The 57,671-nt window shown below is 61.4% G+C and carries 49 protein-coding genes, 1 other RNA gene and 1 riboswitch (1 of these 51 running past the window's edge); of the genes, 22 read left to right on the top strand and 28 right to left on the bottom strand.

The features are described from left to right. The 3 genes from F2P46_RS14120 to F2P46_RS14110 all read right to left on the bottom strand — a co-directional run. Nucleotides 1-406, bottom strand: partial view of a thiol:disulfide interchange protein DsbA/DsbL gene (locus tag F2P46_RS14120; RefSeq protein WP_166890499.1) — the 5' portion only. Its footprint begins 302 nt before the window's first position; 406 of the gene's 708 nt are visible here — the first part of the coding sequence; its start codon is at nt 404-406; its stop codon lies beyond the left edge, outside the window. Between the two features lie 120 nt (nt 407-526). Beyond that, complete coding sequence (locus F2P46_RS14115; protein ID WP_166890496.1) at nt 527-1,441, bottom strand: cobalamin-binding protein; 915 nt, start codon at nt 1,439-1,441, stop codon at nt 527-529. Further along, on the bottom strand, nt 1,441-3,426 hold the full coding sequence (locus F2P46_RS14110; RefSeq protein WP_166890493.1) for a TonB-dependent receptor: 1,986 nt from the start codon (nt 3,424-3,426) through the stop codon (nt 1,441-1,443). The genes F2P46_RS14115 and F2P46_RS14110 overlap by 1 nt, the downstream gene beginning before the upstream one ends. Before the next feature lie 75 nt (nt 3,427-3,501). Further along, nucleotides 3,502-3,649, bottom strand: a riboswitch (cobalamin riboswitch). 126 nt (nt 3,650-3,775) lie between these two features. On the opposite strand from F2P46_RS14110, the gene F2P46_RS14105 reads away from it, so the two are divergent. Beyond that, nucleotides 3,776-5,860 carry a M1 family metallopeptidase gene (locus F2P46_RS14105; RefSeq protein ID WP_208296621.1) on the top strand — a complete coding sequence of 695 codons (2,085 nt, stop codon included), beginning with the start codon at nt 3,776-3,778 and terminating at the stop codon, nt 5,858-5,860. After that, nucleotides 5,860-6,738, top strand: coding sequence for a hypothetical protein (locus F2P46_RS14100; RefSeq protein WP_166890490.1), 879 nt, complete (start codon nt 5,860-5,862; stop codon nt 6,736-6,738). The genes F2P46_RS14105 and F2P46_RS14100 overlap by 1 nt, the downstream gene beginning before the upstream one ends. Nucleotides 6,739-6,852: 114 nt before the next feature. Here the strand turns inward: F2P46_RS14100 and F2P46_RS14095 are convergent, their stop codons facing one another. Next, on the bottom strand, nt 6,853-7,242 hold the full coding sequence (locus F2P46_RS14095; RefSeq protein ID WP_166890488.1) for a hypothetical protein: 390 nt from the start codon (nt 7,240-7,242) through the stop codon (nt 6,853-6,855). Nucleotides 7,243-7,487: 245 nt separating this feature from the next. Here F2P46_RS14095 and F2P46_RS14090 point away from each other — a divergent pair, with 245 nt between their 5' ends. Then, nucleotides 7,488-8,306 carry a class III extradiol ring-cleavage dioxygenase gene (locus tag F2P46_RS14090; protein ID WP_166890485.1) on the top strand — a complete coding sequence of 273 codons (819 nt, stop codon included), beginning with the start codon at nt 7,488-7,490 and terminating at the stop codon, nt 8,304-8,306. 58 nt (nt 8,307-8,364) lie between these two features. On the opposite strand, the gene F2P46_RS14085 is transcribed toward F2P46_RS14090, so the two are convergent. The 4 genes from F2P46_RS14085 to F2P46_RS14070 form a co-directional block, all read right to left on the bottom strand. Then, on the bottom strand, nt 8,365-9,564 hold the full coding sequence (locus tag F2P46_RS14085; RefSeq protein ID WP_166890482.1) for a hypothetical protein: 1,200 nt from the start codon (nt 9,562-9,564) through the stop codon (nt 8,365-8,367). 42 nt (nt 9,565-9,606) lie between these two features. Beyond that, entirely contained in the window at nt 9,607-10,494 is an 888-nt protein-coding gene (locus F2P46_RS14080; protein WP_166890480.1) for a hypothetical protein, read from the bottom strand. Nucleotides 10,495-10,897: 403 nt separating this feature from the next. Then, the gene (locus F2P46_RS14075; protein WP_166890477.1) at nt 10,898-11,980 is read right to left on the bottom strand and encodes an expansin EXLX1 family cellulose-binding protein; all 1,083 of its coding nucleotides are present in this window, start codon (nt 11,978-11,980) and stop codon (nt 10,898-10,900) included. A 182-nt stretch (nt 11,981-12,162) separates the two neighbouring features. Then, nucleotides 12,163-12,714: a hypothetical protein gene (locus tag F2P46_RS14070; protein ID WP_166890474.1), complete on the bottom strand. Its 552-nt coding sequence runs from the start codon at nt 12,712-12,714 to the stop codon at nt 12,163-12,165. A gap of 74 nt (nt 12,715-12,788) precedes the next feature. Here F2P46_RS14070 and F2P46_RS14065 point away from each other — a divergent pair, with 74 nt between their 5' ends. Both F2P46_RS14065 and F2P46_RS14060 read left to right on the top strand, forming a co-directional pair. Then, entirely contained in the window at nt 12,789-13,328 is a 540-nt protein-coding gene (locus tag F2P46_RS14065) for an energy transducer TonB (protein ID WP_166890471.1), read from the top strand. Continuing rightward, a complete protein-coding gene (locus F2P46_RS14060; RefSeq protein ID WP_166890468.1) occupies nt 13,325-14,863 on the top strand; it encodes a tetratricopeptide repeat protein in 1,539 nt (512 codons plus the stop codon). Before F2P46_RS14065 ends, F2P46_RS14060 begins: the two co-directional genes overlap by 4 nt. A 24-nt stretch (nt 14,864-14,887) precedes the next feature. On the opposite strand, the gene F2P46_RS14055 is transcribed toward F2P46_RS14060, so the two are convergent. From F2P46_RS14055 to F2P46_RS14045, 3 genes are all read right to left on the bottom strand, one after another. Next, nucleotides 14,888-15,286, bottom strand: coding sequence for a hypothetical protein (locus tag F2P46_RS14055; protein WP_166890466.1), 399 nt, complete (start codon nt 15,284-15,286; stop codon nt 14,888-14,890). Nucleotides 15,287-15,486: 200 nt separating this feature from the next. Continuing rightward, a complete protein-coding gene (ylqF, locus tag F2P46_RS14050; RefSeq protein WP_166890463.1) occupies nt 15,487-16,434 on the bottom strand; it encodes a ribosome biogenesis GTPase YlqF in 948 nt (315 codons plus the stop codon). Between the two features lie 79 nt (nt 16,435-16,513). Then, nucleotides 16,514-17,446 carry a histone deacetylase family protein gene (locus F2P46_RS14045; protein ID WP_166890460.1) on the bottom strand — a complete coding sequence of 311 codons (933 nt, stop codon included), beginning with the start codon at nt 17,444-17,446 and terminating at the stop codon, nt 16,514-16,516. A gap of 176 nt (nt 17,447-17,622) precedes the next feature. Here F2P46_RS14045 and F2P46_RS14040 point away from each other — a divergent pair, with 176 nt between their 5' ends. The 5 genes from F2P46_RS14040 to F2P46_RS14020 all read left to right on the top strand — a co-directional run bounded on the left by F2P46_RS14040 (nt 17,623) and on the right by F2P46_RS14020 (nt 23,575). After that, nucleotides 17,623-18,543 (top strand): MoxR family ATPase, encoded by a 921-nt coding sequence (locus F2P46_RS14040; RefSeq protein ID WP_166890458.1) that lies wholly within the window; start codon nt 17,623-17,625, stop codon nt 18,541-18,543. A 13-nt stretch (nt 18,544-18,556) separates the two neighbouring features. Next, complete coding sequence (locus F2P46_RS14035) at nt 18,557-19,555, top strand: DUF58 domain-containing protein (protein ID WP_229509275.1); 999 nt, start codon at nt 18,557-18,559, stop codon at nt 19,553-19,555. After that, nucleotides 19,552-21,582 carry a DUF3488 and transglutaminase-like domain-containing protein gene (locus F2P46_RS14030; protein WP_229509274.1) on the top strand — a complete coding sequence of 677 codons (2,031 nt, stop codon included), beginning with the start codon at nt 19,552-19,554 and terminating at the stop codon, nt 21,580-21,582. Before F2P46_RS14035 ends, F2P46_RS14030 begins: the two co-directional genes overlap by 4 nt. Further along, a complete protein-coding gene (gene mltB / locus F2P46_RS14025; protein WP_166890452.1) occupies nt 21,582-22,748 on the top strand; it encodes a lytic murein transglycosylase B in 1,167 nt (388 codons plus the stop codon). The genes F2P46_RS14030 and mltB overlap by 1 nt, the downstream gene beginning before the upstream one ends. Nucleotides 22,749-23,248: 500 nt before the next feature. Further along, nucleotides 23,249-23,575, top strand: coding sequence for a hypothetical protein (locus F2P46_RS14020; RefSeq protein WP_054266941.1), 327 nt, complete (start codon nt 23,249-23,251; stop codon nt 23,573-23,575). A 193-nt stretch (nt 23,576-23,768) separates the two neighbouring features. Here F2P46_RS14020 and cysM read toward each other — a convergent pair whose 3' ends face one another. Beyond that, complete coding sequence (cysM, locus tag F2P46_RS14015) at nt 23,769-24,671, bottom strand: cysteine synthase CysM (RefSeq protein WP_166890449.1); 903 nt, start codon at nt 24,669-24,671, stop codon at nt 23,769-23,771. Between the two features lie 138 nt (nt 24,672-24,809). On the opposite strand from cysM, the gene F2P46_RS14010 reads away from it, so the two are divergent. After that, entirely contained in the window at nt 24,810-26,549 is a 1,740-nt protein-coding gene (locus F2P46_RS14010; protein ID WP_166890446.1) for an FAD-dependent oxidoreductase, read from the top strand. A gap of 105 nt (nt 26,550-26,654) precedes the next feature. On the opposite strand, the gene F2P46_RS14005 is transcribed toward F2P46_RS14010, so the two are convergent. The 15 genes from F2P46_RS14005 to gyrA all read right to left on the bottom strand — a co-directional run bounded on the left by F2P46_RS14005 (nt 26,655) and on the right by gyrA (nt 43,394). Further along, nucleotides 26,655-28,034: a M28 family metallopeptidase gene (locus F2P46_RS14005; protein ID WP_166890443.1), complete on the bottom strand. Its 1,380-nt coding sequence runs from the start codon at nt 28,032-28,034 to the stop codon at nt 26,655-26,657. 170 nt (nt 28,035-28,204) lie between these two features. Beyond that, complete coding sequence (locus F2P46_RS14000; RefSeq protein ID WP_166890441.1) at nt 28,205-28,573, bottom strand: helix-hairpin-helix domain-containing protein; 369 nt, start codon at nt 28,571-28,573, stop codon at nt 28,205-28,207. 136 nt (nt 28,574-28,709) lie between these two features. Then, entirely contained in the window at nt 28,710-29,693 is a 984-nt protein-coding gene (rfaE1, locus tag F2P46_RS13995; RefSeq protein ID WP_166890438.1) for a D-glycero-beta-D-manno-heptose-7-phosphate kinase, read from the bottom strand. Nucleotides 29,694-29,720: 27 nt separating this feature from the next. Beyond that, nucleotides 29,721-30,896 carry a lipopolysaccharide assembly protein LapB gene (gene lapB / locus F2P46_RS13990; RefSeq protein ID WP_166890435.1) on the bottom strand — a complete coding sequence of 392 codons (1,176 nt, stop codon included), beginning with the start codon at nt 30,894-30,896 and terminating at the stop codon, nt 29,721-29,723. A 52-nt stretch (nt 30,897-30,948) separates the two neighbouring features. Further along, on the bottom strand, nt 30,949-31,254 hold the full coding sequence (locus F2P46_RS13985) for a LapA family protein (RefSeq protein ID WP_166890431.1): 306 nt from the start codon (nt 31,252-31,254) through the stop codon (nt 30,949-30,951). A gap of 151 nt (nt 31,255-31,405) precedes the next feature. Further along, nucleotides 31,406-31,711 carry an integration host factor subunit beta gene (locus F2P46_RS13980; protein ID WP_008446215.1) on the bottom strand — a complete coding sequence of 102 codons (306 nt, stop codon included), beginning with the start codon at nt 31,709-31,711 and terminating at the stop codon, nt 31,406-31,408. Nucleotides 31,712-31,729: 18 nt separating this feature from the next. Beyond that, entirely contained in the window at nt 31,730-33,442 is a 1,713-nt protein-coding gene (gene rpsA, locus F2P46_RS13975; RefSeq protein ID WP_267875858.1) for a 30S ribosomal protein S1, read from the bottom strand. A gap of 117 nt (nt 33,443-33,559) precedes the next feature. Next, nucleotides 33,560-34,231: a (d)CMP kinase gene (gene cmk, locus F2P46_RS13970; RefSeq protein WP_166890425.1), complete on the bottom strand. Its 672-nt coding sequence runs from the start codon at nt 34,229-34,231 to the stop codon at nt 33,560-33,562. 236 nt (nt 34,232-34,467) lie between these two features. Beyond that, nucleotides 34,468-35,802 carry a 3-phosphoshikimate 1-carboxyvinyltransferase gene (gene aroA, locus F2P46_RS13965; RefSeq protein ID WP_166890422.1) on the bottom strand — a complete coding sequence of 445 codons (1,335 nt, stop codon included), beginning with the start codon at nt 35,800-35,802 and terminating at the stop codon, nt 34,468-34,470. Nucleotides 35,803-35,827: 25 nt separating this feature from the next. Further along, nucleotides 35,828-36,733 (bottom strand): prephenate dehydrogenase/arogenate dehydrogenase family protein, encoded by a 906-nt coding sequence (locus F2P46_RS13960; protein ID WP_166890419.1) that lies wholly within the window; start codon nt 36,731-36,733, stop codon nt 35,828-35,830. A 1-nt stretch (nt 36,734) separates the two neighbouring features. Next, nucleotides 36,735-37,841: a histidinol-phosphate transaminase gene (hisC, locus tag F2P46_RS13955; protein ID WP_166890416.1), complete on the bottom strand. Its 1,107-nt coding sequence runs from the start codon at nt 37,839-37,841 to the stop codon at nt 36,735-36,737. A gap of 35 nt (nt 37,842-37,876) precedes the next feature. Continuing rightward, complete coding sequence (gene pheA / locus F2P46_RS13950) at nt 37,877-38,947, bottom strand: prephenate dehydratase (protein ID WP_166890413.1); 1,071 nt, start codon at nt 38,945-38,947, stop codon at nt 37,877-37,879. A 58-nt stretch (nt 38,948-39,005) separates the two neighbouring features. Continuing rightward, a complete protein-coding gene (gene serC, locus F2P46_RS13945; RefSeq protein ID WP_166890409.1) occupies nt 39,006-40,097 on the bottom strand; it encodes a 3-phosphoserine/phosphohydroxythreonine transaminase in 1,092 nt (363 codons plus the stop codon). Between the two features lie 27 nt (nt 40,098-40,124). Next, entirely contained in the window at nt 40,125-40,670 is a 546-nt protein-coding gene (locus tag F2P46_RS13940; protein WP_166890407.1) for a DUF2059 domain-containing protein, read from the bottom strand. Between the two features lie 105 nt (nt 40,671-40,775). Then, a complete protein-coding gene (gyrA, locus tag F2P46_RS13935; protein ID WP_166890404.1) occupies nt 40,776-43,394 on the bottom strand; it encodes a DNA gyrase subunit A in 2,619 nt (872 codons plus the stop codon). A gap of 523 nt (nt 43,395-43,917) precedes the next feature. Between gyrA and ompA the strand changes: the two genes are divergently transcribed. The 4 genes from ompA to F2P46_RS13915 all read left to right on the top strand — a co-directional run bounded on the left by ompA (nt 43,918) and on the right by F2P46_RS13915 (nt 46,576). Beyond that, the gene (gene ompA, locus F2P46_RS13930; RefSeq protein ID WP_166890402.1) at nt 43,918-44,622 is read left to right on the top strand and encodes an outer membrane protein OmpA; all 705 of its coding nucleotides are present in this window, start codon (nt 43,918-43,920) and stop codon (nt 44,620-44,622) included. A gap of 201 nt (nt 44,623-44,823) precedes the next feature. Continuing rightward, entirely contained in the window at nt 44,824-45,048 is a 225-nt protein-coding gene (locus F2P46_RS13925; protein ID WP_166890399.1) for a hypothetical protein, read from the top strand. A gap of 96 nt (nt 45,049-45,144) precedes the next feature. Further along, nucleotides 45,145-45,840, top strand: a complete 696-nt coding sequence (gene ubiG / locus F2P46_RS13920; protein WP_166890396.1) for a bifunctional 2-polyprenyl-6-hydroxyphenol methylase/3-demethylubiquinol 3-O-methyltransferase UbiG — start codon at nt 45,145-45,147, stop codon at nt 45,838-45,840. 28 nt (nt 45,841-45,868) lie between these two features. After that, entirely contained in the window at nt 45,869-46,576 is a 708-nt protein-coding gene (locus F2P46_RS13915; protein WP_166890393.1) for an HAD-IA family hydrolase, read from the top strand. Nucleotides 46,577-46,738: 162 nt separating this feature from the next. Here F2P46_RS13915 and F2P46_RS13910 read toward each other — a convergent pair whose 3' ends face one another. Then, entirely contained in the window at nt 46,739-47,083 is a 345-nt protein-coding gene (locus F2P46_RS13910; RefSeq protein ID WP_166890759.1) for an energy transducer TonB, read from the bottom strand. 224 nt (nt 47,084-47,307) lie between these two features. Here F2P46_RS13910 and ssrA point away from each other — a divergent pair. The 7 genes from ssrA (at nt 47,308) to F2P46_RS13875 (ending at nt 57,079) form a co-directional block, all read left to right on the top strand. Further along, nucleotides 47,308-47,667, top strand: a transfer-messenger RNA (tmRNA) gene (ssrA, locus tag F2P46_RS13905). A gap of 920 nt (nt 47,668-48,587) precedes the next feature. Continuing rightward, on the top strand, nt 48,588-51,344 hold the full coding sequence (locus F2P46_RS13900; RefSeq protein WP_166890390.1) for an N-6 DNA methylase: 2,757 nt from the start codon (nt 48,588-48,590) through the stop codon (nt 51,342-51,344). Continuing rightward, the gene (locus tag F2P46_RS13895; RefSeq protein ID WP_166890388.1) at nt 51,344-52,726 is read left to right on the top strand and encodes a hypothetical protein; all 1,383 of its coding nucleotides are present in this window, start codon (nt 51,344-51,346) and stop codon (nt 52,724-52,726) included. Before F2P46_RS13900 ends, F2P46_RS13895 begins: the two co-directional genes overlap by 1 nt. Continuing rightward, entirely contained in the window at nt 52,723-52,914 is a 192-nt protein-coding gene (locus tag F2P46_RS13890) for a DNA modification system-associated small protein (RefSeq protein ID WP_166890385.1), read from the top strand. The genes F2P46_RS13895 and F2P46_RS13890 overlap by 4 nt, the downstream gene beginning before the upstream one ends. Further along, a complete protein-coding gene (locus tag F2P46_RS13885; RefSeq protein WP_166890382.1) occupies nt 52,907-53,560 on the top strand; it encodes a hypothetical protein in 654 nt (217 codons plus the stop codon). The genes F2P46_RS13890 and F2P46_RS13885 overlap by 8 nt, the downstream gene beginning before the upstream one ends. Next, the gene (gene dndD, locus F2P46_RS13880; RefSeq protein WP_166890379.1) at nt 53,557-55,557 is read left to right on the top strand and encodes a DNA sulfur modification protein DndD; all 2,001 of its coding nucleotides are present in this window, start codon (nt 53,557-53,559) and stop codon (nt 55,555-55,557) included. The genes F2P46_RS13885 and dndD overlap by 4 nt, the downstream gene beginning before the upstream one ends. After that, nucleotides 55,550-57,079 (top strand): DndE family protein, encoded by a 1,530-nt coding sequence (locus F2P46_RS13875; protein ID WP_166890376.1) that lies wholly within the window; start codon nt 55,550-55,552, stop codon nt 57,077-57,079. Before dndD ends, F2P46_RS13875 begins: the two co-directional genes overlap by 8 nt. Nucleotides 57,080-57,671: the final 592 nt, after the last annotated feature.

Raw genomic sequence — 57,671 nt, 5'->3', positions numbered from 1 at the left:
GAATCCACTCGAGAATGGCGTCGTCCTTGTTCAGGCGCAGGCGCTCGATGTGGAAGGCGCGCAGCACTTTCGGATGCATTTCCTCGGCCTTGCCCATCGCCTCGAGCGTCAGGTGCAAATGCGCCTCGGGATCGTTGGGACCGCTCACCGGGAAGTGAACGCGGCGAAAGACGATATTGTCGCCCTGCTTTTTGACCCACTCGGCCAGGTGCGGTTCCAGCGCGTTGCAGGCCGGGCAGTGGTACATGAAAAATTCGATGACTTCCACTTTTTTACCGACGGTCTTGGTCGGCTGCGGGCTCGCCAGCGTGACATATTCGGCACCGTCTTTAGGATCGGCGGGCGAAGCGAACGCCGTGGTGGCAACCAGGCTGGCGACGGCCAGAGCAATACGCAGGAAACGCATAAATATCCTTCATGTTTAAGTTGAGACGACGATCGCGAGATTACCACTTTTTGCGGCAGGCCCCCGGCCAAGGTCCAGCATTTTACAATGCGTTGCAAATGCCGTCGCGGCTGGGCCGGATCACAGCGAGATCACCGTCGGTAAACGGCGCGCCTGGCCGCGCCGTTGACGCGCCAGTTCGAGTTTTTCGCACAGGATGGCGGCGCCCTGGACCAGGCGCGGCCCGGGCCGGGTCAGCAATTCGCCATCGAGCGTGAATAAATTGCCATTACGCACCGCCAACAGGGTCTTGTACGGCGCCCACATTGCCAGCCCCGCGTCCGACGGGTCGTGCGGCACGCTGGCGACCAGCGCTTCCGGATTGGCCTGCAACACCGCCTCGATCCCGACCGACGGCGCCTTGACCGCCAGCGCGGCGAAAATATTCTCGCCGCCGCACAGGGCAATCGCGTCGCTGGCCACCTGCTGGCCGTTGAGGGTGTACAGCGGCTTGTCCCAGACCTGGTAAAACACCTTGACCGGGGAGCGCTTGCCATAACGGGCGCCCAGGGCCGCGATATCGGCCTGGAACGATGCCGCCGCCGCGCGCGCCACCGTGTCGGTGCCGAGCAGCTGGCCGAAACGCAGCATGCTGTCGGCCACCTGGCCAAGGCGCGCCGGCTCGCTGTGGAACATCGGAATGCCGAGCTGGCGCAACTGCTCCAGCTGGCGCGCCGTGTTCCCGCTCTGCCAGACCACCAGCAGGTCCGGTTTGAGCGCCAGCACGCGTTCGATATCGATCTGGCTGTTGTCGCCCACCAGCGGGATCGTCCTGGCCGCCGCCGGGTAATCGCTGTAGCTCATCGCCCCGACAATGCGTGCGCCGCCACCGGCCGCGAACAGCAGCTCGGTGATGTGCGGCGCCATCGAGACGATGCGCTTTGCCGGCGCGTCCAGGACCACGCGCCGGCCGGCGTCGTCCACCACCGTGACCGGGGCGGCGCCGGCAAGGCCGGCCCACAGGGCCAGCGCGGCGACGGCGAGGCGCTGGCCCATCAGAAGTCGTAGCGCGCCGAGACCTTCACCTGGCGTCCGTCGGCCGGATAGATGCCGCTGTTGCAGCCGAAGGCATTGCTGGTGTAGCGCTTGTCGGCCAGGTTCAGGCCGGCCACGGCGAACTCCCAGGCGCCCATCTGGCGCGCATAACGCGCGTCGAAAGTGGTGGCCGACGAGATGCGCACGCCGCAGGTGTTGGCAAAGTCGGCGCCGAAGCGCTGCTTGCCGGCCCACTGGGCGCCGATGTCGGCACTATGGCCATTGCCCGGCGCCCAGGCCAGGCGCGCCGAGACCACGTTCTTCGGCACCAGCACCATCTCGCTGCCGGCGTTGCGCCCTGCGGTGAAGCGCGCCCGCACGTACTGCCAGTTGCCGCTCACGCGCCAGTCGCGCGCGATGCTGGCATGCAGGTCGACTTCCACCCCTTTGCGCTGGGTCGGATCGAGGTTGGTGTTGGCGCCGTAACCGCCGTTCGCGCTCGGGTCGTAAAAGATCTCGTTGCGCAGCTGGTGGCGGAACATGCGCGCGCTCGCGCCCAGGCTCGCGCTGCCGTAGACAAGGCCCAGTTCCAGGTCGCGCGAGGTTTGCGGCGCCAGCAAGCCGGGCGAGGAACGGTAGCCGTTTTCATCGACGTTGGCCACGCGGTAGCTGCGTCCGGCCTTGGCGTACAGGTTCACGGCCGGCATGACGTCGACACTGCCCTGCACTTCCCATGCGTTGAGGGTTTGCTTGCTGTCGTAAGGCTTGGCGAAGGCGAGCGTATCGGTCGCGTCCTTCTCGAAGCGCTCGCGGCGCGCACCCACAGCCACGCGGGCCTTGTGCTCGCCGCCGAAGGTAAGTTCATCGCGCAGGTACAGCGCCTTTGACTTTTGCGCCGCGTCCGCGTTCGAATAATCCGAATCGGTCACGCGCGTCCATTTGACCAGGTCGATGCCGGCCACCAGTTCGTTGAGCATGGCGCCCATTGGCGCCAGGTGGCGCACGCGCGGCGAGAATTGCGTCTGCACGCTCTCGTAGGTCGCCTTCGATGCCACGCGCGCGCCGTCGAGCGTGTAGAAATAGGTCGAACGGGCGGTGCGCTCGCGGCGCGACAGCTCGGCGGCCAGGTCGACGGCGCCGATGCGCTGCTCGGCAAACGCGGTCAGGCGGTCCGAGTCGAGCGCGCCGACATCGTCCGGGGTACTTTCCTCGCGCGGCGTATGGCGGAACTGCCAGGCGCTCAGGGCGCCCGGAAGCTCCGACTCCTGGCGCGCCCGGTCGTAACGCACGCCAGCGCGGCCGCCCTGGTAAGCCCACTGGGCGCCGCCGCTGAAGGTATCGAGCTCGAACGCGTTGTGGTCGCGGTAGTTGTCGGTGCGGGCGCTGCCGACCGAGGCGTCGAGCGCAAAACCGTTCCACGACTGGGCCAGCGCGGCGCGCAGGTCGCGCAGGCCGAACTGGCCCATTTCGGCGCGCAGCATGCCGCGCCGGCCGTTCGCTTGCGGGCGTTTTGTGACGATGTGGATCACGCCGCCGGTGGCGCCTTCGCCATACAGCACGCTGGCGCCGCCGCGGATGATTTCGATGCGCTCGACCGTCTCGATCGGAATCGACGACAGGGTCGCATTGTTCAATTCACTCTCGGACATGCGCACGCCGTCGAGCGTGACGACCATGTTCTGGCTGCTGTTGGTGCCGAAGCCGCGCAAGTCGAGGCTGAAATCGGGCGAACCGTCCAGGCTCTGGCGGCCGTACACGCCGCCGATCTTGCGGATGGCCTGGTTGACGTCGGCCGCGCCGGCGCGGCGGATGTCGTCTGCGCTGATGACGGTCGCGCCGATCGGAGCGAGCGCCGGATCGCTGGCGAAGCGCGCACCGGTGATGGTTACTTCAGGCAGGGCCTGGGCCGCCAGCGCGGCGCCGGAGGCAAAACACAGGGACAGGGCGGAAGCCAGCGCGAGCGGCCTGGCGGAGAGCGCGCGGCGCGGCGATACTGCAAAAATCATGATGTCGTCTTCAGAAAATGAGTCCTGGCCTGCGTCCCCGCAAGCCGGATTGCACGGACCGACGCGCGATGCGGCATCGTGTCCACCTGTTTTGGCCGGTATCCGGGCTGGCAAGGCGCTCATGGCGCGCCTGGCTTACCGTTGCGGGGGCAGCACACTGGGTGTTTCCCGTTTAACTGCCGGCGTGAAGACGCGGGCTGGCACCAAAACTGCGCCATTATAATCGGAGTCGCCATCCGGACTGCGTGGCGGCGCGCGTTGTGGCATGCTGTGCGGCGCGCCGGCCGCCCGGCAAACCCCGCATTTACCCTTTTATCGAGTCAGCGCCGGCGGCGGCGCAGGAGAACGCATGCAAGCCCGAACCCGAACCATGGCCCTCAAGGCGATGCTGCTCGCCGCTGCCGCCGTCGCCGGCGCCGAACTGTTGGCGCAGGCCGACATCAGCATCACGCCGATCCCCGAACCGGTGACCGATGTCGGGATCGGCTTCGCCCTGCCGTCGGCCGGCGCGGTGAGCGTGCCGAGCGCCCCGGACGCGTGGGGCGGACCGCGCACCGGCAGCGAGCCGACCCTGTCGGAGCGCGTGGTCGATTACCAGATCGAAGCGACGCTCGACCCGGTCGCGCACACGATCGACGGCAAGCAAAAGCTCACCTGGCGCAACCGCAGCAAGGAGACCGTGCGCAGCGTCTACCTGCACCTGTACATGAACGCCTTCAAGAGCGCGGGCAGCACCTACTTCACCGAGCAGCGCGAGGCCGGCAATGATGCCACCATCCGGCCTGGCGAGTGGGGCGATATTTCGCTGCGCAGCGTGACCCAGGGCGGGGCCAAGGTCGGCTGGTCGTTTGTTCATCCCGACAACGGCCCCGCCAGCGACCAGACCGTGGTGCGCTTCGACCTGCCGGCGCCGGTGGCGCCGGGCGCCTCCACCAGTGTCGACATCGCCTTCTTGACCCGCCTGCCGCGCGTGGTGTGCGACACCGGCTACTTCGGCAGCTTTCACCTGGTGGCCCAGTGGTTCCCCAAGATCGGCGTGCTCGAACTGCCCGGCGAACGCGGCGCCACGCGCGCGCGCTGGAACGTGCACGAGTACCATCACGAGTCCGAGTTCTACGCCGACTTCGGGCGCTACGACGTCAAGCTCACCGTGCCCAAGGGCTATACGGTGGGCGCCACGGGCGAGCTGCAAGGGGCGCCGGCCGAACGCGGCGGCATGCTGACCCACCACTACGTGCAGGGCGACGTCCACGACTTCGCCTGGACCGCCGACAAGCGCACCGCGCCGCCCCTGCGCGCTACCTGGAGCGCGCAGGGCAGCGCCCAGGTAGCGTTGACGGTGCTGTTCCCGCCCGACCGTGCGGCCAGCGCCGCGCCGGCGCTCAAGGCCGCCACCGATGCGCTGAGCTATTTTTCGAAGACCCTCGGCCCGTATCCGTACAAAACGCTGACCATCGTGATCCCGCCGTTCAACGCCGATGACGCCGGCGGCATGGAGTACCCGACCTTCATCACCGCCACCGGCCACGACAAGGTGGTGCCCGGCACGGCCGGCGCCTTCGACCTCGATTTCGTCACCATCCACGAAGTCGGCCACGGCTACTTTTACGGCATCGTCGCGTCCAACGAATTCGAGGAGCCGATGCTCGACGAAGGCCTGAACGAATACTGGGACTACCGCATGCTGCGCGAGAGCGGCCAGCAGGTGTATCCGGGCCCGCGCTGGCTCAAGGCGCTCGGCCTGGCGCCCGGTTTCAAGGGCTTCGATGTCGAACGCCACGACGCCCCGCGTCACGAACCGGCCGACCCGATCGGGCAGAACGCCCACATGCGCTTGCAGGGCATCGGCCCGGTGTACGTGCGCAGCGCCACCATGCTGCGCGACCTGGAAGAGCGCATCGGCAAGGAGGCGACCGAACGCGCCTTCAAGGAATACTACAAGCGCTGGAAGTTCCGCCATCCGAGCATCGCCGACCTGCGCGAAACGCTGGCCGAGGTAAGCGGCCAGCGCGCCGCCGTGTACGCGGCGTTCGCGCAGCAGGTGTACGCCGCAGCCAGCGTGGACGACCGCATCTCGCGCTTTTCGAGCGAGGAAGAAGTCGCCGCCAAGGCCGGCGCCGCGCGCCCGTGGCGCACCAGCGTCACCTTGCAGCGGCGCGGCGCGCCGGTGGCGCAAAGCCTGCTGGTCAAATTTGCCGACGGCAGCAGCGAGACCGTGGTGTGGGACGACCAGCAGCGCTGGCGCACCTTCAGTTGGGTCAAGCCGGCCAGGGCGGTATCGGCCGAACTCGATCCCAGGCGCCAGCACTACCTCGACACCAGCAAACTCGATGACAGCCGCACACTGGCGCCCGATGGCAGCGCCTCGCGCAGATGGACGGGCGATGTGGCGGCGTTTTTCAACATCCTCTTTTCCCTGATTGCGACCGTGTGATGAACCAGACGCCCGCCTTTTCGATGGCATCCGTACCGCGTGCGGCGCGCGCGGCGCTGCAATGGCGCCTGCTGCTGCTGTGGACCCTGTGGATGCTCGTGCCAACCCTGATCCTGGCGCTGCCGGCCTGGCACCTGCTGTCGACGCACCTCGATTATTCGGTGCACGCGCAAACACTGGCGCGCGCGCTCGACATGACCGCCATCAGCGACCTGCTGGCCATCCACGGCCGCAACCAGGTGGCGTTCACCCAGGCCGGCGCCATGGCGCTGATCGCCACCTTGCTGATTTCGCCGATGCTCACGGGGATGGCGGCGACGGCGGCGCGGGCCGACAAGGCGCCCGGCTTTGCGGCGCTCACGCGCGGCGGCGTCGACTACTACGCGCCGATGCTGCGCATGCTGGGCTGGGGCGCGCTGCCGCTGGGCGCGGCGTTCATGGTTGGCAAGACCGCCATCGAAGCGGCAGCCATGCACGCCACCAGGGTCGCCGCGAGCGGCGAAGCGGCGCTGCCGATGATGCTGGCGCAAGCACTCACGGTGCTGCTGATGGGGCTTGCCGCGGCGTCGCTCGATGCCGGCCGCGCGTTCCTGGCGTACGACCCGCGCAAACGGGCCGCCTGGTCGGCCTGGCTGGCGGGCTGCACGCTGTTGGCGCGCCATCCGCTGGCCGCGCTGGGCTCCTATATCGGCATCAGCATCGTCGGCCTCGCGCTGGCCGCCCTGCTGTCGCTGGCGCGCGCCCACACGGCGGGCGTCGATGCACTGAGCTTTGCCGGGGCGCTGCTGCTCACGCAGGCGGCGGTCGTCGTCATCGGCTGGATGCGCAGCGCGCGCCTGTTCGCCCTGATCGACCTGGCGCGCACGCGCATGGCTTGATATAGCCGCTATTCACCGGTTTTGCGGTGATTGCCCTGGCACGGCAGGCGCCGGCTGGCTAAGCGGGACCGCCGCCGTACGCTGTCGCGAATATGCGTTTCCTTGTCAATAGAATTAATTGATAAAATTGTAATCAATAAAGAGTGTATGTCTTACTTTTTGGTCGCAAGAGCCTGAAAACAACAACGGGCTACCGCCTTCGTTCAATTGGAACTTCCTGGTGAGGAACCCATTGTGCGCCGTGACAGTGACAAATCGGACAATCAATGATTTATCGCTTTCACTAACAACCTCATGTACCGTCGATGTCATCGGAATGGCCTTGCCATCCAAATACTCATCTTCATGAATGATTGCACGGACGTTTGTTCCCTTCTTTTGCTCCGCATCCGGGGCGACATACGCTTCCTGGCTTGCGCATAGCATGCCAAACTGCACTGCTCCAACAAGTTCGTCTGCAAGCGGCAGGGGATACACGATAGCCATGAAAACAATGACGGTCATGCGCTTATCCCGGCTATACAGCATCCATGTGACGCCTTTGGCCACAATCCGGAGCACGAAGAACCAGATGAGTAGCAGTGCCAGATAATAAAGTCACATCAAATTCCTCTAAAAGAGCCCCGTTTTATTTGCCTAAGAAAACGCGCCACAGAACGCCATAGCCGCGAACGCATAGTAAATCATCGGGTTGAAAACGAGTGTACACGTCCGCATATGGAGGATACACATCAACTTCCGGTGCCAATATGAACACGCGTCTCCCAAGCTATTTCGTCTCGCACGGGGGCGGCCCGTGGCCGTTCATGAAGGAACAGTACGGCGACACCTACGCCGTGCTGGAAGCGTCGCTGGTCGACATGCGGCGCCAGGTCGGCGATGTCAAGCCGGCCGCGGTGCTGGTCATTTCCGGCCACTGGGAAGAACAGGAGCTGATGCTGTCGTCCGCCGCGCAGCCGCCGATGATCTACGATTACGGCGGTTTTCCGGCCCACACCTACCAGATCAAGTATCCGGCCCCCGGTTCGCCGCAACTGGCCGCACGCGCGGCCGACTTGCTGGCCGCAGCCGGGCATGCGGTCTCGCTCGATCCGCAGCGCGGTTTTGACCACGGCACGTTTTCGATGCTGTATCCGGTGTACCCGGAGGCCGACGTGCCGGTGGTGCAACTCTCGCTCAAACACGGCTTCGATCCGCTGACGCACGTGAAGATCGGGCGCGCGCTGGCGCCGCTGCGCGACGAGGGAGTTTTGATTATCGGCAGTGGCCTGAGCTACCATAACCTGCGCCAGTTCGGGCCGGAAGGCAGGCTGGCGTCGCACCAGTTCGACGACTGGCTGCAAATGGTCCTCAAGCTGCCGCCGTCGGAGCGCACCACCGCCCTGCTGCACTGGGGCCAGGCGCCGTACGCGCGCAACGCGCACCCGCGCGAAGAACACCTGATGCCGCTGATGGTGGCGCTGGGCGCGGCCGAAGCGGAGGATGCGGCGTGCGTGTATCACGAAGATGAATTTTTCGGCCACCTGGCGGTGTCGAGTTTTCGGTTCGGGGAACCGGTTCAAGGGTAGCGGCGGGCCCGCAGGGTATTCAGGCACCGCGAGGCGGCACTTGGGCGCGAATGCGGTTTTACCGTATGGCCTGTCCTTTTCGCAAGCGGTCCAACTGCTCTACGTTATCAAGTATTTTTTTCAACTTGACAGCGCTTAGCGGATCTGACTTCCTGGCAATGGCAAATGCAGCGTGAAGATGTGCATGTGCGTCCTGCGTTTCACGGACTGCTCCTATCCACTCTCTTGTGCCGGGAAACACGCCTATCCGTCCCGACTGTCCTCCAAACTCGGTGATCCCGGGAAGCATTCCTTTCCACTCACTTCGTCTATCTGAATACGGACGTACATTGAAAGGTCCACCGTACAATTCGGCGATCGTCTTATAGTCGCCCGGGGAAGGTTCAACAACGTTTTTTACACGACGACAAGGGTTGATTTTTGCCTCACGCAATATATAATACTTATCTTCGAAGTTATATTGCATAATTGAATCTATGTCGTAATCCCCTTTTACACCGTACGGTCGCCCAAACCGGGTGCCTGCAGTTAAAGGCAGTGGTTCCAGATTCAGCATATAGTCGTTACCGGAGATGTTATAGTCGGTAGCAAACTTCTCCAAATCAATCCAGTCGGCGCACTGGCCCGCCTGAAATTCGTGCATCAATCCAAATGCGTGACCAAATTCATGCCTTACCGTAAAATTAAGATGGGCAAGATTCCTTTCTTCCAGCGCTTTCGCGGTCTTGGGTAAATTCATGGTAATTGCGTATCGCGCCGTCTCTGGCTTACCATAGGGAACAAAATCGCTCTGCTGGCCAATCAGGGACCAGCTTTCGTATCGGTATTGGCCTGCTTCATATTTGTCTTCCACACCTATCGGTGATAAGGCAATGCGAATATCACCACTGTCGACATCCGTACAGGCCCGTGGAATACCAGGGGCGCTGTACAGCGACAAAGTCAAGCGCGCATGCCCATTCCAACGGGCGGCACTTTCGGCAACTGCTATCTGCTCCGGCAAGCTGCCATTCCAGAAGCAGACATTCAGAACGCTCTTGCTCGTCCATACGTTTGCTTCTAAAAAAATCGACCTCCCGGCCAATACCCCATTAGCAGATGAGGCCGATGCCGTCATATCCTCGCTCGTGGCGTCCAATCCCTTCTTGATGAGCACCTCCAACCGATGCGCCGGACTGTCCGGCCTGATCTGATCGCTCGCTAATGCTTCCGAGAACAGTACGCACGATGCAGTTAAGAGGATATGACGGATACGCATTTTTCTTCCCCTTATGAAAAATATGTGGTATCCAACAAGTATCTATTTGGCTTTGCCGACTTCACCAATTTGTTTGGCGATTTCGTTTGCCACTTCCAACCCGTAGTTGGGATTTGCCATGCCATCGGTTTTAACCGATACACCGCACTGCGAATGCATGCTAATGGAGCCCTTGTACGGAAACTGGACGGACTGAATGAGAAATGGATCTGCGATCCTGAACGACTTGACCAGTACCCGTTTATCCGGGTATGTAATCGTCAATTTCAGATCGCGGCATGCTGAGTAATAAAAATTACTTGTTTCGATATTCCAGGGATACTTTTCAGTTTCCACAGCATCAAAAGGCGGCTTCCCTATCTCCAAGGTGATACAGCTAGTCTCCATGTTATTTTCTTCAAAGTTATAAGGAATGATTTTTCGCTTATCAGCGAGAAATCGGCTGACGTCGATAGTAACTGGCGAGGTAATAAATTTTTTGCAAGAAGCTGGGCTTTTCTCATCGGGGCTGAGACCTGCGATCCCCATCAACTGCACTAGCAGCCCGCCACCCTTGCTGATAAAATCCTTAAGATTTTCTGTCGTCTCGCTGCCGACGGACGAAACGCGGTCGGTATTCTCAGCTTTGACGATATTGACTTTTGTCGTGGTGCGGAAAGAATTTTTCGGTTCGATCCCGACCTTAAAATCCCGAGCCTCGACGGGTTCTGCGGCAATGCTATAGACCAGCAGCGGCGTTGATTTCTCGGATGATTTTGTTTCCTGCGGAGTAATTGTAATCACCGTCGTATTCAGATAGTAACTGTCAGTTATCTTATCTTTAACTAGCGCATACCCTTCCCTGGTTTCCAATTTATGATAAGTAATTTTAGGAACCGACGCGCATCCACTCAACACCATTACCAAAACAATCACAGAAAGACGTTCCATCTCATCTCCAATCGCTTCAAGTTAGGCTCTTTCTCGCTGTTTCGTCGCGAAATAGAGAATTCTTATTAAATGTGAAGTCGAACTGGATTGATCATACATTGAAAATGGATAATAAAATAGCTACGGTTGTTGTAATAAAAATACAGTTTGTCGATTGATGGCGTAGGTCTTGTAAATATGCGCTGGAATTCTTCGTTTTGGCAATTTTCAACAACCACGCTCGGCACAACGCCACGTCCGCTACGAGGCAGCCGGTTCAATGGGTGCGAAGCACATCCAAGGATCTGGTCGATAAGCCTGTGTCCACAGCGGTATCCAAATTCAGAATTGCCTGATACGACATTGCGCGAACATCGTCAGGAAGGCACAGTGGCGCGGCACCCGCGCCACTGATCTCGTCAGGTCAGAACTGGTTGCTGCCCTTGACGACCAGGCCACCCTGCGGCTCGGGCAGCGTTTGCATCAGCGTTGCGCCGCCAAGACCGGTAATCCGGACCTGCATCGGGCCGGGCGCAATCGCGCTTGGATAGACGAAGTAGTTGTATTCCTCGCGCTTGACGGCGATCCAGTTGGCGCTGCCGTTCGGACGGATTTCCAGCTTCGTGATCGGCAGGCGGTGATTGAGCACCTGGATGCCCTGCCAGTAGATGGTGCTGCCTTCCTTGTAGCGGTAGCTGACCGTTCCGGTGGTCTCGCCGGCCACCACGTTCCAGCTGATCGGCACCCGGCCCGCGCTTTTTTCGGCCACTTTGACGAAGGCTTGCTCACTCAGGTCGATGTCGCCCGGTTTGCACTCCGGGCAGCGGTCGGTGATTCTCACCGTGACCTTGCCTTTGGGGCCGGTGACGGCCACGTACTCGCCGCACGCCGCGCTGTTGGCGTAATCGGTCTGGTTCATGGCGGCGACCATCAGGTTGTCCGGGCTCGCGTCGTAGCTGCAATTACCCTCGCCCGTTGCGCCGTAAAACGTGCCTTCGCCTTTGTAGGTGGGAGACAGTGCGCCGGGTGATGGCGTCGGCGTCGGCGTTGGCGTTGGCGTCGGCGTTGGCGTTGGCGTTGGCGTTGGCGTTGGCGTTGGTGTCGGTGTCGGTGTCGGTGTCGGTGTCGGTGTCGGTGTCGGTGTTGGTGTCGGCGTTGGTGTTGGCGTCACGGCATCCGTCGCGCAAAAGCCGGCCGCCTCCATCGACGACTTGCCGGCGATGGTTTTGTTCCAATCGAGCCCGCCGGTGAAGACGATCGCGCCGCCGGACTGCTTGCCTACCGCATTCCACAGCGACGTTACCGTGCCGCGTACCGGCATCGAACCGCTCCACTGCACCGCCTCCGCATTCGGATTGAATACCTTCACGATGGCGCAGTAACCGCCTGCCCATGGATTGTTGACGACGTACGTGAGCGACACCGGCGTGGCCGCCTGGGCGGCGCCGGCGAACAAACCGGCGACGAGGGTTTGACAAATGAGGGTGGGACGCAGCATGAATCGCATGTGGACTCCATTTCGGTTGACGTAATCGGTGGCGCCAGCTCTGGCGCCCTCTAGCGACGAATTCATCAACCGGCAGTCCGGTGCTCAGGACGATCAGTCAACCATCAGCCGCTCTGAAATCGTTTGCACGATCCACGCATTAGGCTTGATAGTTGAACAAAAGTCAATTCTTTGCTGTTCGCTCAGCGGTTCTGGAAGTCGTCGAAGCGTTCGAACAGGTCTTCCAGGATGTCGTCCTGATCCATTTTCTGGCCGCTGACGGGACGCAGGCCGGGCGTCATGAAGCTGATCATTTTCTTCTTGCCGATCATGCTGATATTGCCGCCGACATAAGTGAGGAAGAAAATGGCTTTCCATCCGCGCCCTGCCTGTTTTACCGGCGCATCCGGTTTCAGATGCAGCACGATATTGAGAATATCGCCGGGAATGGTCGGAAACGGATTGCCGGCCCAGATCTTGTCGACATCGGAAAATGGCACGGTCAGGCCGCCTTCATAAGCGACGCCGTCGTCGCTGACGGTGATCACGGTGCGCTTGCCATTCATCGTCAAATGAAAAAACGCCGCTGCGAACATATAAACCGCGCAAAAAGCCATGACGGCGCCCAGGCCCATGCTGATCTGCTTGACGAAGGAGAAAATGCCGATCACCCCAACGGCGGCACCCAGCACAATGGCCCAGTAACCAAACGATTTGGAATCGGTATAAGCAATCGGAGGACGCGTTTGATTCATATAAACTCCACTAAAAATGGCGCGAAGTATAACATTTTAATGAATGACAAGTATTCCCCCGCGCCCCGCTAATAATGCAGGGCGTCTTTACATCGCCGCGTTTCACCTTTCCCTTGCATAAATACATCATTGATATATTTCTTGTAAATCCGGGGCCTGATGCCGGCGGCGCTGCGCGCTATAATCGCCGCATGCAAATACACAAGCAAGCATGCGCCGCGCTCGTCCTGTCCGTGGCGGCAGCGTTACCGACAGCCGCTGCCAGGGCCAAGCCGGTTGTCACGGCGGCCGTCGCCCCCGCCGTGCGCCCCTTCGTGCCGCGCTTTGCACGCGTCGAACAATCCGCCGAGCCGGTCTCGTTCGATGCATGCGAAAAGCCGTATTATCCCAATGACTCGGTGCGGGATAACGAAACCGGCACGGTCAACGTGTGGTTCAAGATTGCCGCGGATGGGACGATCCTGAAAAAGTCCATCGCACGCAGCAGCGGGTTCCGCAAGCTCGACAACGCGGCACTTGCCGGTTTCCTGACCTGCAAATTTCGCCCGGCGACAATCAATGGCAAGCCTGTCCGCGGTTATGGCGGGAGCCGTTTCGTCTTCTCGCTCGAATGAAGCACATTCTCGCCCTGGCGCTCTGCCTGCCCGTGTGCGCCGTTGGCGCGGAGCAGCGCGCGCTGACATCGTTTCATTGCGAATCGCGCAATTCGGCGCAGCGGCCGGGCCTGCAGGCGCATGCCATGGCCCCCCTCACCGAACTGGCCGTCAAACATGGCCTGATAAAGGCGGACCTGGCCAATGTGGATGCCATCCAAACCCTTGCACTGGTTCAGTTTAGCCGTGAACGTTTTACCGAATCGGCCGCCACGACAAAGATCGTGAGCGGCATCTGGGAGCGACAGAAGCCGTCGGTCGAATTGGCCGCGCGCATCAGGCAACAGGCCCAACGATATCATCGGCAAACCGACTGCGACGGCGCGCAAGCCTTGTACACCATCGCTCTCGGCATGGCGTCCGGGTCCGCCGGTGACCGCCATCTTGTTACCATCGGCATCATGAGCGACCTGACGAAGTTGTATCGCGTCAACAGGCAGGCGTCACTGGCCGCGCCGCTGTATCAGCGGATTGCCGCCGCGCTGGCGGCCGCGCCGGCGCTCGGCGCGCAAGAGCCCGCGTTATACCTCGATCTGAGCGAGTTGGCCTACCGCTACCGCGCTTTCGACATGGCGGAGCACTACGCGCGCACGGCGCTGCGCCATATCGACACCGGCGCGGCGGCGCACGCGGGCGCGTTGATCGGTGCGCTCAATGAACACGCCGCCGCGCTGTATGCCCTGGGGCGCCTGGACGAGGGCGACAAGCAGCGCGAGCGCGCCCGCCAGCTGGTCGCGGCCACCGGCCGCAAGCGCCAGGTGGCGGCTTTGTCGCCGCTGGAGCAAGAGGGCGGCGTGCTCGCCCTGTACCGGCGCGGCGACCTCGCGGGCGCCATCGGGAAGATGGACGAGCAGTTGCGGGCGGCGCAGGCGAAGCAAGCGAGCCTGGCGGGAGCCTTGACTCGACTTGAGAGCGCTCCCGCGCGTACGGCGGCCGATGGCGAACCGGCGCGGCAACGCGCCCTCGATGCGGCGCGCGGCGAGATGTTCGCGCAGCAAAATGCCCTCATTTTCCTGCTGATTTCATCGGGTGAGCTGTATTACAGCCAGCAAGGGCTGGACCAGGCGGAGGCGCAGTATCGCCGGGCCCTGGCATTATTGAAAGATAGAAAGTCGGACAACTCGCCCCTGGTCGGCCATGCCTCGTATGGCCTTGGCGTCCTGCTGCGCTCCAGGGGCATGCTGGCGCAAGCCGAGCAGCTCCAGCAGAGCGCGTACGCGATCGCCGAGCAGGACCTGGGCGCCGATCATCCGAACGCGGTCGAGGCACGCCTCGAACTGGCGGACCTGGCGGCCGCGCAGGGCAAGCTGGCGGAAGCGGGCGCACACTACACGGCGCTGGTGGCAATCGCCAGGCAACACGCCGGCGGCACGCGGGATGACGCCATGTTGGTCGCCAGCTTGAACAGCCTGGCGGCGCTGTATGCCCGCCAAGGCAGGAACGCCGCAGCCAGGGCCATCAAAGCGGAGCTGGCGACCTTGAACAGCGCTAAATAGGCGCAGCGCGAGAACAATGGTGGTTCAGCGCTGTTGAAACGCCTCGAAGCGGCCGAACAATTCGGCGCTGACGTCGTCGTCGTTCTGCATCTTGCCGCCCATGATGCGCAAGCCCGGGGTCATGAAGCAAAACATCCTGCGCTTGCCGACGAAGCTGATATTGCCGTACACATGCGACAACATAAAGGACCTGCGCAAGCTGCGCCCGCCCTGTTTGACCGGCACCTCCGGCCCCACGTAAAAGATAATCGACAGGCACTGCACCGGCATCTGGCCGAATTGCTCCGTCACGGTGATGTTCTCGACATCGCGGAAAGCGATAATAGTTCCATCGGCAAAACTGACGCCCTCGTCGCCGACCGTCATCGACGCCTGCTTGCCATTGCTGGCAAACTGGCAAATGCACATCACGGCGGCCCACACGCCGAGCGCCAGGAAAAAGGCCGCAAAGCCCTTCTCGCCCTGAGTGAGCGCGCGCGCCCAAGGCGATGATGATCGCGCTTGACGGCAGCAACATCCATGCAAGCTGCCTGGTGTCGGTATAGATCGTAGGGGGACGCGCTGCATGCATGGGAAGCTCCATTCGAAAGCCCTTCCGGATTTTCCGGAGAGGCGATCATTCGTCAGGTACCGCGCTTGCCGCGCGCCGAATTGGCCGCTTTTTCGGCCGCGATGGCCGCTGCCTTGGCCGCCTTGGCCGCCATCTCGGCCGCGTGCTGGGCCAGGCGCACGGCGCGCGTTTCCGGCGTTTCGAGGCTGATGCGCCCGAGCGCGCCGGTGCGGTAATCCTGCAGGAAGATGTGCGAGGCTTTTTCGAAATCGAGGTCGCCGCCCTTCTGGCGGTAGCCGCGCCGCGCCGCCACACCTTCGACCACGGCGATGCCGTCCATGCCTTCGGTCTTGAAGCCATAGCGCGCGGTCAGCAGCGCCGGATAGCGCACCAGCAGTTCGTCAGCCAAGAACACCGCCACTTCATCTTCGATGAGGGCGTTCGAGCCGATGGCGTGGCTGGCGGCCAGCATCAGGCCATCGCTGGCGAGCGCGATTTTCGGCCACAGCATGCCGGGGGTATCGACCAGGATGATGTTCTTGCCGAGGTAAAGCTTCTGCTGCATCTTGGTCACGGCCGGCTCGTCGCCCACCTTGGCCACCTTCTTTTTCAGCAGCGCGTTCATGAGCGTCGATTTACCGACGTTGGGAATACCCATGATCATGATGCGCAGCGGCTTGGTCGGCACGCCCCGGTGCGGCGCCAGCGACTGGCACAGGTCCGGGATTTTGGCCACGTCGCCCGGCTTCTTGGTGGTCATGGCGTAGGCGGTCACGCCTTCCTGGGCGTTGTAGTAGGCGTTCCAGGCGGCGGTGGCGGCCGGATCGGCCAGGTCGACCTTGTTGAGGATCTTGAGGCAGGGACGCTGGCGGAACAGGCGCAGTTCCTCGACCATGGGGTTGCAGCTCGCCTCGGGCAGGCGCGCGTCGAGCACCTCGATCACCAGATCGGTGTTCTCCATCTGTTCGGCCGCCTTCTTGCGGGCGGCGTTCATGTGGCCCGGGTACCATTGTATCGACATGCTGTGCTTTCGGAATTCTCGTTTAAGGCGCTATTTTACCGGGGGCTGGCCCGGTGCGCCGTAAATCGGGCGAATGCGGCTACTCCAGCTCGGCCAATACCTTGATATGCGCCGCCACGCTGCGCCCCAGCGCCGACAGGTTGTAGCCGCCTTCCAGGCAGCTGACGATGCGCCCTTGCGCGTACAGGCGCGCCACGGTCATCACTTCGCGCGTGATCCAGGCGTAATCGGCTTCGACCAGGCCCATGCCGCCGACGTCGTCCTCGCGGTGGGCGTCGAAGCCGGCCGAAATGAAGATCATCTCGGGCTTGAAGTCGTGCAGCGCCGGCAGCCAGTGCTCGGTGACCAGCTTGCGCACCACGTCGCCGCCGCTGCGCGCGGGCACCGGAATGTTCACGCAGGTGGCCGTTTGCGGCTCCGGCTCGGTGTACGGATAAAACGGATGCTGGAAAAAACTGGCCATCAGCACGCGCGGATCGTCGCGAAACGATTCGGCGGTGCCGTTACCGTGATGGACGTCGAAGTCGATGATCGCCACCCGCGCCAGGCCGTGCGAGTCGAGCGCGTGGCGCGCGGCGATGGCCACGTTGTTAAACAGGCAGAAGCCCATCGGCTCGGTCGGCAGCGCGTGGTGGCCGGGCGGGCGGATAGCGCAGAAGGCGTTGGAAATGCTGCCTGCGATGACCGCGTCGGTGGCGGCCAGCGCGGCGCCGGCGGCGCGCAGGGCCGCCTGGTAGCTGTGCGAACAGAGCGAGGTGTCGCCATCGAGCGGATACACATCGCCTTCGGTGGTGGGCGTATTGTCGCGCACCAGCGCGATCGCTTCCAGGGTGTGATTGCGGCCGATGGCGGGAATTTCGGCCAGCGGCGCCTCGCGCCGCTCGACCAGGCCATCGATGCGGGCCAGGATCAATTGGTCTTCGATCGCCTGCAGGCGCGCGGGCGACTCCGGATGCCATTCGCCCATGTCGTGGCGGCTGCAATCGGGGTGGCTGTAAATGGCTGTGCTCATGTGCGTGATTTCATTAGCGGCGTCATCAATGTTGCACCGGAAACGCCGTTCTCGCATAGAATCTTGGAGAAACGGGTCGTGATGACGCAGTAGTGGTGCCGAAGGCGCTAATCTACCATGCCGTGCCCCACGCCGGTGCGCACGACCACCCACCGCACACTGTAAAGATAACCGCCATGTTCAAAAAGATGCACGCCGTCGCCCGCCAGGTCAGCCAGATTGTCGTCGGCAAGGACTTGCAGGTGCGCCAGGCGCTGACCTGCCTGCTGGCCAACGGCCACCTGCTGATCGAAGACGTGCCCGGTGTCGGCAAGACCACCCTGGCGCACGCGCTGGCGATCTCGCTGGGCCTTAAATTCAACCGCGTGCAGTTCACCAGCGACCTGCTGCCGGCCGACGTGGCCGGCATTTCGGTGTACGAACGCGAAAAGAACGGCTTCGTGTTCCATCCGGGCCCGATCTTCACGCAAGTGCTGCTGGCCGACGAAATCAACCGCGCCACGCCCAAGACCCAATCGGGCCTGTTAGAGGCGATGGAAGAGCGCCAGGTGACCGCCGACGGGGTCACGCGTGCCCTGCCGGCGCCGTTTTTCGTCATCGCCACGCAAAATCCGCTGCACCAGGTGGGCACCTTCGCGCTGCCCGAGTCGCAGCTGGACCGCTTTTTGATGTGCCTTTCGCTCGGCTACCCCGACGCCGCCGCCGAACGCGCGCTGCTGATGGGCGAGGACCGCCGCAGCATGCTCAAGACCTTGCCGGCGGCCATGCAGCCGGCCGAACTGACGGTGGCGCAAAAGGCGCTGCGCGAGATCCATACCTCGGCCTCGCTGATCGACTATGTGCAGGCGCTGGCGCAGGCCTCGCGCCAGAACGGCATGTTTGCCGAAGGCTTGTCGCCGCGCGCCGCGATCGCGCTGCTGCAGGCCGCGCGCGCCTGGGCCGCCATGGAAGGGCGCGACCACGTGGTGCCGGAAGATATCCAGGCGGTGCTGGTGCCGGTGTGCGCGCACCGCCTGCGTCCCTTGAAGTCGGCGCACGGGGTGGCGCTGGCCAGCCGCGACCTGGTCCTGCAATTGCAGAAATCCGTGCCGGTGTGAGGCAATGGCCGCCTTGCTGACACGTTTCATTCCCGCTGCGGTACGCGCAAAGGCGGACACCTGGCTGTTCCAGAAGCGCGGGGTCGATCGCGGCGAAACCTTCCTGGCGCAGCGCCGCGTGTTCATCCTGCCCAGCGGCGCCGGCATGGGATTCGCCGCGCTGATCCTGACCTTGCTGATCGGTTCGATCAACTATTCGCTCGGCCTGGGCTTTGCGCTGACCTTCACCATGGGCACCTGCGCCATGGTCGACATTTTCCTGACCTATAAAAACATGGCGCACCTGCACCTGCGCCCGGGCCGCGCGCAGCCGGTGTTCGCCGGCGAAGTGGCGCAGTTCGAACTGCACGTGGTCAACCGCACCAAGCTGGACCGGTATGCGCTGTGGATCGACTTCATCGAGGCCGGCGAAGCGCGCCACGTCACCGACGTGGCGGCCGGCGCCAGCAGCGCGGTGATCCTGTCGGCGCCCAGCCTCGAACGCGGCTGGCTGGCGGCGCCGCGGATTCGCCTGTCCACCCGTTTTCCGCTCGGCCTGTTGCGCGCCTGGAGCTACTGGCAGCCGGACCTGTCCGCCCTGGTCTACCCCTTCCCCGAAGAAAACGCGCCGCCGCTGCCGATGTCGGGCGTCGAGAGCGCCGACGGCCACGGCCACGCCGGCCACGACGACTTCGCCGGCATCCGCAGCTACCAGCCGGGCGATCCGATGCGCCACATGGCTTGGCGCCAGATCGCGCGGCTCGACCCGGCCGACGGCGGCCAGTTGGTGACCAAGCATTTCGAAGGCGGCGCGATCGATGAGCTGGTGCTCGATTTTCACGCCCTGCCGTCCATCATGAACCTGGAACTGCGCCTGTCGCGCATGACGCGCTGGGTGCTCGAGGCCGAACAGCGCGCCCTGCCCTACGCGTTTCGCATCGGCGCCATCGATTTCGAGGCCTCCAGCGGCGAAGCGCACCAGGCGGCCTGCCTGCGCGCGCTGGCCCTGCACGGCCTGGGAGAGACGCCATGAGCGCGTTCAAGACCAACGCGCAGGGCGGCGCTGGCATGACCCGCCTGCTCGCCCAGCTACCGCGCGACAAGGCCGACACCCTGCTGCTGCTGGTGGCGGCGTTGATGGTGCTCTCGCCCCACGCCGGCCACCTGCCGCTGTGGGTGTCGGCCCTGTGCGGCCTGACCTTGCTGTGGCGCGCCATGGCCACCCTGCGCGGCACGCGCATGCCGTCGGCGCTGGTGCTGCTGCCGCTGTCGATGGCGGCCATGGCGGGCGTGTTCATGAGTTACAAGACCCTGTTCGGGCGCGACGCCGGCGTGGCCATGCTGGTGCTGCTGGTGGCCTTCAAGATGCTGGAAATGCACGCGCGGCGCGACCTGTTCGTGGTGATCTTCCTCTCGTTCTTCCTGGTGCTGACCAATTTCTTCTACTCGCAGAGCATTTTCACGGCCTTGATGATGGTCGCCTCGATCATTGCGCTGCTCACCGCGCAGCTGTCGTTCCAGTTCACCGGCGCGGTGCCGCCGCTGGGCCGGCGCCTGTGGATGGGCGCGCGCGTGTTCCTGCTGGCCGCGCCGCTGGCGGTGCTGCTGTTCTTCGTGTTCCCGCGCATCCAGGGGCCGCTGTGGGGCATGCCAAGCGACGCCCAGGGCGCTCGCATGGGCCTGTCGAACAGCATGGCGCCGGGGAATATGTCGAACCTGGCGCAATCGGACGATCCGGTGTTCCAGGTGCGCTTTCTCGATCCGCCGCCATCGAAGGCGCAACTGTACTGGCGCGGCGTGGTGCTGGGCGAGTTCGACGGGCGCACCTGGACCCGCGCGCGGCGCCCGCCGCGCCGCGTGGCCGACGAAATTTCGGTAAGCGTGCGCGGGCCGGCGATCCACTATCAACTGACCCTGGAGCCCTCGTCGAACAACTGGCTGTTCGCGCTCGACCTGCCGGACCGCCTGCCGGTCCTGGAAGACAATGCGGCGCAGGTGTCGAACGAGCTGGAACTGTCGGCCAGTTCCGCGCTCGACAAACGCGTGCGCTACGACATGAGTTCGCACATCGATTACAGCCTCGACGCCACCCCCGAACTGGCCGAGCGCGCGCGCTGGCTGGACCTGCCCGCCGGCTTCAACCCGCGGGCGCTGCTGGCCGGCGCCAACATCGGCCAGGCGCAGCCCGATCCCGAACAGCGCGTCCGTACGGTCCTGTCGATGTTTACCAGCCAGCCGTTTTCGTACACCCTGCAGCCGCCGCTGCTGGGGCGCGACTCGGTCGACGACTTCCTGTTCAAGACACGCGCCGGCTTTTGCGAGCACTACGCCAGCGCCTTCGTGGTGCTGATGCGCGCCGCCGGGGTGCCGGCGCGCGTGGTGATGGGCTACCAGGGCGGCGAATTCAATCCGATCGACGGCTTTTTGTCGGTGCGCCAGTCGGAAGCGCACGCCTGGGCCGAAGTCTGGATCGCCGGGCGTGGCTGGCTGCGGGTCGACCCCACCGCCGCCGTGGCGCCGGAACGGGTGCAGCGCGGCCTGTCGAGCGCGCTGCCGCAAAATCCGCCCGCTTTTGCCGGCCTGGGCGGGCTGCTCGGCTTGAGCGGCGAGCGCAGCGCCTTGCTCGAACAATTGCGCTTTCGCCTCGACGCCGTCAACAATGGCTGGAACCAGTGGGTGCTGAACTACACGCCGGAGCGCCAGAGCGGCTTTCTCGACAGCCTCAAGCTCGGCCTGGCGCACTGGCGCAACCTTGCCGTCCTGGCCGCCATCGGCGCGCTGTTGCTGCTGTGGCGCGCTGTACGGCTGCGGCGCGGGACCGACCCGGTCGATGCGCTATACTCGGCCCTGTGTCGAAAGATGAGCCAGCTTGGCATGGCGCGCGCCGCCGACGAAGGCCCCAACGCCTACGCCGCCCGGCTCGCGCAAGGCAGCCTGGCACCAGACAAGACGGCTGCCATCAAGCGCTTCCTGGCCCTCTACAGTGCCCACAAATACAGTGCCCGGCCGCCCGCTCCCGGGCTCGCCTCCACCCTGAAAAGTTTGCTGAACAACATTTAATGAAATTTACTTCTCTCTTGCTGGCACTTGCCGTGTCGGCAAGTCCCCTGAGCCAGGCTGCGCCTGCCAAAAAAACCGGCAAGAAAAGTGCCCAGTCCCAGGCCAAGGCCAAGGCCGATGCCAAGGCCAAGGGCGCGCGCAAGGCCGGCGCTTCCGTGGCCGTTCCGGCCGCCGTGGCCGCCACCGCGCTGACGGCGGCCGAGGCCGGCGACGCCGTCGTGTTTAGCGAATCGGAAGCGGTCAACGCCTTCGCCGACGAGGTGGCGCTGCGGCACGGCTTTCCGCGCGCCGAGCTCGCCGCGCTGATCGGCCAGATCCGCTACATCGATACCGCCGTCCAGCTGGTCAAGCCGGCGCCCAAGGGCAAGCCCAAGAACTGGCAGAACTACAGCCGGGTGACGATCGAGCCGATCCGCATCAAGGCCGGCGTGGCGTTCTGGAACCAGCACGCCGCCGTGCTGGCGCGCGCCCAGGCCGAGTATGGGGTACCGGCCGAAATCATCGTCGGCATCATCGGCGTGGAGACCATCTACGGGCGCCAGACGGGGCGCTTCCGCGTGCTCGACGTGCTCACCACCCTGGCCTTCGCCTATCCCGAGGCGCCCAACCGGGCCGCGCGCATGGCCTTCTTCCGAGGCGAGCTGGAAAACGCGCTGGTGCTGGCGCGCAAGTCCAATATCGAGCCGCTCTCGATGCTCGGTTCGTTTGCCGGCGCCATCGGCATGCCGCAGTTCATGCCCGGCAGCGTGCTGGCCTACGGGGTCGACTACGACAACAATGGCAGCATCGACCTGCGCGGCTCGGCGGTGGACGCGATCGGCAGCGTGGCCAGCTTCCTGGTCCAGCACGGCTGGCAGGCCAAGCAGACCGGACCGCTTGTGTATCCGGCCAGCGTGTCCGACGACCGGGCCTGGGAAAGTTTGCTCAACCAGGGCCTGGCGGCCAAGTTCCGCGCCGAGGACTTGCGCGCGGGCGGTGTCAGCACCAGCGCCGTATTGCCTGCGAACCAGCGTTTCGGCCTGATCGACCTGCCCAACGGCCCCGACCCGACCGAGTACCGGATCGCCACCGATAATTTTTTCGCTATTACGCAATACAACCGTTCTTACTTCTACGCCATGTCCGTGATCGAATTGGGCCGCGCGATCCGCCAAAACCGGCCTTGACAGCCTCTTGCCTCAGCGGAAACTTTGTAAAAGAATGTAACGACCAGAGCATGTTTTCGGGCCGCTTTTGACGCCTGCAGCCGGTCCGCGCGGGTCGTGCGTATTCCTCCGCATATCCATTCGTGCCCCATAGAAATGCCTCTTGCGTTAATATACTCAGAAACATGTTGCTAATAAGCCAGTTCTCTTTAGAATTGTGCGGCGGATGCATCTAAATTGTCTTACACTTAAGTTTTCTGGGAAAACAATTAGTTTTTCGGTGATTTTGTGAGAGAATTGCAATGCGGCTATGTTGCGATCAGACAACACAACCGACATCATTTTGTAATCTGTTATTGCTTATCGGTATTAGATTACAAAACGTTGTACAATTGTGTATATTTTTTAAAAAGTGTTACCCAAGATAAATTCGCAAGCGCACTTCGACGGTGGTTGACCAGCAGCGAGAGCTCCGCGTGTTTGACTTAGCAGCACCACTCACAATAGGAATTATTGACATCATGACAAACCAAGTCGGCATTGATATGAACAGCGATTCGGACTCCGATGATCTGCTGCAATACAACCCAAATCGTTTACTCGACACGCTGATTGAAAATCTGCGTCTCAAGAACGATGCAGCCCTGTCGCGCGCGCTGGAAGTGGCGCCGCCAGTGATCTCGAAGATCCGCCACCACCGCCTGCCGGTCGGCGCCTCCCTGCTGATCCGCATGCACGAAGTGAGCGACCTGTCGATCCGCGACCTGCGCTACTTGATGGGCGACCGCCGCAACAAGTTCCGCATCAGCGACAAGCAGTTCAAGCCAAAAGAAGGCGATCCAGCGTAATAGCGGGATCGGTCGGGCCGTGCCGCAAGGCCTACGCGGCCCGGCGCAGCCAGATAAGCCCATGCCTTGCCCTGTGGGGGGCGGCGCACGGGAAGCACAAAAAACGCCTTCCACCATGAACGAGTCCGACTCGTTCGCGGTGGAAGGCGTTTGTTTTTGTGCGGCGCGCTTGCGCCGCGCGCTTGCGCCGGGATTACGCCGGGAACACGCCGGTCGACAGGTAACGGTCGCCACGGTCGCACACGATGAACACGATGGTGGCGTTTTCCACCGTCTGCGAGATGCGCAGGGCGATCTCGCAGGCGCCGGCAGCCGAAATGCCGCAGAAAATGCCCTCTTCGGCCGCCATGCGGCGCGCCATCTGTTCGGCCGCCGCCTGGCTCACGTTCTCGACCAGGTCGACGCGCGCCTTGTCGAAGATTTTCGGCAGGTAGGCTTCGGGCCACTTGCGGATGCCGGGGATCTGCGAGCCGTCCTCGGGCTGGGCGCCGATGATCTGGACCGCCGGGTTTTGCTCTTTCAGATACTGCGACACGCCCATGATGGTGCCGGTGGTGCCCATGGCGCTGACAAAGTGCGTGACGCCGCCATTGGTGTCGCGCCAGATCTCGGGACCGGTCGACTCGTAGTGGGCGCGCGGGTTGTCAAGGTTGCCGAACTGGTCGAGGATGATGCCCTTGCCGTCGCGCTGCAACTGCTCGGCCATGTCGCGCGCGTATTCCATGCCGCCGGTCTTGGGCGTAAGGATAATCTGGGCGCCGTAGGCGGCCATGCTCTGGCGCCGCTCGATCGACAGGTACTCGGGCATCAGCAGCAGCATCTTGTAGCCGCGGATCGCCGCCGCCATCGCCAGCGCGATGCCGGTGTTGCCGCTGGTCGCTTCGATCAGGGTATCGCCCGGCTTGATCTGGCCGCGTTCTTCGGCGCGGCGCAGCATCGACATGGCGGCGCGGTCCTTGACCGAACCGGCCGGATTGTCGCCTTCCATTTTGCCGAGGATGATGTTGTTGCGCGCGGCCGCGTCGGCGCCCGGCAGGCGCACCAGGCGCACCAGCGGGGTATTGCCGATCGTATCTTCGATGGTCATGTAAGGCATGGGTTACTCTTTGCAGTTCAACAAAACATCATTCTAATCCACGATGCCCTTGTCCGTATGAGACGGGTCAGCTTGCTGTAGTTTGCCCCGGCTTACTGCTAGACTGAGGGCTGATCACCTTCCCATAGCGAACCGTCCATGAGCACCCTGCCCGCCCCCGACTTCATCCCCGACAACAGCATCCAGGAGCGCGCCCAGAGCTCGCTGAGCAAGTACGAGACGCGCCGCGACCAGATGTTTCCGGTCCTGACCGGCGCCGAGATCGCGCGCCTGCGCCGCTTCGGCAGCGAGGGGCACTGGGACGACGGGCAAGCCATTTTCGTCGCCGGCGGCGGCAATCCCGGCATGATGATCATCCTCTCGGGCAAGGTGCGCATCAGCCAGTGCGACGGCATGGGCAACAGCCACACGATCGTCGAACACGGGCCGGGCCACTTCACGGCGGACGTGGGCCAGTTGTCGGGCAGCCCGGCGCTGGTGAGCGCGCACGCGGCCGGCACGGTCGAGGCCTTGATCGTCACGCCCGAAGCGCTGCGCGCGCTGGTGGTGGCCGAGGCCGAGCTGGGCGAGCGTATCATGCGCGCACTGATCCTGCGGCGCGTGGGGCTGATCGAAGCCGGCACCAGCGCGCCGGTGCTGGTCGGCCCGGCCGGCAGCGCCGACCTGTTCCGCCTGCAGACCTTCCTGACCAGCAACGGCCATCCGCACATGGTGCTCGACCCGGCCACCAGCCCGAACGCCGAAGCGCTGATCCGCATGTACCAGCCTGGCCCCCACGAACTGCCGCTGGTGGTGTGCCCGGACGGCGTGGTGAAGAAAAATCCGAGCCTGGCCGAACTGGGGTACTGCCTCGGCATGCTGCCCGACCTCGACCCGGACAAGGTGTACGACGTGCTGGTGGTGGGCGCCGGCCCGTCCGGCCTGGCGACGGCGGTGTATGCGGCGTCGGAAGGCCTGTCGGTGCTGGTGGTGGAAAACCGCGCCTTCGGCGGCCAGGCCGGCGCCAGCGCGCGCATCGAAAACTACCTGGGATTCCCGACCGGGATTTCGGGGCGCGCGCTGGCCGGACGGGCGTTCGTGCAATCGCAAAAATTCGGCGCGCAGGTGGCCATTCCGGCCGCCGCCGACAAACTGCTGTGCGACCAGTATCCGCTGCGCCTGTCGCTGGCCGATGGCGGGCAGGTACAGGCGCGCGCGGTGGTGCTCGCTTGCGGCGCGCGCTACCGCAAGCCGGACCTGGCCGACCTGGCCGCGTACGAAGGCTGCGGCGTGTATTACTGGGCCTCGCCGCTGGAAGGACGCCAGTGCCAGGGCGAGGATGTGGTGCTGGTCGGCGGCGGCAATTCGGCCGGCCAGGCGGCCGTGTTCTTGTCAAGCCACGCCAGGACGGTGCACATGCTCATTCGCGGTGCGGGGCTGGCGGCGAGCATGTCGAGTTATCTGATCGAGCGCATTGCGGCGACGCCGAATATCGTGCTGCACACGCATACCAGCTTGACCAGGCTGGAAGGCGACGGGCAACGCTTGAGCGGCGTGCGCTGGCAGCATCGCGACGAGCAGGAAGAAAGCCACGTGGTGCGCAGCGTGTTCCTGTTCGTGGGGGCCGATCCGAATTCGGGCTGGCTGGCCGATTGCGGCGTGCAGGTCGACCAGCACGGGTTCGTAATGACCGGGACCGATGTGATGCTGGCCCGTTGCCGGGTGACGGGGCAAATGCTCAACCCGGACGGCTCGCTGCACGGGAACCTGGAGACCACGGTGCCGGGCGTGTTTGCGATCGGCGATGTGCGGGCCGGATCGACCAAGCGCGTGGCCGCCGCCGTGGGAGAAGGCGCGGCGGTGGTGGCGCAGTTGCATGCGTATCTGGCGGTGAAGTAGGCGGCGGTGGTGGCGCAGCGGCATGCATATCTGGCGGTGAAGTAAGCGCCGGTCGTTTGCGCTGCCGCCACCGTCGTTCCCGCGCGGGAACGACGGTGAAGTTTTTTACCTGAGCGGCGTCGGATACGTCGCCACGCTCACATTGCCATCCTTGTCCACCGCCTGCACCCCGAAGAAGTAGTTATCCTTCGACAGCTTGACGGTCGCCTCGGTCACATTCCCCACAAACAAAGCCCCCTGCCACTGCGCGGCGGTGGTCTCGCGCCAGACGATGCGGTAGCCGGTCAGGTCAGGCTCGCCGTTGGCCTGCCATACCAGCGACGAATCGTTCTCCAGCTTCGCGGTGCGCATCTGCACCTTCTGCGGCGCGGCCGGGGCCAGCGACAAGGTCGCCAGCGCCGCCGCATTCACCCGCGCCACTTTTGCGATGTAGTTGTAGTCGTTGAACTCGGGCAGGTCGCCATACTGCAGCGCGCCTTCCTTGCGCACGTTCTGGTGCTGGTGCGTGAAGTCTTCGTTCGGCTCCGTGAAGCGCAGCGCCGGATAACCACGCTCCAGGAACGGCATATGGTCGCCCCCGCGCAGGTAACGGTCGCGCCGCTGGATCACATTGATCGTAAACCCGGGCACGTAACGCTCCCCCACTTCCTTCACATGGCGCGCCAGCTGGCGCGAGGTGGAGTCGTTTTCGCCGCCGGTCGCCAGCAGGGCGCGATTGCTGTCGCTGTTCTCTTTGGTCGCCGGGATCGATTCGGCGAACAGGCGCACCTGCCTGTCGTCGACGCGGCCATCGTCGGCGCGCGAGCTGCCGATGATATCGTTGGTGAACATGCCTTGCAGGTTCAGGTTCTTGAGCCTGGCCTGTTCGGCCCAATGCGCCGCGCCCAGCAAGCCCTGCTCCTCGGCCGCTACCGCCATGAAGACAATGGTCGCGTCGAACTGGTGGCGCGCCATCACGCACGCCATTTCCATGACGGCGGCGGTGCCGGAAGCGTCATCGTTGGCGCCGGGCGCATCGCCGCTGGCGTCCATGATCTCGGTATTGCGCGAGTCGTAGTGGCCGCTGACGACGTAGATGCGTTCCTTCGACGCCGCCTGCGTGCCGGGCAGGGTCGCCACCACGTTGACGATCTCGGTCGGACGCGAAATGCGCGCCGACACCGGCGTGACATGGCTGTCGAAACTCACTTGCAGTCGCCCGCCGGCGGCGGCGCCGCAGCGTTCCAGCTCCATCTTGATCCAGCGCCGCGCGGCGCCGATGCCGACCGTCTCCGAGACCGTATCGGACATGGTGTGGCGCGTCTTGAAGCCGACCAGTTTGCGCACGTGCGCTTCGATGCGCTGCGACGAAATATCGGCCACGATCTTGTCGACCTGGGCCTGGTGGCGCGCAATGTCGGGGCTTGCCGGAGCGGCGGCGCAGGCAGCGCCGGCGGCGGCGAGCAGGGTGGCCAGCAGGGGTTGGGTGAACGGGACAGATGCCATGAGGGGTCCTTTGCGACAGGCGAGGTTAACAGCGCAGCGCCGTTATCATCTCACGACCCTGCACGCGCAAGGTCGTCCATACAGCGAAAAAACCACGCTCGCGCAAGCTGCGCGTCCATGAAAAAAACCCGCGGCGTTGGCGGCGGGTTTTTTGGCGAGACGCACGGCGCTTACATTTTGGCGGGCGCCGGCGCCGGCTTGGCCGCTGTTGCGGGCTTGGCGGCCGGTGCGGCCTTGCCCGCCGTCGCTGGCGCGGCGCCGGCGCCATCAAACGGCTTGCCCGCGACCTGCAAGCCGGCTTGCGAAAGCTTCACCGCGCGCTTGTCGCCCACGCCCTTGACGCGTTTGGAAAAGTCGGCCCAGTCCTTGAACTCGCCACCCTTGGTGCGTTCTTCCAGGATCAGCTTGGAGGTAGAGGGGCCGATGCCCTTCACACTGTCGAGTGCGGCTGCATCGGCCTTGTTCACGTCGACCTGGGCAAACGCCATGCTCATCGCGGCCACCAGCGTTGCAACGGCCAGCATCAATTGTCGGATCATGTTGTATCTCCTTCAGATTAGAGGGACGCAAGTGCGGCCCCAACAAGCTAACGGATGACCCGGCACAATGTTGACCGCTCCGATTGAGCGCTATCAGAACAGCAAAACGCCAATCGTGTAGGCAGACTCTGCTGTTCTACAGGCCGAACAGTTCCTCGCGCGTCACGGTCGCCGTGCCGAGCTTGCCTACGACGATGCCGCCGGCGCGGTTGGCCGTCATGATGGCGTCGGCCATCGGCATGCCGGCGCCGAGCATCGAGGCCATGGTGGCGATGACCGTGTCGCCCGCGCCGGAGACGTCGAACACTTCGCGCGCGTCGGCGTGCATGTGCAGCACCTCATGGGCGGTGTACAAACTCATGCCCTCTTCCGAGCGCGTGAGCAGCAGCGCGTCCAGGCGCAGTTCGGTGCGCAGGGCCTGGGCCTTGGCGGTGAGCTGTTCTTCGGACGACCAGCTGCCGACGATGCGGCGGAACTCCGACTTGTTCGGCGTGAGCACGGTGGCCCCGGCGTAGCGCGAAAAATCGTCGCCCTTGGGGTCGACCATGACGATCTTGCCGGCCGCGCGGCCGGCCTCGATCATGTGCGCCACGTTCACCAGGCTGCCCTTGTTGTAGTCGGACAGGATCACCACGTCGAAATCGGGCAGCAGTGCGTTGAACTGGGTGAGCTTGTCGCGCAGGACGGTGTCGGTGGGCGCGTCTTCGAAGTCGATGCGCAGCAGTTGCTGCTGGCGGCCGATCACGCGCAGCTTGATGATGGTGGAAATGGCGGCGTCGCGCTGCAGGTAGCTGTCGATGCGCGACTCGGCCAGCAGCTGCGCCACCTGCTCGCCCGCCTCGTCGGCGCCGACCACGCCCAGCAGGCCACAGTGGGCGCCGAGGGCCGCCGCATTACGCGCCACGTTGGCGGCGCCGCCCAGGCGCTCTTCGCGCTTTTCGATGCGCACGATCGGCACCGGCGCTTCGGGCGAGATGCGGCTGACGTCACCGAACCAGTAACGGTCCAGCATCACGTCGCCGACGACCAGGATGCGCACCGCGGCCAGGTTGGGCGCGGCGATGAAGGGATGGCTGTCGGCGCTGAGCAGGCGCGCCGGAGTGGCGGTGGGATTGGTCATCGTTCGGATACGCTTAATCGGTTACGTTTAATTCATGACATTGAGTTCTTCGGTGCGGCGCGGCGGGTAGGTCTCCCAGCGGCTGCATCCCGGGCACTGCCAGTAAAACTGGCGCGCCTTGAAGCCGCAATGGCTGCACTGGTAGCGCGCCAGCTTCTGGGTGTAACCGCGCACCAGGTTCTTCACCATCGACAGCTCTTCCCAGACATCGGCCGGGGCGTCCATCAGGCGCGCTTCGAGCAGTTTGTCGAGGCCGAGCAAGGTCGGATTGCGGCGCAGTTCATCGATCATCAACTGCTTGGCCGCGTCCACCCCATCGAGTTCGATGACGGCCTTGAACACCACTTCGATCAGGTCGATCGAGGATGCTTCGGCCAGGTAGGAGCGCAACAGGTTGACCCCTTCCTGCGGGCGGCCGACCTTGCGGTAGCCGTCCATCAGGCGCTGCGCGACCAGGGCCACGTGCGGCACGCTTTGCTGTTCGACGCGGCGCCAGGTCACCAGCGCGCCTTCGACATCATCCTTGACCAGTTGGGCGTCGCCGGTCAACAAGGTGGCGCGCACGTTCTTGCGGTCGGCCTGCAGGGCTTTGTCGAGCAGGGCCAGGGCGTCGTCGGTGTGCATGTGGACCAGCGCATCCTGGGCCAACTCGCAGTAGAACTGGGCGATTTCCTTCTGGCGCGCGCCGGCGCCCGACTCTTGCAGCCCGAGGGCGGCTTCGATCGCGCGCGGCCATTCTTTTTCACGCTGGTAGATTTCGAGCAGGGCGCGGCGCGCCTGGGCGCCATAGGGCGTGTCGAGCAGCAGGTTGAAGGTTTCCTCGGCGCGGTCGAGCAGGCCGGCCTTGAGGTAATCCATGCCCAGTTCGTACTGGCCGTGCGCCTTTTCATCGGCCGGCAGGTCGGCACGCGAGAGCAGGTTCTGGTGCACGCGGATGGCGCGCTCGATCTCGCCACGGCGGCGGAACAGGTTGCCGAGGGCGAAGTGCATCTCCACCGTTTCGGGATCGAGCTTGACGATGTCGATGAAAGCGTCGATGGCCTTGTCGGGCTGCTCGTTGAGCAAAAAGTTCAGGCCGCGAAAATATCCTCGCGGCAATGTGCGCGATTCGGAAAGCAGTTGCTTGATGTCAACGCGCGCGGCGATCCATCCCAGGGCGAAAAACAAGGGGATGCCAAGCAACATCCAGGTTTCTAATTCCATGCGGTTCTTTTTGTTAGTTTTTCAGATGGCTTACTGCGGGGTTACTGCCGGATTACTGCTGCGTACTGACGCTGTCCGGCTGCGGTTGGGCCACAGAGGTGCGCGCCACGGTTTGCAGGGCGACGATGGTGTTCTTGTGCTTGGACGTTTCGCGGCGGTGGCGGAACACGGTGGGCGTGACGGCCAGGATGCCGAGAGCGGCGCCGGCCACGAAAAAGCCCAGCAGCATCAGCACCAGGGGGCCGCGCAGTTCGTAATTGAGGAAAAAGTGCAGGTCGACTTCCTGCGTGTTCTTCAGGGCAAAGCCGAAAAACAGGATAAACAGAATAAATCCAACGATGGTGGATACAAATTTCATCAGCCAGGTCCAGTCTGAAAAGGTCGCAAGTGTCGCATATTACACCAAAACAGAGGGGGTCCGGGGCAGGCTGCCAACTCCTGCGACGTCCCGCTGCGGGACGAAAAAAAACGGCATCCAAGGATGCCGTTCTTCTGTGTCGACAAACGACTCAGTCTTCAATAATCGGCTGCCCGACCATCGCATCTACCCGTTCGCGCAATTGCTTGCCCGGCTTGAAGTGCGGTACCCGTTTTTCGGGCACCATCACCTTGTCGCCGGACTTGGGATTGCGTCCGATGCGCGGCGGCCGGCTGTTCAGGGCAAAACTACCAAAACCACGGATCTCGATGCGCTGGCCAGTCGCCAAAGCGTTGGTCATGGCATCGAGAATGGTCTTGACAGCGTACTCCGCATCCTTGGCCACCAGCTGAGAATAGCGCTCAGCCAGGCGGTTAATCAACTCGGACTTCGTCATCTGTCGATTCCGAGTGTCTTAGTTCTTGTTGTCGAACTTAGCTTTCAACAGTGCGCCCAGGCTGGTGGTGCCCGATGCTGCATTGTTGTCGGAGGTCGAAGCAATTTTCTGCATCGCTTCCTGAGTGTCGACATTGTCTTTCGCTTTGATCGACAGCTGGATGCTGCGCGCTTTGCGGTCAATGTTGATCACCAGTGCTTCAACCGAATCGCCAACCTTCAGGTGGGTACCGGCATCTTCAACGCGGTCGCGCGAGATTTCGGAAGCACGCAGGTAGCCTTCAACTTCTTCGGACAACTGGATCACAGCGCCCTTAGGCTCGACCGACTTGACCGTACCCGTTACCAGGGAGCCTTTGTCGTTCATTGCAGCGAAGTTGTTGAATGGGTCGCCTTCGAGTTGCTTGACACCCAGGGAAACGCGCTCGCGCTCGACGTCGATTGCCAACACGATGGCTTCCAGTTCGTCGCCCTTTTTGAAACGACGGACAGCTTCTTCGCCGGTTTCGGTCCAGGACAGGTCGGACAGGTGCACCAGACCATCGATGTTGCCGGCCAGGCCGATGAACACGCCGAAGTCGGTGATCGACTTGATCGCGCCGCGGACTTTGTCGCCCTTTTTATGGGTAACGCCGAAGTCATCCCAAGGATTGGCTTTGCACTGCTTCATGCCCAGCGAAATACGGCGACGCTCTTCGTCGATCTCGAGAACCATGACTTCCACTTCGTCGCCCAGCTGGACAACTTTGTTTGGCGCCACGTTCTTGTTGGTCCAGTCCATTTCGGAAACGTGGACCAGACCTTCGATACCCTGCTCGACTTCCACGAACGCGCCGTAGTCGGTGAGGTTCGTTACTTTGCCGAACAGACGGGTGCTTTGTGGGTAACGACGGGACAGACCGGTCCAAGGATCGTCGCCCAGTTGCTTCACGCCCAGCGAAACACGGTTCTTTTCCTGATCGTACTTCAGGACTTTGGCGGTGATTTCCTGGCCAACGGTCAGCACTTCCGACGGGTGACGCACACGACGCCATGCCAGGTCGGTGATGTGCAGCAGGCCATCGATACCGCCCAGATCCACGAACGCGCCGTAGTCGGTGATATTTTTGACGACGCCGGTAACCACGGTGCCTTCTTTCAGCGTTTCCATCAGTTTCTGACGCTCTTCGCCCATCGATGCTTCGATGACGGCGCGGCGGGACAGAACCACGTTGTTACGCTTACGGTCGAGCTTGATGACCTTGAATTCCAGGGTCTTGCCTTCGAACGGGGTGGTGTCCTTGACAGGACGGGTGTCGACCAGCGAACCCGGCAGGAACGCGCGGATGCCGTTGGTCAGAACGGTCAGGCCGCCCTTGACTTTGCCATTGACGGTACCGACGACGATCTCGCCCGATTCCATGGCTTTTTCCAGTGCCAGCCACGACGCCAGGCGTTTTGCCTTGTCGCGCGAGAGGATGGTGTCGCCGAAGCCGTTTTCCAGCGACTCAATCGCTACGGAAACGAAATCGCCGACTTGAACTTCCAGTTCGCCCTGGTCGTTCTTGAATTCTTCGATAGGAATGAAAGCTTCGGATTTGAGGCCAGCGTTGACGATCACGAAATTGTGGTCGAGACGCACGACTTCAGCGGAAATAACTTCGCCGGAGCGCATATCTTGGCGCGACAACGATTCCTCGAAGAGCGCTGCAAAACTTTCCATACCGGTTGCTTCAGTTGTTGCTGTTGACATAGTTTGTACACGAGTTAGCCAGCAGAGATCGCACCATGCGACTTAAACTGGGTTATAGGTTGATTCAACGCCTGCAATGGCACTATTGCAATTGCAAGCACCCATTGCTACTTCAGACTACGACTGCTTAGCGTGCGCATACCATTTCAGCACTTCCTCGACCGCTTCGTCAGCGGTCATATTCGAGGTGTCGAGCAGGTGCGCCCCTTCTGCCGGCATCAATGGCGCGATGGCCCGGTAAGTATCACGGTCGTCGCGCGCCTTCAAATCGGACAGGAGGTCTTCTATATTAGCAGAAAACCCCTTGTCAATCAATTGCTTATATCGGCGTTGCGCGCGCGCCTCGGTACTGGCGGTGAGAAACACCTTCAGTTGCGCGTGCGGAAAGATTACCGTGCCCATGTCGCGGCCATCGGCGACCAGCCCCGGGGCCCGGCGAAAGCCCAGTTGCAGGGCGAACAAAGCCTGGCGCACGGCGGGCAGCGCCGCGATCTTCGACGCCATGTTGCCGACCTCTTCCGCGCGGATGAGTTGGGTGACATGTTCGTTCGCCAGCAGGATTTCGCCGCCGCTGAAGCTGGCGGGGAGGTGTTCGGCCAGCTTGGCGAGGGCGTGTTCGTCATTGACCGCCGTCCCCTTGCGCAAGGCCATCAGTGCGGTGAGGCGGTACAAGGCGCCGGAATCGAGGTAATGGAAGCCGAGTCGATCGGCCACCTTGTGGGCGACGGTGCCCTTGCCGGAAGCGGTGGGGCCATCGATGGCGATGACGGGAATATGCGAATGTGGCATGGGACGGTGTCCTGGTGAAATCACTATAAAACGTACAAAAACAACAACTTACTTAACCGGGGTCTGACCTCAATTAAGAAATATTTCGAATCAGAGGTCAGACCCCGGTGAACGTCCGACCCCGATTAGGACATGTTCCGAGTCGGAGCGCTGCCCCCTGCTTAACCGGGGTCTGACTCAATTAAGAAATATTTCGAATCAGAGGTCAGACCCCGGTGAACGTCTCGGTTGTGCAACTAAATCAGATTCTCGTGGGCGATGCCGGCGAAGGCGTCGAAGTAGTCGGGGAAGGTCTTGGCGACGCACTTGGGGTCGTTGATGCGCATCGTGTTGCCGCGCCGCGCTTTGCCGTCCAGGCTTGCCAGAGAGAAACACATCGCCATCCGGTGGTCGTCATACGTGTCGATCGTCGCCGCGCTCAGCTCGCCCTCGGGCGGCGTCACGGAGATGAAATCCGGCCCTTCCACGACAATCGCACCGAGCTTGCGCAATTCGGTCGCCATCGCGGCCAGCCGGTCGGTCTCTTTCACGCGCCAGCTGGCGATGTTGCGCAAGGTCGTGGTGCCGTCGGCGTACAGGGCGGCCACCGCAATCGTCATCGCCGCGTCTGGAATGTGGTTGAAGTCGGCGTCGATGGCTTTCAGTACGCCGTTCGAGCGCGCTTCGATCCAGTTGTCGCCGCGCGTGATCGTCGCGCCCATCTGCTCGAGCGCTTCGGCAAAGCGCACGTCGCCCTGGATGCTGTCGCGCCCTACTCCCTCAACCCGGATCGGACCGCCCCCAATCGCGCCCGCCGCCAAAAAGTACGAGGCCGACGAGGCATCGCCTTCCACATGAATCGTGCCCGGACTGGTGTAGCGCTGCCCCGGCTGCACGGTAAACGATTGCCAGCCATCCTGCTCCACCGTCACGCCGAAGCGCCGCATCAGGTTCAGGGTAATCTCGATATATGGCTTGGAGATCAGTTCTCCGACCACGTCGATCGTCACCGGCTGCTCGCGCGCCATCAGCGGCGCGGCCATCAGCAAGGCGGTCAGGAACTGGCTCGATACGTTGCCGCGGACCGACAGGCGCTGCGCGTGGATATGCCCGCGCCGGATACGCAGCGGCGGAAAACCTTCCACGCCGGTGTATTCGATCTGCGCGCCGATGGCATTCAATGCGTCGACCAGGTCGCCGATCGGACGCTCGTGCATGCGCGTGACGCCGTGCAGCGTGTAGTCGCCGCCAATGACGGCCAGCGCCGCCGTCAGCGGGCGGATCGCGGTGCCGGCGTTACCCATGAACAGATCGGCTTCGTGCACCGGCAAAGCGCCGCCGCCGCCATGCACGATGTGGGTGTGCTCGTCGACCTGGTCCCATTTCAGGCCCAGCGAGCGCAGCGCGCCCAGCATGACCAGGGTGTCGTCCGATGCTAGCAGGTCGATGATGGTGGTGCTGCCTTCGGCCAGCGCGGCCAGCAGCAAGGTGCGGTTGGAAATGCTCTTGGACCCCGGCAGCCTCACCACGCCCTCGACGTGCATGACGGGCTTGAGATCGATATGGTGCGGGTACTGCTTCTGCTGGGTCATGCTGGGGTTCCTTGAGATACTGGGTTTATTCCGGACTGCTGCCTGGCGCCGGCGGCGCTTCGGCCGTTTCGATCGCTTCGATCCAGCGGCAGCGCGCGCGCTGGGCGTTGGCGTAGACCGCTTCGAGCGCCGCGCCGTCGCCGCTGGCGAGCATGGCGCGCATCACTGTTAATTGTGCCAGATATGCGTCCAACTCGCCCAGAAGGGCCGATTGGTTGGCCAGCGAGATGTCGCGCCACATCTCGGGCGACGAGCCGGCGATGCGCGTGAAGTCCCGAAAGCCGCTGGCGGCGTACTGGAACAACAGGCCGGCGTGGGCCTTGCGGGCGATGTCGTCGACCAGCGCATACGCCAGCAAGTGCGGCAGGTGGCTGACCGAGGCGAACACGGTGTCGTGTTCCTGCGGCGAGAGCTTGTGGATGATGGCGCCGCACGCGCTCCACGCGGCGGCCACCCTTTCAACATCGCCGGCCGTATTTTCGGGCAGCGGCGTGAGCACGGTTTTTTTGCCGTGGTACAGGTCGACGATGGCGGCATCCGGCCCGTTGGTTTCGCGCCCGGCGATCGGGTGCCCCGGCACGAACTGGCCGACCCGCCCTTTCATCACGGCGCGCGCCGCCGCCACCACGTCGGACTTGGTGCTGCCGGCGTCGGTGACGATGGTGCCCGCTTCCAGGTACGGCAGCAGCGAGGCCAGGATCGCTGCGGTCTGCGCCACCGGCGCGGCGATCAGCACCAGGTCGGCGCCCGCCATCGCATCCTGCACCGAGCCCGCCACCTGGTCGATGATGCCCAGTTCGAGCGCGCGCGCCATCGCTTGCGGCGAGCGCCCCACGCCGACCAGGGTGCTCACCACGCCGGCATGGCGCAGCGCGCGCGCGAACGAGCCGCCGATCAGTCCAACGCCGAAGATGACGACTTTATTGAACACGTCAGGCCAGCGCTTTCTTGAGGGCGGCGATGAAGATCGCGTTTTCGGCCGGCAGGCCGATCGAGATGCGCAGCCATTGCGGCAGGCCGTAGTTGCCGACCGGGCGTACGATCACGCCTTGCTTGAGCAGCGCCAGGTTCACGCGGCTGCCGGCGCCATCGTCGTCGCCCACCTTGACCAGCACGAAATTACCGAACGATGGCACGTACTGCAATCCCAGCTCGTCGAAGGCTTCGACAAACTGGGCGTAGCCGGCGGCGTTGTTCTTGGCGCCCTGCTCCAGGAACGGCTTGTCGTTCAGGGCGGCAATCGCCGCCGCCTGCGCCAGCGAATTGACGTTGAACGGTTGCCGGATGCGGTTCATCAGGTCGGTCAGGGCCGGCTGCGCAATCGCAAAACCGACGCGCAGGCCGGCCAGGCCGTAGGCTTTGGAGAAGGTGCGCGAGATCAGCAGGTTCGGGTACTTGCGCGCCCACTGGCTTGACTCGAACTGGTGCTCGGGCGCGAGGAACTCGTTGTAGGCTTCGTCCAGCACCACGACCACGTTGGCCGGCACCTTGCCCAGGAATGCCTCGATCTGCGCGGCCGCAATGAAGGTGCCGGTCGGGTTGTTCGGGTTGGCGATGAAGACCAGGCGCGTGTCGGCGTCAATCGCCGCCGCCATGGCGTCGAGGTCATGGCCGTAATCCTTGGCCGGCACCACGATGGCGCGCGCGCCCACGCCCTGGGTGGCCAGCGCGTACACGGCGAACGAGTATTGCGAGTACACCACGGCCTGGCCTTTTTGCACGAACGCGTGGGCGGCGATCTCGAGGATGTCGTTGCTGCCGTTGCCCAAGGTGATCCAGTCGGCCGGCACTTCGTAGCGCTTCGACAGCGCCGCTTTCAAATCAAAACCGTTGGCGTCGGGGTAGCGTCCCAGATCGGCCACCGCAGCGGCCATGGCTTGCTGGCTCGATGCGGGCACGCCGAACGGATTTTCGTTCGACGCCAGTTTGACGATGTTCGCTTCGTCGAGCCCGAACTCGCGCGCGACCTCCGCGATCGGTTTGCCCGCCTGGTAGGGAGCGATGGCACGGACGTATTCTGGACCGAATTGCTGGGACATGGTTTTATCTCTGTAGTTGTTTTAAGTTCTGAAAATCAAAGACTGAGCGGATATGAGCCGAGCACCTTGAAGAAGGCGGCGTTGTCGCGCAGCTCGTCGAGCGCCTTGGCCACCGCCGGATCCTGCACGTGGCCTTCGATGTCGACGTAGAAGTAGTATTCCCAGGTGCCGATGCGGGCCGGGCGCGATTCGAAACGCGTCATCGACACGCCGTTCACGGCCAAAGGCGCGAGCAGGTTGTAGACCGCGCCCGCCTTGTTCGGCACCGCCAGCACCAGCGAGGTCTGGTCGCTGCCCGAGGGGTTGGTCTGCAAATGGCCGATGACGGCGAAGCGGGTGCGGTTGTGCGGGTCGTCCTGGATATGCCCCTTGACCACGCCGAGGCGATACTGTTCGCCCGCCATTTCGCTGGCAATCGCCGCCATCGTCGCATCCTTGCTGGCCATGACGGCCGCTTCGGCGTTCGATACCACCGCGCGCCGCTCGATGCCAGGGTAGTTCTGGTTCAGCCAGACCTGGCACTGGGCCAGGGCCTGCGAGTGCGCGCACACCACCGTCACGCCGTCCATGTTGCCGGTCTTGGTCATCAGGCTGTGGTGCACGGGAATCGAGATCTCGCCGCTGATGATGGTGGTGGTGCCGAGCATCAGGTCGAGCGTGCGGTTGACCGCTCCTTCCGACGAGTTTTCGACCGGGACCACGCCGAAATCGGCGGTGCCGGCTTCGGTCGCGCGAAATACTTCGTCGATCGAGATGCATGGCAGCCCTTCGATGGCGCTGCCGAACTGCTGGAACGCGGCCTGCTCGGTGAAGGTGCCGGAAGGCCCGAGGTAGGCCACCGTGACGCGCTTTTCGAGCGAGCGGCAGGCCGACATGATCTCGCGGAAGATGGTTTGCACTTCGGCCGCCTTGAGCGGACCCGGATTGCGGTCGGCCACGCCGCGCAGCACCTGCGCTTCGCGTTCGGGGCGAAACACCGGGGCGCTGGTTTCGGCCTTGACGTGGCCGACTTCCTGCGCCAGGCGCGCTCGCTGGCTGAGTAAGGTGAGAATCTGCGCGTCGATCGCATCGATCTGTTCGCGCAATGGTTTGAGTTTGTCTGTCATGAATGCGGCATGGTTTGCGGTGAATCGGGTGTTCGCGTAGGGGAACGATCCCCTGTTGTTACGTACGGCCGGCGAACTCGTTCAGGTAATCGACCAGGGCTTGCACGCCCTCGATCGGCATCGCGTTGTAGATCGATGCGCGCATACCGCCCACGGACTTGTGGCCCTTGAGCTGCAGCAGGCCGCGCGCTTTTGCACCGGCCAGGAATTTGTCGTTGAGCGTTTCATCGCGCAGGTAGAACGGGACGTTCATGCGCGAGCGGCAGTCTTTCGCCACGCGGTTCTGGTAAAAATCGTCAATGTCCAGGGCCGCGTACAGCAGGTCGGCCTTGGCGATGTTGCGCTGCTCCATGGCGGCCACCCCGCCCTGGCGCAGCAGGTGCGCGAACACCAGGCCTGCGATGTAAATGCCGTAGGTCGGCGGCGTGTTGTACATCGAGTCGTGCGCGGCGACGATGCTCCAGTCGAAGGCGGACGGGCAAATCGGCAGCGCGTGCCCGAGCAGGTCGTCGCGCACGATGACCACCGTCAGGCCGGCCGGACCGATGTTCTTTTGCGCACCGCCGAAAATGACGCCGTATTTGCTCACGTCGATCACGCGCGACAAAATGTGCGAGGACATGTCGGCCACGATCGGCGTGTCGCCGGCCAGTTCGGGGACGAAGTTGTATTCGACCCCGTCGATGGTTTCGTTGGTGCACAGGTGCAGGTAGGCCGCGCCGGGGGTGAGCTTCCACTCGCTTTGCGGCGGCACCGTGGTAAAGCGCCCCGCCTCGCCGCTGGCGGCCACGTTGACGTGGGCGTAGCGCGCCGCTTCCTTGACCGACTTGCCGGACCAGGAACCGGTGTGCACGAAGTCGATGGTCGCCGGCGCAGATACGCGGCCAACCAGGTTCATCGGCACGATGGCGTTTTCGCCCAGGCCGCCGCCTTGCAGGAACAGGATCTTGTAGTTGGCGGGGACGTTCAGCAGCAGGCGCAGGTCGCGCACGGCCGCTTCGTAGATCGAGATGAACTCGGGGCCGCGGTGACTCATCTCCATCACCGACATGCCGCTGCCGTGCCAGTCGAGCATGTCGGTGGCGGCTTCCTGCAGCACTTCCTTGGGCAGGACGGCGGGGCCGGCGGAGAAGTTGTAGATCTGGGTCACGGAGGTCCTTGCAAGTGGGATGAACGACTATTTGGCGGTGGCTGCGGCAGCGGCTTCCTGCATGAGCTTACCCATGCGCGGCAACATGATCTTTTGACTCATCTGCATGGACTCGTTCACGATCTGCGGCGTGGCGGCGAGCATCTTGGCGCCCACCGGGCTACGGTAAAACGCGGCGATCTGCTCGATTTCGGCCACCGTAAAGCGGCTCGCGTAGAGCGGCACAACGGCTTCGACCATCTCCTCGACCAGGGCGGGCTCTTCGAACACGCGCTGGACGCGCGCGGCGACGTCCGGCACTTTCTTGGTCGCTTCGGCGATGGCCGCCTTCTTCTGCGCGGCGCTCAGGCGCGTATTGCTGTTAATGACGGCGGTCGCGTTGTCGAGAATCATTTGCGGGATGCTCGCCTTCATCTGCTCGAAGCTATCCTTGATCATCTTGCGCGTGCCCATCGATTCAAGCAGCGCACGCGTAGCCTTGTCGGTAGCCGGGTCGATCGCGGCCGTCTGGGCAAACACTGGCGCGGCCATCAGGGCCAGCGCGGTACAACAGATGGCGGTCAGTTTTTTCATGATAACTCTCCAAACGGAAACGTGGATGGTCGGATCAAGCGCCAAAAAAAGGGCCGGCGTCATTCTCGCACGAAGTGCGAAAACAAGACCGGCCCCCACCGTTTTTTACTCCGGCGGCGTTTCGAGGTCGACGTCTTCGAGGTCGGTTTCGACGATGCGCTGCAGGCCGCTCAACTTGGTGCCGTCTTCGACCGCGATCAGGGTCACGCCTTGCGTGGCACGGCCCATTTCGCGGATTTCCGACACGCGGGTGCGGATCAACACGCCGCCGGTGGTGATGAGCATGATCTCGTCGCTCGGCTCGACCAGGGTGGCGGCGACCACGCGGCCGTTACGCTCGCTGGTCTGGATCGCGATCATGCCCTTGGTGCCACGGCCATGGCGGGTGTACTCGGTGATCGGAGTACGCTTGCCGAAGCCGTTTTCGGTCGCCGTGAGCACCGACTGCTGCTCGTTTTCGGCCACCAGCAGGGCGATCACGTTCTGGCCCTCTTCCAGGTTCATGCCGCGCACGCCGCGCGCGGTACGGCCCATCGGACGCACGTCGTTCTCGTCGAAGCGCACGGCCTTGCCGGAGTCGGAGAACAGCATCACATCGTGCTCGCCGTCGGTCAGTGCGGCGCCGATCAGGAAGTCGCCGTCGTCCAGGTCGACCGCGATGATGCCGGCCTTGCGTGGATTGCTGAAGTCCTTGAGCGGCGTCTTTTTGACGGTACCCAGGCTGGTCGCCATGAACACGTAGTGGTCTTCCGGGAAGGTGCGGTTCACGCCCGACAGCGGCAGCACCACGGTGATCTTCTCGTTGTCCTGCAGCGGGAACATGTTGACGATCGGCTTACCGCGCGAATTGCGCGAGCCTTGCGGCACTTCCCACACCTTGAGCCAGTACATGCGGCCGCGGTTCGAGAAGCACAGGATGTAATCGTGCGTGTTGGCGATGAACAGCTGGTCGATCCAGTCTTCTTCCTTGGTCGCCATGGCTTGCTTGCCGCGTCCACCGCGCTTTTGCGCGCGGTATTCGGAGATCGGCTGCGACTTCATGTAACCGGTGTGCGACAGGGTCACGACCATGTCCTGCGGCGTGATCAGGTCTTCGGTTTCCAGGTCGGTCGCATTGTGCTCGATGGTCGAGCGGCGCACGTCCTTGTTGCCGACGCCGTACTCGTTCATGATCACCGTCATTTCGTCGGTGATGATGACGGTGACGCGCTCCGGCTTGGCCAGGATGTCGAGCAGGTCGGCGATGTGCGCCATGATCTCTTTGTACTCGTTGACGATCTTGTCCTGCTCCAGGCCCGTCAGGCGTTGCAGGCGCATTTGCAAAATCTCTTGCGCCTGTTCGTCGGACAGCTTGTACATGCCGTCGGGCTGCATGCCGTAGTGCTTCGGCAGGTGCTCCGGACGGAACGCTTCGACGCCGCCGATGGTGGTGCCTTCGGCGGTACGCAGCAGCATTTCGCGCACCAGGGACGAGTCCCAGGCGCGCGCCATCAGTTCGGTCTTGGCGATCGGTGGCGATGGCGCGGCCTTGATGATGGCGATGAAGTCGTCGATATTGGCCAGGGCGACCGCCAGGCCTTCGAGCATGTGGCCGCGTTCGCGCGCCTTGCGCAGTTCGAACACGGTGCGGCGCGTGACCACTTCGCGGCGGTGCGACAGGAAGCACTGCAGCATCTGCTTGAGGTTGAGCAGTTTCGGCTGGCCGTTGACCAGCGCGACCATGTTCATGCCGAAGGTATCCTGCAACTGGGTCTGCTTGTACAGGTTGTTGAGGACGACTTCCGGCACTTCGCCGCGTTTCAGTTCGATGACCACGCGCATGCCCGACTTGTCGGACTCGTCGCGAATGTCGGAAATGCCTTCGAGCTTCTTGTCGCGCACGTTCTCGGCGATGCGCTCGAGCAGGGACTTTTTATTCACCTGGTACGGCAACTCGTCGACGATGATCGCGATGCGCCCGCCATCCTTGCCGTATTCCTCGAAGTGGGTCTTGGCGCGCATGACCACGCGGCCACGGCCGGTGCGGTAGCCGTCGCGCACGCCCGAGACGCCGTAGATGATGCCGGCGGTCGGGAAGTCCGGCGCCGGAATGATCTCGATCAGCTCGTCGATGGTGCAGTCGGGATTGCGCAGCACGTGCAGGGCGCCGTTGACGATCTCGGTCAGGTTGTGCGGCGGGATGTTGGTGGCCATGCCGACCGCGATGCCGGACGAACCGTTGATCAGCAAATTGGGAATCCGGGTCGGCAGCACCGTCGGTTCTTTTTCCTTGCCATCATAGTTGGGCTGGAAGTCGACCGTGTCCTTGTCGATATCGGCCAGGATCTCGCCGGCGATCTTGTCGAGGCGGCACTCGGTGTAACGCATGGCCGCGGCGCTGTCACCGTCGACCGAACCGAAATTGCCCTGGCCATCGATCAAGGTGTAGCGCAAGGAGAAATCCTGGGCCATGCGCACCAGCGTGTCGTAAATCGACGCGTCGCCGTGCGGGTGGTACTTACCCATGGTTTCGCCGACCACGCGCGCACACTTGACGTACGGGCGGTTGTACACGTTGTTCATTTCGTGCATGGCGAACAAGACGCGGCGGTGCACCGGCTTCAAGCCGTCGCGCACATCCGGCAAGGCACGGCCGACGATCACGCTCATCGCGTAATCGAGGTAGCTCTTGCGCATCTCTTCTTCGAGGGAAATAGGGATTGTTTCTTTTGCGAATTGATCCATTGGCGGGACTGATCTCAGGCTGTGGTTATATTAGCTGTACGCAAATTGCTGGAACATCGACACCGGCTGCTCTGCGCAATGTTCGACGTCCCCTGCTGCATGTTCGATGCCGCCAGTGCGACAGGTGCACAACGATGGTGCGCCCACCGACTTAGCTACAGACAAGCGTGGGATTTTAGCATGCGCCGTATGGCAGTTGCGCAAATCCTAAATGGTAGGCAATGGCATATGGGTGATCGAAATCATAAAAACGTTCATATTTTGTCAACCCGATGATGGCAGGCCAGACACGATGTTGCACGAATACAACATGATGCACCACATTGCGGCACGAATGGTTTAACAGCCTTCGTGCTAATTAAGCGCATGTGGCAGAATGACCCAGAAGTTAATTGCCTGTTTCACAAGCTGTCACGAAACTGTCACGGGTAATGGCTGGGGCAAGCTGTTACTATCTTGTCCACGCTCGAAAAGTTGCGCAGCTATAAAGCTGCGGATATCACCCCCGAAAGGAAGAAAAACTATGAAAAAACTCGTCTCGCTCATGCTCGCCGCCTCCGCGATCGCAGGCAGCGCACTGGCACAACAGTCGCCACCGTTCGCACCTGTGACCACCGACATCATGGCACCAAAACCAAACAGCGCCTATGTCCAGGATGCCCGTGGCGTGATCGCGCGCGATCCTTTCGGCCTGTGCTGGCGTACCGGCTACTGGACCCCGGCCGATGCCGTCCCAGGTTGCGACCTGCCCCTGTGCGTCGAGCCAGCGAAACTGGAAAACGGCAAATGCGTCACGCCGCCAGTCGCAGTGGTGCAGCCACCGATCACCCCGGACGCGAAGCCTTTACCGCCTGTGCAAGACGAAGTCAAGTCGACCAAGGTGAGTTTCTCGGCTGACGCGCTGTTCGACTTCGACAAGTCGGTCCTGAAAGCGGAAGGCAAGAGCAAGCTGGACGACCTGAGCTCGAAACTGCAAGGCATCAACCTGGAAGTCATCATCGCTGTCGGCCATACCGACTCGGTCGGTACCGATGCCTACAACCAGAAGCTGTCGATCCGCCGCGCCGAAGCTGTCAAGGCTTACCTGCAAGCCAAAGGCATCGAAGCGAACCGCATCTACACCGAAGGCAAGGGCGAAACGCAGCCAGTGGCAGACAACAAGTCCGCTGAAGGCCGCGCCAAGAACCGCCGCGTTGAAGTGGAAGTCGTCGGCACCCGCGCCAAGTAAGCTGCGCGCCTGACAGCTTGTCCGGCCCGGCCGGGTGGGCAAGCTGACTGGGACGACGATTCGCATCGTCACATGAACACCCCTCGCGCAGGGGTGTTTTTTTGCCTGCCGTGCTGGGCGCCGCACGCCTGCCGCTGAGCGAGCCCCACATCCCCTTCCCGGCAACGGCAGAGACGACTATGATGGCTTGCAGGAGGAATCATGCCCGACGCTGAACAGGCCCCGTCCTGTCATACGAAAACGACCCGGGATGACAACATCGTCGCCATCGCCTCGTCCGCGCACGCACCAAGCCCTGCGGTAAGATTTATCGCAAGCACCGACATTCTCTCCCTGCCCCTGTTCGTGACGCGCACCACGCTCGCCATCCTGCTGGCCGCCGACGCGCCAGCGCCGCGCAGCGGGCGCGGCGATATCGTACGCTGAGCAGTTGGCGGTGCGGCAATCGGGCGGCGAGCGGCGGCCGGGTTTTTTTATGCATGCGTCCGTCGCATTCCCCGATTTCCCGCTATTATTCCGCGTATGAATGCCGACCCTCTAGAAATCCAGAAATTTAGCGAACTTGCCCACCGCTGGTGGGACCCGACGTCCGAGTTCAAGCCCCTGCACGAAATCAACCCGCTGCGCCTCGAATGGATCAACGCGCGCGCCGCGCTGTCCGGCAAGAAAGTGATCGACATTGGCTGCGGCGGCGGCATCCTGACCGAATCGATGGCGCGCAAAGGCGCCGACGCCACCGGCATCGACCTGTCCGACAAGGCGCTCAAGGTAGCCGACCTGCACAGCCTGGAGTCCGGCGTGCAAGTGCGCTACGAACTGATTGCCGCCGAAGACATGGCCGCGCGCGAAGCCGGGCAATACGACGTGGTGACCTGCATGGAAATGCTCGAGCACGTACCCGATCCGGGCGCCATCGTGAAAGCTGCCGCGACCCTGGTCAAGCCGGGCGGGCACGTGTTTTTCTCGACCATCAACCGCAATCCCAAAGCCTATTTATACGCCGTGGTCGGCGCCGAATACCTGCTGCGCATGCTGCCCAAGGGCACCCATGACTACGGCAAATTCATCACCCCGTCGGAACTGGCGCAATTCGCGCGTGAAGCCGGCCTCCAGGTAGACGGCCTCAAGGGCATGACCTACAATCCGCTGACCAAGATCTACTCCCTGAACCAGGACACCAGCGTCAACTACCTGCTTGCCTGCAGCCGTCCCCTGTAAAGTCCCACTCGACCGCCGAGCCGCCGCCATGACCTTCCCTTCCTCCCCAGCGGCGCCGCGCGCCGTCCTGTTCGACCTTGACGGCACCCTGGCCGACACCGCCCCCGACCTGGCGGCGGCGGTCAACCGCCTGCGCGCCGACCGAGGCCTGGAGCCGACCCCGTACGCGCTGTTGCGCCCGACCGCCTCGGCCGGCGCGCGCGGCATGATCGGTGCCGCGTTTGGCCTTGCGCCCGGCGACGCCGGCTACGAAGCGTTGCGGGTGAAATGGTTCGACTACTACCAGGCCGACATGGCATCGCACAGCACCCTGTTCGGCGGCGTGCCGGAACTGCTCGCCGGCATCAGCGAAGCAGGCATAGCGTGGGGCATCGTCACCAACAAACCGGCGCGCTTCACCGACCCCTTGATTCCCCTGATCGGCCTCGAGCACGCCGGCTGCATCGTTTCCGGCGACACCACCGCGCACGCCAAGCCGCATCCGGCGCCGCTGTTCGAAGGCGCGCGCCGGCTCGGCATTGCGGCGCAACAGTGCTGGTATGTGGGCGACGACCTGCGCGACATCGAAGCCGGGCGCGCGGCCGGCATGGTCACCGTGGCCTGTGCCTGGGGCTATTGCGGCGCGGTCGAGCCGACCCAATGGGGTGCCGACTACCTGCTCGACACGCCGCAGGACCTGCTGGAATTGCTGCGCACGACGGTCGGTGCGACGACCCCGGCGGCGCTGATGGCGTAAGGCGCGACGGCCGGCTCAGGCTCACTATCGCGCCCTGGCGGGCGCGTCGCACGCCGCCAACGACAAAACGCCTGGCCCCGCTTTTTCAAGCGTCGGCCAGGCGTTGTTGATTCGACGAGAGACGATGCGCCTTTAACTGGCGCATGGTCCGGCGTTAATCGATCAGCTCAGGGTCCAGTTGTATTCTACTTTGGTCCAGGTGCTGTCAGGACGGCCGTCTTTGCTGCCCGGCTTGAATTTGCAGGCGCTGATGGCGCTCATTGCGGCTTTGTCCAGGCTCTTGAAACCGCTGGTCTTGTCCAGTTTCGCTTCCAGCACTTTGCCTTCGGCCGACACCAGGAAAGCCATGCTGACCACGCCCTGCTCTTCGTTCATCAACGATGCTTTAGGATAGTCGGCCTTGCAGCTTTTGGCGTCGAACACCGCTGGTACGTCAGCTGCGAATGCCACATTGGCGCTGACTGCTACGATCAGTGCTGCGCAAAGGCGGAAGGTCGTCTTGGTCATCATGATGCTGTTCTCCTGGAGATCGGTTAGAGGGTTTGACTGGACTGCGAAGTCATCGTCACAGCCAAGAGAATAGCTGTAAACGTTCCATGTGGCAATTTATTTGATGCGTACGGGCAATTTTGTTTTCTTTTGTGGTCATTTTTTGACACCTTGACCACGATGTTTTACTTGACACGAGAGTGGCACAGTGTTGTGGATTTGAGGTACAATGGCTGTTCTGTGGGGGCGACCTGGTTTCGACGTGGGTTGCAAAGCAGCGCAGGGCATACCGAGGGCGGGCTACCTCGTAAATACAACCTGAAAAACTTAACTGCAAACGATAACTCGTACGCACTCGCAGCTTAATTGCTGCTAGCTCTAGAACACCTCGTCCCTGGGGTGGGCCGTCAAAAGCTCTAGAGTCATTTACAGGGACTCGTCTTGAACTGGGTTACTTAGTTCCGGACTAAATAATAGGTAACTCGCTTGTACACAGCGTGCACGTCCGCGTTGTACCGGTTAAATTAAATGGCAGTGCTAAGTATGTAGAACTGTCTGTAGAGTGCTTGCGGACGCGGGTTCGATTCCCGCCGCCTCCACCACTGTCTGCTAAAAAACCGCCCTTGGGCGGTTTTTTTTCGCTTGCGCTAACGGGCGGCGGGAATCGAAGCCGCGTCGCGGGGCGGAATCGGGAATTCGCCGAGCATGCCCGGCGCCGATGGAGCGACTTGCGCTTGCAAGCGCAAGGCTCTCCGATTCCCTGACTAGAGGGAAATCGCTGCGCGATTTCTTGCCCTTCGCCTCCACCACTGTCTGCTAAAAAACCGCCCTTGGACGGTTTTTTTTCGTTTGCGCTAGCGGGCGGCGGGAATCGAAGCCGCGTCGCGGGGCGGAATCGGGAATTCGTCAGTCATGCCCGGCGCCGATGAAGCGACTTGCGCTTGCAAGCGCAAGGCTCTCCGATTCCCTGACTAGAGGGAAATCGCTGCGCGATTTCTTGCCCTTCGCCTCCTACGCTACCCCAAAAAATCGCCCGGAGTCGATTTTTTCTCCTGGCAGCCTGTCGGACTTGGCGAGTCGAAGCGAAAAAAATAGCCGGGCGAGACCAGATTTTGACGATTTCGCAGTGCCAATAGCGAGCTATTGGCCGAGAAAGCGGCGAAATATGGACCGTCCCAGGTATTTTTGCAGCCGACGATCCCAAGTCCGACAGGCTGCTAGGCATTATGACTGCAGGAATCAACCATCATAAAACCGAGGCCAGTGGCCATTTGATCGTTTTTCCGAGGAAAAGTGGGCCGGATCAGCCCCCACCCAAGTGATATGCGGGCAGTGGGCAACATGGCTCAGCCGTTGCTGGAAGTGCTTAGGGATGGGCTTGCGAAGGCTATAATAAACGCGGAAAAGTTGCCTTCTCGCAGTGAATGGTGTTGGGTCACCCGGGGTTCGCATAGAACGCTATTCAAGCCACTAGTGCTTTGCCAGTGTTCACATCAAACAACGCAGGATAAAATTTCAACACATGAATACCAAAGAACTGATTGACCGTATTTTCAAAGAACCAGGTGTCCAATTTGAACTCACCGAATTTGAAAATCTCGGCAAGCCGATACACGATATCATTTCCATCTACCCAAAGGCATCGGCAAGCGGCAAGGACGCGGGAAAGACGAAATTCTACCTGAAGAGTTTCATCCCGTTTTCCACAGGAAATGAAGAAGTGCAAGTCTATGTTGAAGGCGGCAAATCTGCACCTGAAGAGATTGTTCGTCAGTTGTGGGTGTACAAGCTAATGCACCAGTACGGCTACAAGGCTGACGAGATTGATCTGGAAAAAGGTGTCCAGTTTGGGACCGAGATTGGCACCAAAGCAGCCGACATCATTGTCTACACTGACTCAACAAAAGTGACGCCGAAGATCATTGTCGAGTGCAAGAAGCCCAAGCGCAAGGACGGTATCGAGCAGCTGAAGAGCTACATGAACGCCAAGGGTGCGCCAGTCGCGCTCTGGTCCAACGGTTCCGACAGTATTATTCTCTATCGGCCTTACCCGGCGCAGTTCGACGACACGCTGTTCGATATCCCCAAGCGAGGCGAAGGGCCAAAAGATGTCCTTGAAGCGAAGAAGACACTACTGCAATTGAAGAAAAATTTCGACTTCAAGAAAATAGTGCAGGATCTCGAGGAACTGGTCCTCGCTGATAGCGGTAAGGATGAGTTCAATGAAATATTCAAGCTGATATTTGCCAAAATCTGGGACGAAAAAGAGGCGCTGGAGAACCGTCCGAACAAAGTGGTGGAGTTCCGTAAGGCACTCGACCCTGAAATTACATACGGCCGCATCAATAACCTCTTTCATAAAGCGTGCGAAGAGTGGCCTGGAATCTTCAAGGAGGGCGAAGATATCGAACTGGCTAAACGCCATCTCCAAGTGTGCGTCGGCCCAGTTGAAGGTGTACGACTGATGGGCTCGAACCTGCGTATCATGGACGACGCGTTTGAATACCTGCTGCCGACCGAGGCCAAGAAAAAGAAGGGCCAATTTTTCACCCCGCGCCACGTCGTTGAAATGTGCGTACGCATGCTCAATCCAACGCGCACCGAGTATGTCATGGACCCATCCTGCGGCTCCGGCGGCTTTCTCTTGCACGCCATGGAGTGGTGCTATCCAGCGGCGGATAATGAAGCGCGCGAACTGCGCAAGCACCGCTACGCTGGAAAGTACCTGTGGGGCATCGACTTCGAGCAACGTGCCGCGAAAACTTCGCGCGCGCTAATGTTAATTGCGGGCGACAGTCACACCAATATTTATGGTCCCGATGTCAGCAGCCTGGATCCGAGGACTTGGTACGAGACGGGCTCGGGCCAAGCCCTCATGAATGACTTGCGCAAGGCCAAGCTCACTGCAAAAAAAATACCAGAGAACGAGGCTCTGACCGATGAAGATAAGGCCTGGGAGTACTTCCACGAGCTGAAGTTCGACGTCATCCTCGCCAATCCGCCGTTTGCGGGGGAGATGAAAGACCGCAAGATGCTCGTGCATTACGCGCTGGCAAAGCCCGCTCTTAAACGCGCGGGGGACGACAAGCAACCGAAGGAGGAGCGAGACGTACTTTTCATTGAACGTATCGTGAATATGCTCAAACCAGGCGGCCGGGCCGCCATCGTCCTGCCGCAGGGGAAATTCAACAACGCGTCACTGGCTTTCATCCGAGAATGGATTCTCAAAAAGGCGCGCTTGCTGGCGGTGGTCGGCCTGCACCCGAATACTTTCAAACCGCACACCGGCACGAAAACCTCGGTGCTTTTTGTTCAGAAATACACACCAGAACAACTCTCCGAAATCGCCGAAGTGCATGACAAAGTGGCGGGGGCCTGCCCGGATTACGCCGCGGACCTCACGGCGCTGCTAGCGGCCCACGATGCCGCTGCCGACGTGCCGGCCGAAGCGATCTCTGACGAAGTTGCCGACCTCGTCGCCGAAACGTTCGGCGAGCCCGAATCAGAAGAGACAGCCAATGGCAGCGACGAGGAAGAAAATGAGGACATAAGCGAAGAAGGCGCCCCGGAAAGCGAAGCCGCCGCCGCAGACCGTATCTCTGCCGCCGAAGAAAAGCTCAACGCCTTCAAAAACGCGCTGGTCAAGGCCAAGCAAAATTTTATCGACCTCGACAGCGACAGCGAAGCTTTGACGCAAAAACAGGAACAGGAAATCGCGGCTCTGAGCACGCACTGGACCGGCGAAAAGAGCGCCCTGCGTTTGCAGATTCAGGAAATCCGCCAGATTTACAAGTTGGCGGCGCAAAAACTCAAGGATTCGCGTAAAGTCCAGCAGAAGATCCTCAAGGCGGAAATCAAGATTCTGGAAAGACAAATTCCGCAGGCCGATACCGCACTGAAACTGCTTAGCAATCGCGGCAAACTGGCGCTCATATTGGCTGACGATGATTTGATCGGCACACTCAAGGAGCGCTGGATTGCGGCCGAGGTGGCCAAACAACTCGACTACCCGATCTTCATGGCGGTCAGCGAGCGCGGCGGGAAAGACAATTCCGGCGACTACAAACATCTACTCGATGATGATGGCAGCCTTGTCGAATTCCCGGACGGTCATCCACAGGAAGGCCAGCTCGTCATCGATCAAGACTTGGTGAACTTCGATTTGTGCGCCGCCGACCTGGTCGATGCGGCTAACATTCCCGACGAACGGTTATGCGTGGCGGAGGCGTTCGTCCGCTTCGCCCAGGAACATCAGTTCAGTTTTTGGGGGGGCGAGTAATGGCGGTCTGGTCTACTGTGTCAATATCGGCGCTCGAATACTCACGCTTCGATGCTGACTTTTACCACCCAACCTATTTGAATGAGCTTGCATTGTGGCGACGGCTTGATCAGCGCATCGGTGTAACAAAGCTGGGACGAATCATCTCTGGGCCGGTGCGGACGGGGCGCACTCCCAGGTCACGGTTGATAAAGGGCGACGAAGCGACGATTCGTTTCATCAAGACGGACACGGTGCGCGAGGGGGCGATCGACTTCAACAACTCCGCACTTCTACCGACACGAGCTGTTGGCGATCGGGACATTATTCCCGCCAATGCGGTAGTCATGACGATTATCGGCGCAACGCCCGAGATTGTTGGGCGTACCGCGATTGTGAGGACCGGCGATCCGGCATGCGTGACGAACCAGAACGTCGCAGTTATCTGCACCAAAAGTAACTTCGATCCCTATTTTCTTACAGCGTATTTTCAAACCAAGTGGGGACGCGACCAAGTGTGGCGGCACGCGCGCCGAACCGAGCAAGTGAACCTGAATTGTCGGGAGGTCGAACGAATTCTGGTACCGAATCTGCCGGCAGACTCCCAAGAAGCCATAGGGAACCTGGTCAGGGACTCATTCGCTGCGGCCGATCTCGGTGTCCGCTTATATCAGAACGCACAATATCTTCTTGAAGCGGAGCTGGGTCTTGACAAGCTCAACCTTCAAAAGCCAGCGGGCTATGCTGCGCACTTTAGCACCGTCGGTTGGTCGGAAACAATGACAGCGGGGCGGGTCGATCCCCAATGTTTTGCCCCGGATGCGCGCTTCTACGAAAACTGGCTTCATGCACACGGCCAATGCGTTCGTCTCGGTTCGTTGCTGAGAAGTACAGTGAAAGGTCGCCAACAAGCCGATGTTAGCGAAGGCGCCGCTGACTATTGCAGCATCAAACATATCAGCGGCAGGGAAATCATTGAAGCATCGACATGCGCTTCGTACCCGAACACCCTACTGGCTGGAGTCAACGATCTTCTGCTCGCTATCACCGGCGCGACTATTGGAAAGATCGGCATCGTCAAGCGCTACGAGCGGCTGGCCTTTTCCGGGGATTTACTTTGTATGCGCACATGGGACACGGTGGACCCGCACTACTTGTTACTGGTACTCGATCACAAAATCGGACAAGTCCAGTTCAATCGCTGGATTACAGGTTCCACCAATGGGCACCTGGCGCCCCGGGATATCGCGCGTGTCCTGGTTCCTCGACTGAGCGGCGAAGCCGAATCCAAGATTGCTGATCTGGTGAAACGTTCGCTCTCCCAACGGCAGGAGTCCGAACGGCTTCTCGAGCAATCCAAAAATCACGTCGCACAACTTATCGAGGAATCCGCACAGCCATGAACCTTTCCACTGATGACTCTCGTCTCCTTGAAGAATTGTGCCGCCAGCACAGCGTCAGCCCCGACAAGGTGTTGAAGCTACTTCATACCGTACGTGAGTACGAGTTCAAGGACCGGCGCACGGGTGTCTATGACGCGCTGCGCGAGATTCTCAAGAGTACATCAGACATAGGAAAGCAAAATGGATGATGGTCTCAAAGGACATCTGGAGGCAATTGGCGATTGGCTGGCCGGGCATCGCGCAAGCGCGCTGCCAACTCCCTCGCTCTCAAGCGATGAACGCAAGCAGCTCCATGTCATCAACAAAAGCATTGAGCAACTTTCGGGACTCGGGGTGAGCATTCCCGATGAACTCAGGCAGCTCAAGCTTGCGCTTTCTGCCAAAGACGTGGTGCCTGCGGTAGCGGTCGGCGCCGGGGAGCGCTTCGTTGAAATCGCTGAATTGATCAGTGCTCTGAACAAACTGTCATCCGTGGCCGAGACACTTCACAAACAATTCAAAACACCAAGCGGTGAGTCTATCAAGCGGCAGCGCTACGACGTAACACTCAAAGAACTGATCCAAAATCAATATCTCTCCGTATGCGACAAGTTGGAGTTTTCCTGGAAAAAAGACGGACAAGTCTTTGAAGGAAAAGTACTCGCCAGTGGCGCGTTATCGGCGAAAACGCAGAGCGGATGGATCGTGTTCGATTCACTCTCTGCCGCAGCAGATGCGATCAGCACGCAATCCCTGAACGGCTGGCTCCACTGGCGCAGAGTCAACGCGGATGGGTCCATGACGCGCCTCAAAGACATACGAGCCGAGTTCATTAAAAAAGGCGGTGCTGCATGAAATTTCGCAAGCTGACTATCGAAAACTACAAGTCCTTTCAGTTTTCGACTGAGATTGTCTTTCCTACCGGCGCGGACGGCAGCAGCATCTTCCTGATTGGGGGCATGAACGGTGCGGGCAAGACTTCCATTATGGAGGCGGTGACTTTCTGCCTTTACGGAGGCAAGTCCGACGATATTTTTCGCAATATCAACCGCCGCGAAAAAGCCAAGGGTAATGCCAACGTCAGCTTCGAAATCATCATCGAGATGGACGACTGCTCCGAGCTGGTAGTGAAGCGCTCCTGGACGGCTGGTGCGGTGAGCGAGCCCAAATCACGCGACCTTACAGAGCGGCTTGTGGTGGTTCGCGACGGCAAGCGAGTGTCGGTACAGAATCAGGAAATCTGGCAAGACTTTATCCGGGCTGCCATTCCGCCAGGTATTACACAATTTTTTTTCTTCGATGGAGAAAAGATTCAGGAGATTGCCGCAGACGACCATTCGGAGGTGCGCCTGAAATCGTCGCTGGAGGCGGCCTTGGGAATTCAGTACATCAACCGGCTGGCAAGCGACATCATCTATATTAAGCAGGAAGAACGCAAAGGCTTCATTGCGATTTCGGATGAGGATCTGGAATTCAAACAAAGCGAGCTAAAGCGTGAGAAGAGCAAGCAAGCGCGAAAGGAACAAGAGCGCGATGGCTTGCGCCTGGAATTCGACGGGTTCAGGACGCAGTTGGATGAGTCTAAGAAACGGTTCGAAGCCACCTTTCATACTGCACCGGAATCGCGCGAGGCGATGCGCGAGCAGGATAAGAAGCGCGTGCAGGCCGCCAACCGGCTGGCACAGGTAGAAAGCGAAGTTCGCGCCTTGTGCGAGAAGTCACTTCCATTCAGTATCGCGGGCAAGTTATTTGATGGCATAAGACAGCAGATTGAGGCCGAGCGCGAGTCGGCCAGCGGCGAGGCGATCAAGGAGAACGCTGCCGCGCTTGCCAAGCGCATTGTCCGGGTGGTGGAAGAGCCGGAGCCGATCTACGCTGAGAAACTTTCATCTGAGCGCATGAAAGAGCTGGAAAGCCGAATTTATCGCATGTTAAAAGAGGGCGACCCGAACGCCGACATTTCCAAGGTGTTGGACCTGTCGGACCGTGACGCTGCGCGTGTGCTGAACCGGATGGAGGCACTCGAAAACAGCGACATTTTCCTGCTCAAGCCTCTGATCGAGGAGATCCGCGAGCTTGAGACGCAAGTGAGACAGTTTGAAGGCGTCGCATTGGGAGGGGCGCTTACACCCACAGAGCGTGAACTGTTCGACGAGTTGCAGGGGTCGATGGAAAGCTGCTCGACTCAGATCGGACGCAAGACCGAACAAATACGGCTGGTGGAAGAAGACATTCTCGCCCTCCAAAAGCGCATTGCCGATATCGAAGTTGAAATCGAAAAGCTCTATGAGAAGCATAATGTCTCGAAAGAAAAGGCCGATTTCATCGAGGAATGTGATTCGATTGCCAGTGTGCTGAATCAGTTCATCGTGCGGCTACGCAAGAACAAGGTGCATTTGCTCCAGGAGAAGACCTTCGAAATGTACCGATTGCTCTCCAGTCGCAGCGGCCTTATCAAAGACATATCCATCGACGACAAGACGTATGAGATAAAGATCACCGACCGAAACGGACATGAAATTCGCAAATCGGCGCTGTCAGCCGGTGAAAAAGAGGTATTTGCGATTTCCCTTCTGTGGGGTCTGGCCCAGACTAGCGAACTTAAACTGCCGATCATCATCGACACCCCTTTGTCCCGCTTGGACAGCGCACATCGCGACAACATCGTTAATAACTATTTTCCCAACGCCGGTGAGCAGGTCATTATTCTCTCTACTGACACGGAGATCGACGCCAACTATTACCGATCGCTGAAGCCACGACTGAGCGGGGCTGCCATTCTGGAGTTCGACCAACGCCAGGAACTTACAACGTTCCGACAGGGATATTTTTGGGAGAAAAATAATGGCTGACCGTCTTTACACATCGAGCGAAGCTGATGAGGTATTGAGCGCATTGCGTTTTGAAACCAAACTCGAGAAGGCAACTTTGGCGAGGATTGCGTTCACGCTGTCGTTGGTGAAGGACGGGAGACATGTCCTGCCCAGCCTGAGCTTCAGTGGCGCAGAACTAAAGCGGCCGACATTTATTGCGGAAGATGAAGTCTTTTTGCGCACGCTGATTGCCCATACGTACGGCAAGCGCGAGTTCAGTGAGGATGAATTCTTTTCCAATCGATCCATTGTCAAAAATCACATCGATAGCGGTGCGGCATTGCTGGCGACAATGTTTCAGGAATCAGGCCGCAGTGGAGACGCGCTGATTCAGCGGCTGATGGATGAGGTGGAATTCGCCGGGCGGCGTGAGCAACTGGGCAGTGGGCTCGACATCTTTATTGGTCGAACATTGTTGCAGCGGACCGAATTGGTAATGGAGCTCAATAACACGACAAGGCATGCCAACTCTCACCTTGCCATCATGGGAAAGCCCGGCGTGGGCAAGACGCAGTTCTTACTGAAGATATTGACCGATATCCGCATTCAATCGAACTACCAGACCAACTTCATCTACTTTGACTACAAAGGCGACGTTGTAGAAAACGCACGTTTTCTTGAACTGGCGCGCGTGCAACCGTTCCGACTGCTACAAGGCGGACAGAGCTTGCCAATCAATCCTTTCATTTTGCCTGCGTATGACGATCAAACCATCAATGTGTCGGCTCGTGAAAAAGCAGAGAGCTTTGCCTCGATTAACAGCAAACTGGGCGTCGTTCAAAAAGGTGCATTGACGGAAGCGATTCGGGCGGCATATGCTAAGCGTGCCGGCTCGGCGGCTCCTTATCCGGACTTTCCCGACATTTTAGAAGCGGCTGCCGCCGCGTATGAAGAGGACGGCAAGAAAGATGACAGCCTGATTGAAGTACTGCGTGATCTGTCTGATTTCGATTTGTTCTGGCGGCACGGCAGCGACGGCGCACCGATGGAGCGGGTATCGAACCGCACAATGTTGATTGATGTTCATGCAATGCCAGTGCTGAAGGAACTGGTCGCTTACCTTGTCATCGAGCGGCTCTACAAGGAAATGGCGACGCTGCCTGATAGTCCCGTAGTTGAAGGTCGCCGGACTATCCGCACGATTCTGGTCATCGACGAGGCGCACAACTATCTCGGGCAGAAGAATATGTTCCTACAAAGAATCATTCGCGAAGGCCGCTCTAAAGGCGTAGTCGTGTTCTTCGCCAGCCAGTCGCCCAACGACTACCAACAAAAGTTCTTCAACTTCCAGGAATTGCTGGAGTTCACGTATATTTTTCAATGTGACGGTGTGGCTGCCGGCTCGGTGCAGGATATTCTTGGATGCACGAGCAAGACTGCGAAAGATCTTCAAATGGAGATTGCGCGACTGGAGCCTTGGCAGGTCATTGCGCGCAGCCAGGAAAAAACCGAAGAATTTGTGAAGTTCACGGCTGAGGCGTTCTACAAGAGTTACGCCTAGTCTTACTGCGTCACAAAGCAAGTTTAATCTGAAAGTAGCAAGGGCAACGCTGTAGTTGAGTTGCGATTGCACTGGCGATGAGCGCGCGTAGCGTTGTAATGGAGTCAGGGACATGACGTTGGTAAGCGCCCGCCCAGTACCCTGTTGATTTGATCGCCGTATTGCCTGATGATGGCGTCACACCGCTGGGAAGCGGCGTGTTTTTCAGGCAGTGGCGAGCTGCCCGGCGCAATGCCAGGGCAGGAGCTCGTCAACGCGGTTGACGGGGTGATCGGCGATGTGGGCTAGGAGTCTGCGCGGCAGAAGCTAGTCAGTCGAAACGAGTGGAGAAAAGTCCCACTTCCCGCCCATTTCTCGGTCGTAGGTGCGCCGTCGCACCTACCTACGGCTACAGACCTCAAAAGTGGGCGTGAATTGGGTTCTTTTCCCACTCGTTTCGCCTCGACTCCTTCTGCCGCGCAGACTCCTAGCCTGAATGTTTCATGAACTGCCAGTGCGTTGCTGGCTGGACGATACGAAACCTCGTCGGCAGTGTTTTCGATGGTCGCGGGTAATGGATGCCCTACCCGATTGAACGGGGCATCGAATGGCG

Origin of the sequence: Massilia sp. CCM 8734 (genome assembly GCF_011682155.1) — a bacterium.
In the GTDB taxonomy this organism is placed as follows: Bacteria; Pseudomonadota; Gammaproteobacteria; order Burkholderiales; family Burkholderiaceae_D; genus Telluria_A; species Telluria_A rubra.
The sequence above is the reverse complement of the archived record's forward strand: the minus strand, read 5'-3'. Positions and strand labels throughout refer to the sequence as shown.

Excerpts from the sequence above, each read along its gene's own strand:
- F2P46_RS14085 (WP_166890482.1), bottom strand. The coding sequence starts at position 9,564 with ATGCGTATCCGTCATATCCTCTTAACTGCATCGTGCGTACTGTTCTCG.
- F2P46_RS14080 (WP_166890480.1), bottom strand. The coding sequence starts at position 10,494 with ATGGAACGTCTTTCTGTGATTGTTTTGGTAATGGTGTTGAGTGGATGC.
- F2P46_RS13915 (WP_166890393.1), top strand. The coding sequence starts at position 45,869 with ATGACCTTCCCTTCCTCCCCAGCGGCGCCGCGCGCCGTCCTGTTCGAC.
- F2P46_RS13895 (WP_166890388.1), top strand. The coding sequence starts at position 51,344 with ATGGCGGTCTGGTCTACTGTGTCAATATCGGCGCTCGAATACTCACGC.
- F2P46_RS14045 (WP_166890460.1), bottom strand. The coding sequence starts at position 17,446 with ATGAGCACAGCCATTTACAGCCACCCCGATTGCAGCCGCCACGACATG.
- F2P46_RS14000 (WP_166890441.1), bottom strand. The coding sequence starts at position 28,573 with ATGATCCGACAATTGATGCTGGCCGTTGCAACGCTGGTGGCCGCGATG.
- F2P46_RS14010 (WP_166890446.1), top strand. The coding sequence starts at position 24,810 with ATGAGCACCCTGCCCGCCCCCGACTTCATCCCCGACAACAGCATCCAG.
- ompA (WP_166890402.1), top strand. The coding sequence starts at position 43,918 with ATGAAAAAACTCGTCTCGCTCATGCTCGCCGCCTCCGCGATCGCAGGC.
- F2P46_RS14030 (WP_229509274.1), top strand. The coding sequence starts at position 19,552 with ATGAGCGCGTTCAAGACCAACGCGCAGGGCGGCGCTGGCATGACCCGC.
- ubiG (WP_166890396.1), top strand. The coding sequence starts at position 45,145 with ATGAATGCCGACCCTCTAGAAATCCAGAAATTTAGCGAACTTGCCCAC.
- F2P46_RS14020 (WP_054266941.1), top strand. The coding sequence starts at position 23,249 with ATGACAAACCAAGTCGGCATTGATATGAACAGCGATTCGGACTCCGAT.
- F2P46_RS14040 (WP_166890458.1), top strand. The coding sequence starts at position 17,623 with ATGTTCAAAAAGATGCACGCCGTCGCCCGCCAGGTCAGCCAGATTGTC.
- pheA (WP_166890413.1), bottom strand. The coding sequence starts at position 38,947 with ATGACAGACAAACTCAAACCATTGCGCGAACAGATCGATGCGATCGAC.
- dndD (WP_166890379.1), top strand. The coding sequence starts at position 53,557 with ATGAAATTTCGCAAGCTGACTATCGAAAACTACAAGTCCTTTCAGTTT.
- F2P46_RS14105 (WP_208296621.1), top strand. The coding sequence starts at position 3,776 with ATGCAAGCCCGAACCCGAACCATGGCCCTCAAGGCGATGCTGCTCGCC.
- F2P46_RS14005 (WP_166890443.1), bottom strand. The coding sequence starts at position 28,034 with ATGGCATCTGTCCCGTTCACCCAACCCCTGCTGGCCACCCTGCTCGCC.
- F2P46_RS14095 (WP_166890488.1), bottom strand. The coding sequence starts at position 7,242 with ATGACCGTCATTGTTTTCATGGCTATCGTGTATCCCCTGCCGCTTGCA.
- rpsA (WP_267875858.1), bottom strand. The coding sequence starts at position 33,442 with ATGTCAACAGCAACAACTGAAGCAACCGGTATGGAAAGTTTTGCAGCG.
- F2P46_RS13900 (WP_166890390.1), top strand. The coding sequence starts at position 48,588 with ATGAATACCAAAGAACTGATTGACCGTATTTTCAAAGAACCAGGTGTC.
- F2P46_RS13940 (WP_166890407.1), bottom strand. The coding sequence starts at position 40,670 with ATGAAAAAACTGACCGCCATCTGTTGTACCGCGCTGGCCCTGATGGCC.
- F2P46_RS13980 (WP_008446215.1), bottom strand. The coding sequence starts at position 31,711 with ATGACGAAGTCCGAGTTGATTAACCGCCTGGCTGAGCGCTATTCTCAG.
- F2P46_RS14060 (WP_166890468.1), top strand. The coding sequence starts at position 13,325 with ATGAAGCACATTCTCGCCCTGGCGCTCTGCCTGCCCGTGTGCGCCGTT.
- mltB (WP_166890452.1), top strand. The coding sequence starts at position 21,582 with ATGAAATTTACTTCTCTCTTGCTGGCACTTGCCGTGTCGGCAAGTCCC.
- lapB (WP_166890435.1), bottom strand. The coding sequence starts at position 30,896 with ATGGAATTAGAAACCTGGATGTTGCTTGGCATCCCCTTGTTTTTCGCC.
- F2P46_RS14065 (WP_166890471.1), top strand. The coding sequence starts at position 12,789 with ATGCAGGGCGTCTTTACATCGCCGCGTTTCACCTTTCCCTTGCATAAA.
- cmk (WP_166890425.1), bottom strand. The coding sequence starts at position 34,231 with ATGCCACATTCGCATATTCCCGTCATCGCCATCGATGGCCCCACCGCT.
- F2P46_RS14100 (WP_166890490.1), top strand. The coding sequence starts at position 5,860 with ATGAACCAGACGCCCGCCTTTTCGATGGCATCCGTACCGCGTGCGGCG.
- F2P46_RS13925 (WP_166890399.1), top strand. The coding sequence starts at position 44,824 with ATGCCCGACGCTGAACAGGCCCCGTCCTGTCATACGAAAACGACCCGG.
- F2P46_RS13885 (WP_166890382.1), top strand. The coding sequence starts at position 52,907 with ATGGATGATGGTCTCAAAGGACATCTGGAGGCAATTGGCGATTGGCTG.
- F2P46_RS14110 (WP_166890493.1), bottom strand. The coding sequence starts at position 3,426 with ATGATTTTTGCAGTATCGCCGCGCCGCGCGCTCTCCGCCAGGCCGCTC.
- F2P46_RS14115 (WP_166890496.1), bottom strand. The coding sequence starts at position 1,441 with ATGGGCCAGCGCCTCGCCGTCGCCGCGCTGGCCCTGTGGGCCGGCCTT.
- F2P46_RS14075 (WP_166890477.1), bottom strand. The coding sequence starts at position 11,980 with ATGCGATTCATGCTGCGTCCCACCCTCATTTGTCAAACCCTCGTCGCC.
- cysM (WP_166890449.1), bottom strand. The coding sequence starts at position 24,671 with ATGCCTTACATGACCATCGAAGATACGATCGGCAATACCCCGCTGGTG.
- F2P46_RS13875 (WP_166890376.1), top strand. The coding sequence starts at position 55,550 with ATGGCTGACCGTCTTTACACATCGAGCGAAGCTGATGAGGTATTGAGC.
- F2P46_RS13985 (WP_166890431.1), bottom strand. The coding sequence starts at position 31,254 with ATGAAATTTGTATCCACCATCGTTGGATTTATTCTGTTTATCCTGTTT.
- F2P46_RS14070 (WP_166890474.1), bottom strand. The coding sequence starts at position 12,714 with ATGAATCAAACGCGTCCTCCGATTGCTTATACCGATTCCAAATCGTTT.
- F2P46_RS13910 (WP_166890759.1), bottom strand. The coding sequence starts at position 47,083 with ATGACCAAGACGACCTTCCGCCTTTGCGCAGCACTGATCGTAGCAGTC.
- ylqF (WP_166890463.1), bottom strand. The coding sequence starts at position 16,434 with ATGTCGATACAATGGTACCCGGGCCACATGAACGCCGCCCGCAAGAAG.
- F2P46_RS14090 (WP_166890485.1), top strand. The coding sequence starts at position 7,488 with ATGAACACGCGTCTCCCAAGCTATTTCGTCTCGCACGGGGGCGGCCCG.
- hisC (WP_166890416.1), bottom strand. The coding sequence starts at position 37,841 with ATGTCCCAGCAATTCGGTCCAGAATACGTCCGTGCCATCGCTCCCTAC.
- rfaE1 (WP_166890438.1), bottom strand. The coding sequence starts at position 29,693 with ATGACCAATCCCACCGCCACTCCGGCGCGCCTGCTCAGCGCCGACAGC.
- F2P46_RS13890 (WP_166890385.1), top strand. The coding sequence starts at position 52,723 with ATGAACCTTTCCACTGATGACTCTCGTCTCCTTGAAGAATTGTGCCGC.
- gyrA (WP_166890404.1), bottom strand. The coding sequence starts at position 43,394 with ATGGATCAATTCGCAAAAGAAACAATCCCTATTTCCCTCGAAGAAGAG.
- aroA (WP_166890422.1), bottom strand. The coding sequence starts at position 35,802 with ATGACCCAGCAGAAGCAGTACCCGCACCATATCGATCTCAAGCCCGTC.